This window comes from Chelatococcus sp. GCM10030263, from assembly GCF_042666455.1.
GTDB lineage: Bacteria > Pseudomonadota > Alphaproteobacteria > Rhizobiales > Beijerinckiaceae > Chelatococcus.
In genome coordinates, this window is the sequence record NZ_JBHTDB010000016.1 from 57,061 (window position 1) to 113,138 (window position 56,078).

Below are 56,078 nucleotides of genomic sequence, written 5' to 3' on the forward strand. Positions count from 1 at the left end.
CACGACCGTGCCGGGCGGGGCGACCTATCGCGAGGCGCATCTCGTGATGGAGCTCCTGCACGATTCAGGCCTCGTGCGCTCGGTGGATGTCGTCGAGCTCAACCCCTTCCTCGACGAGCGCGGCCAGACGGCGCGGCTCGCGGTGGAGCTCGTCGCGAGCCTCTTCGGCCAGCGCATCATGGACCGGCCGACGCCGTCGAATGCCGTCTTCCCCGGCGGGACATAGAGGGGATGATCTTGGATCAAACCGAACGGCGCCTCAGGCGGGGTCTCGCTCCGCGGGAAAGGGCACCGTTCCCTCCATTCGTAGGAGAAGGGAGTTTTCCTGGCCGGCAAAGGCTGGGTTACCTCTCCCCGCCTGCGGGGAGAGGTCGGGCGCGAAGCGGCCGGGTGAGGGGGATTTCTCGCCGTCCGATGATCTATGCCCCTCACCCTGTCCCTCTCCCCGCGAGCGGGGAGAGGGGACGCCAGCCTGAGGTGCGTTCACGCCGCCCTCTGGGGAGGATCACGTCGGCGCCTTTCTCACCAAGCCACCGCCCTACCTCGCAGGGGACGACCATTCCGCGCCAGATCACCCGGATCAGGAGACTGCCGGCATCATGAACCAGCCCGGCTTTTTCGATCTGCTCGGTTTCGGGCCGCAGGGCTGGGGCGTTGCCATGCTCACAGCCGCCGCGATGACGATCGCCGTCGCCTTGACCGGCTTCGTCTTCGGCGCGGTGATCGGCACCTTCGGCGCCTGGGCGAAGATCGCCGGCGGCAGGGTCGCGCGCGGCATCGCCGATGGCTACACTACCATCCTGCGCGGCATTCCCGATCTCCTCGTCATCTATCTCTTCTACTTCGGCTCGAGCGCGCTTCTGACGCCGCTGGGCCGGCTTTTCGGCGCGACCGGCTTCATCAGCCTGCCGGGCTTTCTTGCCGGCGCGCTCGCCATCGGCGTCGTCTCCGGCGCCTATCACACGGAGGTCTTCCGCGGCGCCTATCGCGCCGTGTCGAAGGGCGAGATCGAGGCGGCGACCGCGGCCGGCATGCCGCGCTTCCTGATGCTCCGCCGCATCGTCGCGCCGCTCGTGCTGCGCTATGCGCTGCCCGGGCTCGGCAATGTCTGGCAGCTCGTGTTGAAGGAATCGGCGCTGATCTCGGTCACGGGCCTGGTCGAGATCCTGCGCCAGGCGCAGATCGGCGCGGGCTCCACACGCCAGCCCTTCACCTTCTTCCTGGCGGCGGCGATCCTCTACCTCGCTATCTCCTCCGTTTCCGGCTGGACGCTGCAGCGCGCCGAGCTGCGCTTCAACCGCGGCCTCAGGAGGGCGTGATGGATTTCACCTTCATGGGCGAGACCTTCATGGCGCTGCTGCCGGGCCTGCCGCTCACCTTGCAGCTCGCCTTCACGTCGGTTGCCTGCGGGGCGGTGCTGGCGCTCTTCCTCGCGCTGATGCGCCTTTCGGGCGTGGCCGCTCTCGCCTGGCCGGCGCGTTGTTATGTCTTCCTCTTCCGCTCGACACCGCTCCTCGTGCAGATCTTCCTGATCTACTACGGGCTCGGGCAGTTCCGGGCCGTGCGCATGAGCATGCTCTGGCCGATCCTGCGCGAGCCCTATTGGTGCGCGATCATTGCGCTGTCGCTGAATACGGCCGCCTATGCGAGCGAAATCATCCGTGGCGGGCTGCAATCCGTTCCCCATGGGCAGGTCGAGGCGGCGCGCGCCGCCGGCATGGGGCGCTTCCTCCTCTTCCGCCGCATCATTTTGCCGCTCGCCATCCGCCAGGCGCTGCCGGCCTATGGCAATGAGCTCATCCTGATGATCAAGGCGACCTCACTCACCTCCATTATTACTCTCATGGAGGTGACGGGCATCGCCGCCAAGCTGATCTCCGAGACCTATCGCGCCATCGAGATCTTCATCGTGGCGGGCGCGATCTATCTCGCCATCAATTTCGTCATCACGCGGCTCGTGCAGTTCGCGGAGCATTGGCTGTCGCCGCATTTGAGAGCTGCGCCGGTGCCGTCCACGGCCGTCATGCTCGATCAAGGAGGAGCCGTATGAGCACCGACCGCGGCAGCGCCGCGACCGGAAATCCGGCAGTCCGCCTCACCCGTCTGCGCAAGAGCTTCGGCCAGCTCGAGGTGCTCAAGGGCATCTCGCTGGAAGCCAAGGAAGGGGAGGTCGTTTCCGTGCTCGGCTCGTCCGGCTCGGGCAAATCGACGATGCTGCGCTGTATCAACATGCTCGAAGTGCCCGATGCGGGCGAGGTCGAGGTGGCGGGCGAGCAGATCCGCTTGGAAGAGACACGCCATGGACGCCGGCCGGCCGACAAGCGCCAGGTCGACCGCATGCGGTCCGGTATCGGCATGGTCTTCCAGACCTTCAATCTCTGGTCGCATATGACGGTGCTGGAGAACGTCATCGAGACGCCGATCCATGTGCAGGGCAGGCCGCGCGCCGAATGCATCGCCGAGGCCGAGGCGCTGCTCGCCAAGGTCGGCATCGCCGACAAGCGCGACCACTATCCCGCCCATCTTTCCGGCGGGCAGCAGCAGCGGGCGGCCATCGCCCGCGCGCTCGCCCAGCGCCCGAAGGTGATGCTCTTCGACGAGCCGACCTCGGCACTCGATCCGGAACTCGTCGGCGAGGTGCTGCGCGTCATGCGCGGCCTTGCCGAAGAAGGGCGCACGATGCTCGTGGTGACGCACGAAATGGGCTTTGCCCGCGACGTCTCCAACAAGGTCGTCTTCCTCCACAAGGGGCTCGTCGAGGAGGAGGGCACGCCGGACGATGTCTTTGGGGCGAGCCGCTCCGAGCGCTTGAAGCAGTTCTTGGCGGGGTAGTTCTCCACCACCCCGCCCAATCACAACATCCCAATGCCCGTTCAGAAGGGAACCCAACAATGACGCTCATACGCAAGATGATCCTCGCGCTCGCCGGCTTGGCGATGCTCGCGGCGCCCGCGGCGGCTCAAGCCCCGCAGACGGTGCGCTTCGCCACCGAAGGCGCCTTCCGCCCCTGGAACTGGACGGAGCCGGACGGCACGCTCGCGGGCTTCGAGATCGAGCTCTACAAGGATCTCTGCGCCCGCGCGAAGCTGAATTGCACGATGCAGGCGCAGGCCTTCGACGGCATGATCCCGGCCCTCAATGCCGGCAAGTTCGATGCGATCATCGCCGGCATGTCGGCGACGCCGAAGCGCGCGGAGGCGATCCTCTTCACGATGTCCTACGGCTCGACCGGACAGAGCTTCGCCACCCTGAAGTCCAGCCCGCTCGCCAATCTGCCGGACAAGGGCAAGCTCTTCCCGCTCGCCACCGACGAGGCGGCGGCAATCGTCGAGGTCGAGAAGCTGAAGCCTCTCCTCAAGGGCAAGGTCATCGGCGTCCAGAGCTCGTCGATCGCTGCCGCTTTTCTCGACAAGTATTTGAAGGGCGTCGTGGACATCCGTGAATACAAGACGACGGAGCAGCACGATCTCGATCTTGCCGCCGGCCGCGTCGACCTCATCATGGCCTCTATGGCCTATCTCACGACCGCGGCGTCCAAGCCCGGCAACGAGGATATGGTCATCACCGGTCCGCGCTTCCAAGGCGGCATTCTCGGCAAGGGCAGCGCCATCGGCCTGCGTAAGTCCGATACGGCGCTCAAGGCGAAGCTCGACGACGCGATCCGTTCCGCGGTCGCCGACGGCACCATCAAGAAGCTGAGCGACAAATATTTCGGCTACGACGTGACGCCGCATTGAGGGCATCGTCGGTCAACGCGATGGACGGAAAACCCTCCACCGTCATGGCTGTGGCTTAGGTCGGTTATTTCGACTTCAGCGCTTTCCCAGTGCGGAACCCGGCACAGCCGAGTTCCTGAGCCGTCTCGATCAGTGGGAATCGGCGCCTTTCCCATCGGGATCCCCGGCACAAGGCCGGGGATGACGGTAGCGGGGCAGGTGCATCATTATGAGCCCGCGCTCCCCGTGCCATCCTCAGCCTCTGCCGGCGGCGGCTCCCAGCCGAAGACGCTGCGGCCGCCGTAATCGTGGGAGCGACGGCGCTCGTCGGTGATGAAGGCCGGCAGCGACGGCCCTGTCGCCGTGCGCTCCAGCCGCCGGGTCTGATCGTCGAGCCGGCGGATGGCGTCGAGCCGCTCGTCATTGCCGAGCTTCGCCTGGCCGATCGCCGATTTCAGCACGCCGATCGTCTCGTCATAAACCTTGAGCGGCACCGGATAGGGATGCCGGTCCTTGCCGCCATGGGCGAGCGAGAAACGCGCGGGATCGGCGAAGCGGCAGGGCGCGCCGTGCACGACTTCGGCCACCATGGCGAGCGAGCGCACCGTGCGCGCGCCGACACCCGGCACCAGCAGAAGCTCCGAGAAATCGGCAGGACCGCGGTCGGCCGCAGCGGCCAAGGCGCCGTGCAGGCGGCGGATCATCACATCCTTCGGCCTGACGTCGTGATGGGCGGGCATGACGAGATGCGGCAGGAAGGGCGCCTCCGGCGGGGCGGGGGTCTTGCCCCTGCCGTCGAGCGTCGCCGCCTCGCGGGCGATGCGATCGGGGCCGAGATCACGCAGGAGATCGAGCTGGCCACGGCGCGAGGCCTCGGCGCGACGGTCGGTGAGGTTGACGATCTCGCCCTGGTTCTTGCCGTCGATCGCCACATGCGGCGCCTCGACGAAGCTTTTCAGATCTTCCGAAAGCCAGTGATAGCGGCGGGCGAGGCGGCTCTCGCCATTCATGCCCTGCTGCACCACGACCCATTTGCCGTCATCGGTGACGATGAAGCCGTGGAGATAGAGGTCAAAACCATCCTGCACTGCGGCGCTGTCGACCTTGGCGACGAGGCGGCTTGCCTTGGCGAGCATCTCGCCGTCGAAGCCGACGCGCTCGCCGATGGCCGTAAGCTCCTGGGGCGTCTTGCGGGAATGGCTGCCGCGTCCGCCGCAGACATGGATGCCGAGCTCGCCCGAGAGCGGGCCGAGGCCGCGCTTCAAGGCGCCGATCACCGAGGTGGTGATGCCGGAGGAATGCCAGTCCATGCCCATCACCGCGCCGAAGGACTGGAACCAGAAGGGATGGGCGAGACGGCGCAGGAATTCCTCGCGCCCGTAATGGTGCACGATCGCCTCCGTGACGACCGCGCCGAGGCGCGCCATGCGGCTGCCGAGCCAGGCGGGCACCCGGCCGCTATGAAGGGGCAGATCGGCACTGCCGGCGCGTCGAGCCACGGAGCCTCCGGAACGAAATGCGAACGCTTTTCTAGCATGGAGCACCACAGGGCGCGAGGGGCAAGGGCGCTGGCCTTGCCTGCTAGCGGGCGCGGGAGACGCGCTCCATATGATTGGATGAGGTGAAATAGGCTAGAATGGCCTTTCGACACATCTTCGGCGGGACAGCGCATGGCGAGCGAGACTGAAGTTGCGATCGTCGGAGGTGGCGCGGCCGGTATTGCCGCGGCTCGCAGGCTCGCGGAAGCCGGGGTCGATTGCCTGATCCTCGAGGCGCGCGATCGGCTCGGTGGCCGAGCCTGGACGGTGGAGGCCGCTGGCTTTCCCGTCGATCTCGGCTGCGGCTGGCTCCATTCGGCCGATCGCAACCCCTGGCGGACGGTGGCCGCGGGGCAAAGCGCAACCGTCGACAAGACGCCGCCGCCCTGGACGCATCCCGCGCCCAACCCGGGCTTTCCGATTGCCGAGCAGCTCGCCTTCTCGAAGAGCCTGAACGTCTTCTTCGATCGCCTCGGCGGCTATCCCGAAGCCGAACCGGACGTGCCGGCCGCGACGCTTCTCGACCGGACCGGCCGCTGGAGCGCCCTGATCGATGCGGTCAGCACCTATTTCAGCGGCGCGGAGCTCGACCGCATCTCGGTGCGGGATTTCGCGCGCTATGAGGATAGCGGCGTCAATTGGCGCGTCGTCGAGGGCTACGGCACGGTGATCACCGGATATGCGGCCGGGCTGCTGGTCGAGTTCGGCTGTCCGGTGGACCTGATCGACCACAGCGGGGCGCGCCTCGCCATCGGCACGGCGATGGGCACGGTCACGGCCGAAGCGGCGATCATCACCCTGCCGAGCGGCCTAATCGCGGAGGAGCGCATTCGCTTCACGCCCGCCTTGCCGGCGAAGGTGGAGGCCGCCGCTGGCCTGCCGCTCGGCCTCGCCGACAAGCTCTTCCTGGCGCTGGATGCGGCGGAGGATTTCGAGATGGATAGCCGCCTCTTCGGCCATAATGACCGGACGGCGACGGGGGTCTATCACCTCAGGCCTTTCGGGCGGCCGCAGGTCGAGGTCTATTTCGGCGGTAGCCTCGCCGAGGAGCTGGAGGCGGGCGGTGAGGCCGCCTTCGTCGATTTCGCCGTGGGGGAACTCGTCGGGCTCTTCGGGGCGGATTTCGCCAAGCGCGTCCGACCGCTCGCCGTACACGGCTGGCGCGGCGATCCCTTTGCGCGCGGCTCCTATTCTTACGCTCTGCCGGGCAAGGCCGACGGCCGCGCCCTGCTCGCCGCCCCGGTGGACGATCGCCTGTTCTTCGCCGGCGAGGCCTGTTCACGCAACGACTTCTCGACGGCGCACGGCGCCTATCGCACGGGCATCGCCGCCGCCGAGCAGGTGATCGCCGCGCGGCACATGCAACGGGGACCCTGAGCCGGTCGGGCGACGAGCGGCGCTTGACGCGCAACGGGAAAGCCGCAAGATTGGCTCACGCCAAATCCAGAATTGGTTGGATTTGGTTCGGAATTCCGCCTGACCCGCTCGCGCTTGCTAGGAGACCTGCCCGTGCTCGTTCGCGACATCCGCCTCATTCCCCTGTCGGCGCCGCTGGCGCGGCCCTACGGCATGGCGAAGTCGCTCGCGCCGGCGCGGCAGACCACATTGGTCGTCATCGACACGGATGAGGGTCCGGCGGGGATCGGCGAGGCCTGGGGGATGCCGCAGGTCAATCTCGCTTATCTGCCCTTCCTCAAGAGTTATCTCGTCGGCACACATGTCGCCGACGTCGAGCTCTCCTTCACGCGCATCATCGCGCGGCACTACCATTTCGGCGTCCAGAATCAGCTGATGGGCTGCCTCAGCGGCATCGACATCGCGGCGAAGGATGCCCTCGGCAAGGCGGTCGGACTGCCGGTCTGCCGCCTCCTCGGCGGCCGCGGCAGCGACACCGTGCCGGTCTATGCTTCGGGCGGCTATATCACCGAGGACCCGGAGCGCGATTTTGCGCCGCAGATCGAGGCGATCGCGGCCGCAGGCCACCGTGCTGTGAAGATCAAGATCGGCTTGGGGCCGGATTCCGACGAGGCGCGCGTCGCGGCTGCCCGCCGGATCCTCGGCGACAAGGTCGACCTCATGGTCGACATCAATTCGAACTACACGCTCGATCTTGCCAAGGCGGCGATCGCCCGGCTCGCTGCCTATCGCATCGGCTGGGTCGAGGAGCCGCTGTCGCCGCCCGATGTCGAGGGCTACGAACTGCTGCAGCGCATGAGCCCGATCCCGATCGCCACGGGCGAGGCGCTCTACACCGTCTTCGACTTCAAGCGGCTCGCGGACCGGCATGCGGCCGACGTGCTGCAGCCCGATCTCTCGCTCTGCGGCGGCTTCTGGCAGGGGCGGCGCATCGCCGATCTCGCCGAGGCGAGCCATCTCAGGCTCTCGCCGCATGTCTGGGGTTCCGGCATCGGGCTTGCCGCCGCCGTGCATTACGTCGCCTCCCGCTCGCCCTATCCGCAGGCGCAGGCCGCGCCCTGGCCGATGCTCGTCGAATATGACGTGGGCGAGAACCCGCTGCGCGAGACGATCCTCGCCGAGCCGCTCCGGGCGGTCGACGGCGCCATCGCCGTGCCGAGCGGGCCTGGGCTCGGCATCGAGATCGATTGGGACGCGGTGAAGGCACACAGGCTCGACTGAGGCGAGGCGCGGGTAGTGGTGAGTGAAGTGAGGCTTTGGCACCGATGACTGCGAGTTCGGACGCGCCATCCCTTGAAGCGGGCGCCGGCGTCCTCGTCGTCGGCGGGCGCGGCTTCGTCGGCTCGCATATCGTGCGCGCCTTGCTCGCCCGTGGCCAGCGCGTCCATGTGCTCGGGCCGGCCATGGAGCACGATCTCCTGGCCGATGTTAGCGGTGCCTTCGACGAAACCGTGGGTGGTCTCGAGGACCGCGCGCTCTTGCGCGACCTGCTGGCGCGGTTCAAGCCCGCTGCGGTCGTTTCCTGCGCCGCCTTCGGTTCGGGGCGCGAGGGCCTGATGCGCTCCGGCGAGCGTGATGCCGATCGGGCTTTCGCAATCAATGTGGACGGCTTCCGCCGGCTCATCGAGGCCGTGACGGAGGCCGGCATCCGCCGCCTCGTCTGGACCAGCTCGACCGTGGTCTACGGCCCGGCGCGCGAGTATACCGCGCCGCGCGTCGATGAGACGGCGCCGAAGCGGCCGCGCACGGTCTATGGCCTCACCAAGCACCTCGCCGAGGAGGTCGCGGGTTTCGCCGTCCGCCGGCATGGGCTGGACATCATCGGCCTGAGGCTGCCGCTCGTTCTGGGACCGGGGCTCTGGTATCAGGGCGCGGCGGCTGCGCTCGCCGATCTTCTGCGTGCCGCCGGCAGCCGCGGCGCGCATCACATCGCCTTCCACGACCGGCCGATCGACCTGATGCATGTGCGCGACGTCGCGGCGGCTTCGCTCGCCGCGCTCCAGCATGCGGGCCCCCTTGCGTCCGTCTATAATATCAATGGCTTCACGGCGTCTGTTGCCGATCTGGTGGCGGAGGTTCGGGCGCGGTCTGCGGATCTCACCGTCACCTTCGAGCGCACCGAGCCCGGCGATCTCTTTCCGCTCGTCAGCGACGCGCGCTTCCGCCGCGACACGGGCTTCGTGCCGGCCATCGACCTTTCGGCGCTGGTCGCCGACATGGCATCGGCGGGTGGCCAATGACCCAAGGAGGATCCATGACCGAGGGAAGCCCCATGGAGCGGCTGGCGCGGCTCGGGCTCACGCTGCCGGAGGCGGCCAAGCCGTCCTTCAACTATACGCCCGTCACGCTGCATCGCGGCGTCGCCTATGTCAGCGGGCAACTGCCGAAGGTCGACGGCGAGGTGCGCGTCTTCGGCAAGGTCGGGCGGGATGTGGCGCTCGATGCGGCCCGCGAGGAGGCGCGCATCTGCGTGCTGCAGGGGCTCGCCTGCCTCGCCGCGGCGCTCGGTGGCCTCGACCGGGTCGAGCGCATCCTCAAGGTCACCGGTTTCGTAGCCTCGGCCGAAGGTTTCAACGACCAGCCGAAGGTGATCGATGCGGCCTCCGACCTGCTGGTCGCCATCTTCGAGGATGCCGGGCGGCACGCCCGCTCGGCCGTCGGCGTGGCGGAGCTGCCGCGCAATGCCGCCGTCGAGATCGAATTCGTGGTGGCCTATCGGGAGTGAGGGTCGGCCCAGCGCCGAGCACAAGAAATTTCGCAAGCAAGATCCAGAGGAGGCAGAGCAATGATTGCGGGAACAATCCCCTTGGCGCCGGTGGGGCGCTTCCGCCGCGCCGCCTGCGCGGCATTCCTGGCCGTGGCGGCGCTCGCCGCTTCGGTGGGTGCCGGCCGGGCAGACGACCTTTACGGGCCGAAGGCGGCCAATCCGGTCATGGGCGGCACGCTCACCTTCGGCTCGCTCGTCGAACCGCCGGGTCTCGACCCCTATCATCAGGCCGCGGACGCGCGCATCCGCTTCACCGTGCTGATGTACCAGGGGCTCTTCTACGAATCGCCGACCGGCGAGGCGATGCCCTTGCTCGCCACCGGCTATGAACTGTCGCCGGACGGCCTCGTCTACACGATCAAGGTGAGGCAGGGCGTCAAGTTCCACACCGGCCAGACCATGACGGCCAAGGACGTCGCCTATAGCTACAACTATCTGCGCGACCCGAAGAACGGCTCGCCCGGCGCTGGCGACCTGAGCCTCATTACCGCAGTCGAGGCGCCGGACGACCAGACCGTGCGCATCACTTTGTCAAAGCCGAATGCCGCGTTGCCGATGACGCTCGGCAACAAATACGGCGGCGTGGTGCCGGCGGGCTATTTCGACACCCAGGGCGCCCAGCAGGCGATGAACCAGAAGAGCGTCGGCACCGGGCCCTTCAAGCTCTCCGAGTTCCGGCCGAACAGCAATCTCACGATGGTGCGCAACGAGGACTATTGGGAGAAGGGCGCGCCTTATCTCGATCGCATCAACATACTCTTCGTGCCGAACAGCGCGAGCCTGATCGTGGCGCTGCGCAACAAGCGCGTCGATCTCGCGCTGTTCACGCGGCCGCAGGACATCAAGCAGGTTGAGAAGGCGCCGGGCCTCGTGCTCGAGCGCTGGCCCTCGCTCAACCAGAAGGCGCTCGACCTCGGCTCCGAGCTCACGCCGCTCGGCGACGTGCGCGTGCGCCAGGCGATCGCCTTGTCGATCGACAAGGACGAGATCATGCGCGCCGCGGTCGGCGGCTACGGTCAGGTGATCGGCACCATGGTCGCAGCCATGCAGGACCGCTGGGGCGCGCCGATGGATGCCCTTTCCAACCAGAAGGTCGACATCGAGAAGGCGAAGCAGCTTCTCGCCGAGGCTGGGCACAGCAATCTCAACCTGACGCTCACCACCATCAACGGCTACGACTGGATGGATCCGGCGGCCGTGACGATGAAGCAGCAGCTCGCCAAGGCCGGCATCAATCTCAACATCCAGCGCGTCGATCTCGGCGTGTGGATCAAGAATTTTCAGACGAAGAACATGGGCTTCACCTTCAACGACTGGGCGACCCAGCCCGACCCGCATCTGCTGTTCTATCGCCACTTCCACAAGGCGCCGGAGGGAGCCGACTTCCGCAACTGGAAGAACGACAAGGCGAGCGCGCTGCTCGACCAGGGCTTTGCCGAGACCGACCCGGAGAAGCGCAAGGCGATCTATGTCGACTTCCAGAAGATCCTGGCCGAGGACGCGCCCACGGTGATGCTCTTCAGCGCCGACCACGTCACGGTGCGCAACGAGGCGGTTGAGAACTACAAGCAGCATCCGACAGGCTGGTATTACGGCCTCGTGCGGACTTACTTGAAGAAATGAAACGGTCGGTGCTGAACGTCGGAGCTGGGCGGGGCAGGGGGCGCTCTGCCGCCGATTGCAGTCATCCCGGAAGCCGCGAGAGCGGCTGTCGGGGATCCAGAACCGATGTGGGAGCCGGATTGGGCGCTGGCGTCCGTACTCCCCAAACCATCGTTTCTGGATCCCGGGCTCGGGCTATCGCCCGCCCCGGGATGACGGCGCAGCGCGGCCGAGCCAGCCTTTGTAATCTCGCTCGTTCCGGAGCACTTTGATGGGCGGCTATCTCGTCCGGCGCTTGGGCGCCTCCGTGCTCACGGCCCTCATCGCCTCCATGGCCGTCTTCCTCATCGTCCGCGCGGTGCCGGGCGACGTGGTGGCGCAGATGCTCGGCCAGACGAGCGACCCCTCCGCGGCGGCATCGCTGCGCGGCTTCTTCGGCCTCGATCAGCCGGTCTGGCTGCAATACGCCCATTGGATCGGCGCCGTGCTCAGGGGCGATCTCGGCGTGAGCTGGACGGGCGGACAGCCGGTCGCACCGGCCGTTGGCGCCGCCTTTCTGGTGACGCTCGAAATCGGCCTGCTGACGCTCGCGCTCGCGACCATCGTCGGCGTGCCGCTCGGCGTCCTTTCCGGAATCTATGAAGGACGTTGGCCGGACAACCTCATCCAGGTCTTCAACCTGCTGGGGCTCGCGGCACCCGTGTTCTGGACCGGCTTGATGCTGCTGGTCGCGGTCTCCGCGCTCTCCGGCTGGTCGCCGCCGCTGATGTATGTCTCGCCGGCCGAGTCGCTGTCGGACAATCTCGCGATGCTGGCGCTGCCCATCCTGTCGCTCGCCCTGCTGCAGGCTGCTGCCTACAGCCAGTTCGTGCGGCAGAACGTGGTGGCGGCCCTCAACGAGGACTATGTGCGCACCGCGCGGGCCAAGGGCGTGCCGGTGCGCATCCTGTTCTTCACCCATATTCTGAAGAACATCCTGATCCCGCTCATCACCTTCATGGGGCTCGTGCTCGTCCAGATCCTCGGCGGGGTGGTGATCGTCGAATCGCTCTTCGCCATTCCCGGTCTCGGGCGGCTTTTGATCACCGCCATCGAGACCCGCGATTATCCCATGCTGCAGGGGGCGCTGCTCGTCGTCGTGGTCACGGCCATGGTTGTCAATTTCGTCGTCGACCTCGCCTATAGCGTCATCGACCCGCGCGTGCGGCTCACCTGAGGAGAAGACCCGCGATGGCTCACGCCGACGCCACTGCCGCGCCGCGACGGACCGCATCCTCGAAGTGGATCGCCCAGGCGAAGCGCCAGCCGGGCCTCGTCTGCGGGCTCCTCGTTGTGGCTCTTCTGCTCCTCGTTGCCCTGACGCCGGGGCTCTTTGCGCCGCAGTCGCCCTATGCGATCAATATTGACGACGCCCTGCAGCCGCCGTCGGCCGCCCATCTCTTCGGCACGGACGACACGGGCCGGGACGTCTTTGCCCGGGTCGTCTACGGCACGCGCGTGACACTCGCCATTTGCGCCGGCGCGCTGCTCGTGTCCGCGGTCATCGGCGGCCTGGTCGGCGCCGTATCCGGCTTCTTTGGCGGCTGGCTCGATCAGGTGCTCGGCCGGCTCATCGACGTCGTGCTGAGCTTTCCGCCCATCGTGCTCGGCGTGATCATCACCGGCGTGCTCGGGCCGGCGACGGGCAATCTCGTGCTCGCGCTCGCCATCATTCATACGCCGATGTTCTTCCGCATCGCCCGGTCGGGCGCGCTGAGCGAAGCCGGCAAAGTTTATGTGGAGGCGGCGCGCTGCATCGGCGTGCCCGAGCCGGTCATCCTCAGCCGCCATATCCTGCGCAACGTGCTGCCGCTCGTGCTGATGCAATACATGGTGCTCTTTCCGCTCGTGCTGCAGATCCAGGCGGCGCTCGGCTTCCTCGGCCTCGGCGTGCAGCCGCCGATGCCGGACTGGGGCGCCATTCTGCAGCAGGGCAAGGACTCGATCTTGCTCGCGCCGTGGATCTCGCTGTTTCCCGGCCTCGCGGTGCTGATCACGGCGCTCGCCCTGATGCTCACGGGCCGAGCCCTGCAGCGCAGCGCGGGCCGGCGCTGATGTCAGGCGGCGCTGACCGACGCCAGGGTGCGCACGAGATAGTCGCGCATGAGATCGCGCGCGGTCGCGGCGTCGCGGGCGCGCAGCGCCGCGACGATCGCGGCATTGTCGCGGCAGGCCGTCTGGCGCACCATGGCGAGCGGCGTGTGATGGCCGCCGGGCCGGCCCCAGCCGGCGGCGCGGCGCGACGTCAAGATCGTCTCCACCATATGAATGATGAAGCGATTGCGGGAGGCGCGCGCGATGGCGAGATGCAGCGCGTATTTCGCCTCCTTGTAGGCGGCCCAGTTGTCGGCTTGCTCCATGGCGGCGAGCGCCGCATCGAAGGTCGCGAAATCCGTTTCGGTGGCGCGCTCGATGACGAGATCGACCAGCGCCGGCTCGAACAGGAGGCGCGCCTCGAACAGTTCTGGCAGGGAAAATTCACCGGCGGCCGGCTGCGCCTCGGGCTTCTCCGCGACGAATGTGCCGCGGCCGACCTCCCGCAGGATGAGCCCCTCGCGCATCAGCCGCGCCATGGTCTTGCGCACGGTGTTGCGCGCCACGCCATATTCGGCCGAGAGCGCACGCTCGGTGGGAAGCCGCGTGCCCGGCAGGAAGCGACCCTCGCTGATCGCCGATTTGATGCGCAGGTAGAGCGCGCGCGATTCCGCCTCCGAGCGCGCCCGGATATTCGGCGCCGGGCCGCGGCTCTCGTCCATGACGGTGCTGAGCAAGCTCGTCCGCTCCTTCAATGGCGCAGATTGCCGGATATCGATCCTGGACATCCCGCGATGGATCGCCACCATGCCGTGAAACTCCAGGGCCGCGCAAGTGAGCGGGCCCACGCTCGCGCCCAGGGTTGCCAATTGGCGCGCGAGTGCATGATATATGGTTCAATATTGGTTGGGAAAGCCTGAGCGGCGCCCGGAAGGAGATCCCATGACGGTCGACGTGCAACCGCAGCCGAGAACCGGCGCCGAAATCCTGGTCAATTGCCTGAGACGCCAGGAGGTCGACCGCGTCTTCTGCGTGCCCGGCGAAAGCTATCTCGCCGTTCTCGATGCGCTCCATGACGCGCGCGAGGCGGTCTCGCTCGTCGTCTGCCGGCAAGAGGGCGGCGTCACCAATATGGCGGAGGCCTATGGCAAGCTCACCGGCCGGCCGGGTGTCGCCTTCGTCACGCGTGGGCCGGGGGCGACCAATGCCTCGATCGGCGTGCATACGGCCTTCCAGGACTCGACGCCGATGGTGCTGTTCATCGGCCAGGTGGCGCGCGAGTTCAAAGACCGGGAAGGCTTTCAGGAGGTTGATCTTGTCGCCATGTTTCGGCCGCTCGCCAAATGGGCGGCGGAGATCACCGATCCGCGGCGCATTCCGGAATATGTGCATCGCGCCTTTCAGACGGCGATTGCCGGCCGGCCGGGCCCGGTCGTCCTCTCGCTCCCGGAAGACATGCTGAGCGAAGAGGTGGCGGAGCCGGTCGATCCCGGCCTCTGCGCCAAGCCGCTCGCCGCCGCGCCGGGCGAGCAGCAGATGCGGGACTTCGCGGCGCTGCTCGCCGGATCCGAGCGGCCGCTCGTCATCCTCGGCGGCGGTGGCTGGACCGCCCAAGCGCGCGACGACCTTCTCGCCTTCGCCGAGCGGGCGGAGGTGCCGATCAGCGCCTCGCTGCGCTGCCAGGACTATGTGCCGAACGAGCACTCGCATTATGCCGGCCATTTCAGCGTCGGCGCCGAACCGTCACTCGTGAAGAACCTGGCCGAGGCCGATCTCGTCATCGCGCTCGGTGCGCGGCTCGGCGAGATGACGACCGGCGGTTACGAGCTCCTCAAGGCGCCGCGTCCGCGACAGAAGCTCGTGCATATCTATCCCGATCCGGAAGAGCTCGGCCGCGTCTACCAGGCGGATCTGCCGATCAATGCCGGGCTCGCGCCATTCGCTGCGGCGTTGCGCCGGCTCGATCCGGGCGCGGTGCCTGCCGGCCGCGCGGCCTGGGTGGCGCGCCTCAAGCAGGATCACGAACGCTCCTACGAGCCGATCCCGACGCCAGGCCCCGTCGACCTGCCGGCGATCTTCCGGCATCTGCAGGAGGTGCTGCCGCGCGATACCATCGCCGTCAGCGGCGCCGGCAACTACACCGGCTGGGTGCATAAATATTGGCGGTTCAGCACCTTCCGCTCGCAGCTCGCCCCAACCTCAGGCGCCATGGGCTATTCGGTGCCGGCGGCGGTCGCCGCCAAGCTCACCTGTCCGGAGCGGACGGTCATCTCCTTCAATGGCGACGGCTGTTTCCTGATGAACGGCCAGGAGATGGCGACCGGCGTGCAGCACGGCGCGGCGGTCGTCTATATCGTTGCCAACAACAGCATGTACGGCACGATCCGCATGCACCAGGAGCGGGAATATCCCACCCGCATCTCCGGCACCGAACTGCGCAATCCGGATTTCCCCATGCTCGCGCGCGCCTATGGCCTCGTCGGCCTGCGCGTGGAGCGCACCGAGGATTTTCCGGCCGCGCTCGCCGAGGCGCTCGCGAGCCCGACCGGCGGGCTCATCGAGCTCGTCCTCCCACAAGAGGCGCTGTCGGTGCGCGCCAATCTCTCGAAATTCCGCCAGGCGGCGCTGGAGCGGCTGGGGAAGGGGGCTTAGCGGTTCGAGCTGAACGACCCCCACCCCCTCACCCCTCCCCACAAGGGGGAGGGGCGACAGCACCGGCGGCGCTTGGCGATGAAGCAGCAGGTGTTCGTCGGACGTTTCCAATAAGGATCTCGCTATGACCGATCAAAGCCCCCTCTGGTCGTCCTTGTCGGCGGAGGAACACGAGTTCCACTACAACCCCCAAAAGGCCTTTCCGAATTTCAAGGACTACCAGGCCGAGCGGGTCGGGCCCAACCGGACGGCGCGGACGGAGCTGAAGGCCGTGCTCGACATCCCTTACGGCGAGCATCCGCTGCGCAAGGTCGATGTCTTTCCCGCCGCGGGTGCGGAGTCGCCCGTGCATGTCTTCTTCCATGGCGGCTATTGGCGGGGGCAGGACAAGGAGAATTTCGCCTTCATCGCCGGCGCGCTGGTGCCGCTCGGTATCACCACCGTCATTGCGAATTACGAGCTCTGCCCGGGCTCGACCCTCGATGGGGTCGTCGATTCGGCGCTCGCTGCCATGGAATGGACGCACCGCCATATCGCCGAGTTCGGCGGCGATCCAAATGCCGTCACCATGTCCGGCCATTCGGCGGGCGCCCATCTAGGGGCCGAGATCATCGCGACTGACTGGAGCGCGCGCGGCATCGATCCCGCTTTCATCAAGGGGGCCGTGCTCATCAGCGGGATCTTCGATCCGACGCCGGCGATCCGCACAACCGTCAATGCCGAGCTCAACCTGAACGATGAGATCGCGCGGCGCCACAATGTCGAAGAGCGCGCGCCGGTCGTCGATTGCCCGGTCTCGATCATCGCCGGCGGGCTGGAGCCCTGGCAATGGATCGACCAGTCCTTCCGCTACTCCCATCACCTGAGGCGCCACGGGCGCGACCCGGACGTCCATGTGCTGCCGGGCCTCAACCACTTCGACATCATCACGCAATATCTCGACCGCGACACGCCGATCATGCGGGCGGTCGTCGGCCAGATTCTCAAACGCCCATGAACGAGGCCGCCATGACCCAGCGCTGGCGCATGAGCGTCTACGACCGGTCCGTGAGCGCCGAGGCTTTCGATCTGCCGCCGGGTCCATATCGCTTCATCTATGTGAGCGAAGGGCAGGCGACCGTCACGAGCGAGGCGGCGGAGCAGAGCTGCGGCGCCGATGACGGGCTTTTCGCGACGGGGCCCACCCGCATCGCCGGCGAGGGCCGGGTCTGGATCTATCAGGTCGACCCGACTGGCGCGCCGCCCAGCTTCGACCCGTCGATGATTCTCTCGCACAGCTTTGCGCCGGAGTTTGGCGGCCCATGGCTCATGCGCGCCGATCGCATCGAGTCGCCCTCAGGCGCGGCGACGCCGCGGCACGGCCATCGCGGCCCGGGCATCCGGCGGCTCCTCTACGGCCGGCTTCTCGCCGAGGTGGGCGAGGCCTGGGAGCGCATCGAAGCCGGGCAGGCGTGGTTCGAAACGGGCCGCGATCCCGTGATCGGCACCAATATCCACACCGGCAACAGCGCCTTCGTGCGGGTGATGGTGCTGCCGCTCGAGCTTCAGGGCGGCAAGAGCTCCTTCATGCCGGCCTCGCCCGAGGAAGCGGCCAAGCCGCGCGCGGTGATGAACCGGCTGTTCGGGGAATGGGTCATTCCCACGTAGAGTGTTGGAATGCAGATCCGCTTCAGCATGGCCGGGCTTGACCCGGCCGTCCTCGCGCGTAGCGCGGACAGGGGCACGTCGGCGAAATGGGGCCCCCTCCGCCAGCCTACGGCTGGCACCTCCCCCTTGAGGCAGCGTTATCTCATATGCCGATTCGCGCGGCTCTGATTCTCCCCTGAAGGGGGAGGTGGCGCCACGCAAGTGGCGCCGGAGGGGGACACGACCGCGATTTTGACCCCACCCGTCTCCGAGCTTCGCTCGGATACACCCTCCCCTCCGGGGAGGGATCGGCGCCGGTCGTTTCAAATGCGATAGCCCTGCCCTCTGGGAGTTTCGACGCTCATCGCGACAAAGGCAGCGCCGACACCTTGACCGGCGGTACCAGCAGATAGGTCATCGCATCGCCGCGACCCTTCAGGTTCAACAGCCCCTGCGGCTCGAAGTCGTAGCGATGGGCGAGCGCGTCGCGGACCGCCTCCGAGACCTGGATGCGGTCCGGCGCGCCCTGGGATTCGAGCCGGCTCGCGATATTCACGGTGTCGCCCCAGACATCGTAGATGAATTTGTGGCGGCCGATGATGCCGGCAACCACCGGGCCGGCATGAATGCCGATGCGAATGTGGAAGTCGGTATCTCCGGAGGCATTGATGCGGCTAAGCACTTCGAGGGCGCCGAGCGCGAATTCGGCGATGATCTCGACATGGTCGGACCGGGGGGAGGGCAGGCCGGCGGCCGCCATATAAGCGTCGCCGATGGTCTTGATCTTTTCGACGCCGAGCCGCAGGGCGAGATCATCAAAAGCCGAGAAGATCTCGGCCAGCTTGCCCACCAGACGGGCGGGCGTCATGGTCGCGGCCGCCGGCGTGAAGCCGACGATATCCGCGAAGAGGATGGAGACATCCTCGAAGCGATCGGCGATGATCGTCTCGCCCTCGTTGAGACGCAGCACGATCGGGTCCGGCAGGATGTTGCGCAGCAGCGCCTCGGAGCGGTCCTTCTCGATCTTGAGCTTCGTCAGATATTCCTGTTCCCGGCTGCGCCAGCGCCGGCGTTCCAGGCAGGCATTGATGCGGGCGCGCAGCAGCACGAGGTTGAAGGGCTTCGGCAGATAGTCCTCGGCGCCGGCCTCGATGCAACGGATGACGGCGTCGCTCTCGCTGAGGCCTGATATCATCACCACCGGGATCTGGTAGAGCCGCGGATCGGATTTGATCCGCCGCAGCACTTCGACGCCGTTCATGTCCGGCATGATCAGATCGAGGAGGATGAGGTCGAAGTCTTCCCGTTCCAGGATGCCGAGCGCCTCCGGACCGGATTCGGCGAGCTCGACGCAGTGGCCCTCCTGCAGCAGGCGGCGGCGCAGGAGATCGCGGTTGGCCTCGGTGTCGTCGACGACCAGAATGCGGCCGACCTCGATGCCGCGCATCTCGTCTCCATCGGAGCGGAGCGTGCGAAGGAGATCGGCGATGACGGCCTGCGCGCTGTCCTGCGCCGGACCTTCGGATGCAGCAGTGGTGCCGAGCGCGTTGATGCGTGCGATGAGGCGCCGCGCTTCGGTCAGCAGCTTTTCGAGATCGGGGCCCAAACTTTCGAGGGCCGGCCCGTCGGGCAGGTCTTCGAGCGCCAATTCGCTGTAGCCGATAATGGCATTGAGCGGGGTGCGCAGTTCGTGACGGAGCTTCGCCCCGGACCCGCCGAGCTCGATGCAGGTCTCCATGTCGAGTTCGCCGTCCCGCTCCATGAGCTGGCCGACGAGCTCGTCGAGCGCCTGCGCCGCCGTGGTTGCCTTGTCGAGATGCTCCAGCACGTCGAGAAGGTCGAGGCGGCGCGCCTCCTCCCGTAACAGATCCTGATAGTCGAGGATCGCCCGTATGGGCGTGACGAGATCCTGCTGGACGGTGACGAGCCTTGTCCATCTCTGGAAATCAGTGTTGGACATCATGCCGCCTTAACTCCGCAGCGATCGGCCGGCATGCCCGGCCGCTTGCCGATGGGTCCGTCCCCGTGGTGCGCTCGAGCCGCCGCAAGGCGGCACCCGACCGCGATGGTCTTTTAGCCGGCGTCCGCCGCGCCCTGCAGAAGACGTTCGATCTTCGCAAGAAGGCGGGGAAGCTCGATCGGTTTGGTGTCGTAGTCGTCGCAGCCGACCTCACGCGCCCGCTGCTCGTCGGAGGCCATGGCATGCGCCGTCAGTGCAATGACCGGTATGGCGCGCGTGCGCGGATCGGCTTTGATGCGCCGCGTCGCCTCCCAGCCGTCGATGATGGGCAGGCTCATGTCCATGAGCACGAGATCCGGTGCCTCGTTCGTCACCATGGCCACGCCGCTCTCCCCGTCGACCGCGAAGACCACGCTATAGCCCTGTCGCGTCAACCGCCGCGAAAGCATGTCGCGATTCATGTCGTTGTCTTCGACGAGCAGAATCTTCGTCATGGCTCGGTCCCCTTGGCGGTCGTGCTAATGAGCCGCGGCCTGTGCAGCGGTTGCGCGCGCCATCTCGATCATGCCGCGCAGGGATTCGATCAGCTCCGAACGACCATAAGCGCCCTTTTGGAAAATCTCCAAGGCATTGCTGCGCAGCCAATCACGCTCCTGCGACGTCAGTTCCTTGGCGGTCACGACGACCACCGGAATGTCGCGTAACTTCTGGTCCTGCCGGAGCTTGGTGAGCACCTCGAAGCCGTCGATCTCAGGCATCATCAGGTCGAGCACCATGACGCTCGGCCGTGCGGCGGCGGCCTCGGCGAGGCCTTCGGCGCCATTGACGGCCTCGCGCACCGTCCAGCCCTCGCGGCTGAGGGTGCGGCGAAGCATGTCACGGGTCGTCTCGTCGTCGTCGACGACGAGCACGTCCGGCCGGTCCCCGGAGCGGCGCACGCGATCGAGCACCTGGAGCAGTTCGGCCGGATCAATGGGTTTCGTGAGATGTTCGGCGGCGCCGAGCGCGATGCCCATGTCCTGGTCGCCGAGAACGGTGACGAGGATCACCGGAATGGCGCTGAGCTCCGGATCGCTCTTCAGCCAGCGCAAAACCGTCCAGCCGTCGAGGTCGGGCATGATCACGTCGAGGATGATGGCATCCGGCCGTTCCTGGCGCGCAAGACGCAAGCCCTCGCGTCCGCCCGGGGCGGCGACGACCCGGTAGCCTTCCTTGATCAGTGCGGCACCCAGGATGTCCCGGCTCGTGCGCTCGTCGTCGATGACGAGGATCGTCGCTTCCGCCGCGGTGTCGACGTCGGTGACCGCGGGCTTCTCGACCTGCGGGTGAACCGCGGGCAGGCGCATCGTGAAGCACGAGCCCTCGCCATATTCAGTCTGGACGTCGATCTTGCCGCCGAGCATGAGGCAGAAATGCTTGGTGATGGCGAGCCCAAGGCCAGTTCCGCCATAGTTGCGCGAGGTCGACGAGTCGGCCTGGGTGAAGGCCTGGAAGAGCTTGGCTTTCTGTTCCGGCGTCATGCCGATACCGCTGTCGGCGACCTTGAACTCCAGCCAGTCGATGCCGTCCTCGGCCGTCGATCTGCTGATGCTCAAGGTGATCGCGCCGTTCGTCGTGAATTTCGAGGCATTGCTCAGAAGGTTGAGCAGGTTCTGCCGCAGCTTCGTCTGATCGGACTGCATGATGCCGGCGTTCTCGGCGATCTCGATCGTGAGCTGGTTGTTGTTCTTGGCGATGAGCGGGGCGATCGTCGCCTTGACGTGGGAGACGAGTTCGTCAACCTCGAAGGTCTCGATGTAAATCTCGGTCTTGCCGGCCTCGATCTTGGACAGGTCGAGAATGTCATTGATGAGGCTGAGCAGGTGCTTGCCGGCCTTCCTGATCTTGCGCAGATCGGGCACGAAGTCCTTCTGACCGAGGTCCTCCGCCTCTTCCATCAGCATTTCGCTGTAGCCGATGATGGCGTTGAGCGGCGTGCGCAACTCGTGGCTCATGCTCGCCAGAAATTGGCTTTTCGCCTGATTGGCGGCATCGGCCTGTTCCTTGGCGAGCTGCAGCTCGGCCTGACGCTGCTTGAGCTCGGTGATGTCGGTATAGACGGTCACCGTGCCGCGGTCGGCGGTCTTGCGCTCGCTGATGCGCACCCAGCGGCCGCTAGCATAGCGCTGCTCGATGACGCCCTCCGCATCGTGGTGGCGGCTGAGGCGCTCGGCAATCCAGGCCTCCTTCGTGAGGTCGCCGAAATCCGCCAGGTTGCGCTCGGCCGCTGCCCGGACGATGTCGGGGAAATGGGTGCCCGGAACAAGAAGATCGGTCAATGCCGGGTAGATGGTCCGGTAGCGCGAATTGGCGAGGACGAGGCGATCGTCGGCATCGAACAGGGCAAAGCCTTCGGAAATCGTCTCGATCGCCGTCTCGATGGTACGGCGCTGCTCCTGGGCAACCGCCTCCAAACGTGCCCGTTCGGCATTGCTGTCGCGGAAGAGCCTGAGGGTATGCGCCATGACGCCGATCTCGTCGGAGCCAACCGGCGGCAGCGCGACGTCGTAGCGGCCCTCGATCATCGCTCCCATCGCCTTGTTGAGATGGCGAAGCGGCACGACGATCGAATGCAGCACCAGAAGGGTCAGCAGGGTGCCCAGCAGGACCACCGCGGCGAGCACGATGAGGGCGATGCGGGTCGCTGCCGCGGCGCTACTGGTCGCCAGGTCGCGCGCCGACCAGGCGTCGCGCTGCAGCATCTGGGTGAGCTCGGAGAGCCGCTCCTCGACCTGCTGGCTGTGCACGCGCCCTTGGGCGAGCAGCGTATTGCCGATGACGCGGCTGTCGTTGGTATAGGCTTCGACGGCCTGTCGGGCGCTCGCGATATAGGCGTCGGTTTCGCGCGCGATCTCGGTTGCGAGCTCAGGATGGCTCGGCGCGAGCCGATCGAGATAAAGCTGCAGATCCGTGCGAGCCTTCTCGGCATTGCGTTCGGAAATGGTCAGCAGGCTGACTGCCAGATCGGTGAGCCAATAGCGCACATTGCCGAAGGCTGTGCTCGCCCCATTCGCTGCTTCGAGCTGGTCGAACAGCTCGGTCGCCCGCGTGATCCGCCGGGCGTTGTTGTCGAGCTCGCGAATGACGATCAGATTCGTAGCAACCATTCCCGCCAGGAGCAGTACGGCAATGGCGGCGACCCTGAGCGGAATGGAGGTGCGCCGGAAGAGCCGGCCGAGCCGGTCGAGCCAGGATTGGGCGGCCGTCTCACCCTCAACGGGGACAGTGCCCTCGGCCCGCACGTGGCTTCGCGAATTATTGGCGATCGTCATTCGTACAACGTGACGCTGATGGCGGCGCCGAGATCTCCCGCCTTGCCTCCCTCCATGGGATAGCCGGTGATGTCCATTTGGCCCTTCGGTGCGCCATGGCAGGTGAGGCAGGAGGGGACATAGTATTCCGGCACCAGGAACCTGTAAGCCGCGCGGTTGTCGGCGGTCGTCTTTTCTTCGAAGGGCGCCCCCTTCGGCCACTGGGAATCGCTGAATTTCGAGGAGATCACGGCGATCTCCCAGGCATCGGGCCGGGCCTTGCGATTACGGACGAGCGGCTCGGGCGCCGTTACCTTCACGCGGGCTTCATTGCCGACCCGTTCGGCGAATTTCTCATTCACGAGCCGCGCGAAGACCGCCGGGATGAAGCCCTTGAACCCTATGCCGGCCTTGTTGATGGTGCTTTGGTTGCCATCTACAACTTCTTTGATCGCATCCATCTGCGCCCGCAGAAGCCGGCCCTCGCGCGAGGCGGGATCGATGGTGCGCAGATCGTGCCCGGTCTGCTTTTGGTAGAGCGCTGCGACCTCGGCGAGCACGCGTTCGCCGGTCAGGCCCTTGTCGCCGAGATCGGGATTATTGATGAGATCCTGGTGCTGCGAGACGATGGTGCGGGCGGAGCGGAGGAGATCGGCAAGGCGGATTGCAATGACCTTGTCATCCGCTTCGGCGGCAAGCGCCGGCCGAATGGGCGAGAGTATTGCTGCAGGCAGCAGCAGGGCGGTCAAAACTATACTGCAGGCGGCCCAGACTACCTCAAGCTTGGTAGGCTTTCCCCACTGGCACCGACGTATTCCATCGTCCGCCCCGTTCACGATCGATCTATCGCGGCTCATCTGATTCTCGCCCTCTGACTTCCCCCGAGCGCAATTCTTCGCTTGTCCGCATGCCCAGGATTTTCCGAAACTATATCCCCTTTTGGACGCGCCGACGAGCGCCCGCAAACTTGACCCTGTTGATCTGTGTTGGCCATTGCACGGAAGAGGTATGGGTCATCCATTCGGGCTATCCGGCGAGCCGGCCGGCAAGCTGAATGACGTCCATGTCATTCTCGCGAAATACTGACGCTCTGCAGAAAAATGGGCGCGGGTTCGTCGCGTGAGCTTACCGGGAAGGCCGCGCCGATGCTTACGTCGCGGTCTCCTGCGGCACGATCGCCGGCTGACGGCGCGACGCCCAAAGGACGATGCCGATGCCGGCGAGGATGAGCGCCATCCCCGTAAGCCGCGTGGCATTGAAGGTTTCACCCAGGAAGAACCAAGCAAAGGAAGCGCCGAACACCGGCACCAGGAGCGCGAAGGGAGATACCGCGGCCGCGCCGTAGAGCTTGATGAGGTGGCCCCAACCGCCGAAGCCGCCGGTCGTGGCGACGAAGCCGAGGAAGAGCACCGCGGCCAAGCCTGCCAGATGCGGGTGGGCGAGCGAGGTCCACACGGCGGACTGTCCGTCGTAGAGGACGGACAAGGCGGCGAGCGGGAGCGGTGGAATGAGCGAAAGCCAAGTCACGAAGGCGAGCATGTCCACCTGACCGGATCGCCGCACGAGGATATTGCCGAAGGCCCAGCAGGTCGCGCCGGCGGCAATGCAGGCAAGGCCCGCATAGGTGATGTCGTGGGCGGCGTCGGTCACCGTCGCGCCGATGGTGGCGAGGCCGGCGACCGCGACCGCCATGCCCGCCAGATGCCGCGAGGAGATGCGCTCGCCGAGGAAGCCGGCCGCGAGCAGAACAGTGAGAATCGCTTGCGACTGAAAGAGCACGGAGGCAAGCCCCGCCGGCATTCCGATGCGCATGCCGACGAAGAGAAAGCCGAACTGGCCCGTGAACCAGATCATGCCGACGAAGACGAGCCAGCGCCAGGGCAGGGCCGGTTTCGGCAGGACGACGATGGCGATCGCGGCGGCCGCAAAACGAAGCGCGGCGAGCAGCAGCGGCGGAAAGCTTTCGAGCCCCCACCGGATCACGACGAAGCTGAATCCCCACGTGGCGGTGATCAGCACGCCAAGGAGCATGTGACGCGGCTGCATAAGAGGTGTTTTCTTCTTTCTGAGGGGAGGCGCAGCGGCCCCATTCAGGGGCGTTCTCGCCGTGGCTAGCGCCTTCGACTAGACCTCGTCCAGACCGATGGAGCCGAAGATGTCGGGACTCACTGTCGCAATGATGACGCCGGAGCAACGATCCCAGTGGGAGCCGCTCTGGCAGGCTTATCTCTCCTTCTACAAGACGAGCGTCCCGCCGGGGGTGACGGATGTCACCTGGCAGCGCTTGCACGACCCCGACGAGCCGGTGTTCGCTTTGGGGACCTTCGAGGGGCAGCAGCTCGTGGCATTCGCCCACTACATCTTCCATCGCTCCACCTGGACCATCAGCCCCTATTGCTATCTGCAGGATCTGTTCACGGCGGAGGAGGCGCGGGGCAGGGGCGCCGCCCGGTTGCTGATCGAGGAGGTGTATCGGCGCGCCGGCGAGGCGGGCGCTTCACGCGTCTATTGGCTCACGCATGAATCGAACGGACGCGCCCGCTCGCTCTACGATCAGGTGGCGGACAACGCCGGCTTCATCCAGTACCGCAAGGCGCTCGCCTAGCTGGCGCTCGCTCACGCCAGAATGGCCTGCGCGCCGCCCCAGAGCCGCCTGAGGGCGTCGCCGGCCGGCTCGGCCTTGGCGAGTGCTGCGGATTGGCCTGCCCAGGCCTGCATGCGCTGGACGTCCCCTTCCTTTTGGGCGGCCGTGCGCATGGGGGCCGTGAGGCCGCGCTGTATCGGATAGGGCGCCGGGGCGGGTGCCTCCGGGTCCAACAGGGCATGCACGTAGTCGGTCGCAATACTGCGGCCGGGGCGGCCGCTGAAGGCACGGGTCACGGTGGTGTCCTCGGGCATGGTCCGCGCCAGCGCATCGGCCCAGGCCGGGTGGAGCTTGGCCTCTGGGCAGCGCAGGAAGGCCGTGCCGACCTGCACGGCGCTCGCGCCCAGCACCAGCGCTGCCGCGACGCCGCGGGCGTCGCCGATGCCGCCGGCCGCCACCACCGGGACTTTCACCGCGTCGACGACCGCAGGGAGGAGGGCGAAGAGGCCGACCTGCCGACGCTCGGCCTCACCCGCCTCAAAGGCGCCACGATGGCCGCCGGCTTCGGCGCCCTGGGCGACGATGACATCGGCGCCGGCCACCTCGGCGGCGCGCGCTTCGGCGACGGTGGTGACGGTCGCAAACCAGGAGATGCGGCGCTCCTTCAGTTTTGCCACGAACTCCGGTGGGTAGACGCCCATGATGGAGGACACGATGGCCGGGCCTGCCGCCAGCATCGCCTCACACTGCCCGGCGAAGTCCGGCAAAGTGCCGTCCCCTGCGTCATCAGGCACCGGCGGACCGAAGCGGCCGAGAAAGGCGCGGACCCGCGCCTCATGGTCGGGATCGCGGACCGGCGGCGGGTCGGGGATCCAGGTGTTGAGCTGGAAGGCTCCGTTGCTGCCGGCACGCACCTCCTTCGCCCAGGCTGCGATCTCGTCCGGCTTCATCATCAAGACGCCGGCCGCGCCGAGCCCACCGGCATTGGCGACAGCGATCGAGAGCGACGGGGGACAGGCACCGGCCATGGGCGCGAGAAGGATCGGGGCGCGCAAGCCGAAACGGCTGGCGAAGCCTTGGGCACGGTCGAGCAGCGCACTCACGACGAATCTCCTGGATGCCGAGACGCCGCAATCGCGGCGCGGCATCATCGCGCCGGCGGGCCCGCGCGGCAAATGACGCTTTCAGATGGCTGGTATCTGCAGCGGTGATGGCCGGCCGCTGCCTTCAGGCATCGGCCGGCCGCGCTCTCATGCTCTTGGCCGCGATCCAGGCGCCGGTTTCCTTGAGCATCTCGTCCGAGAGCGCAGGATCGTCGCTCATGCGCGCCAGAATGACCGCGCCGACCATGGCCGCCCAGCTGCCGATGGCGGCGCGCCGCTTTTCGGCGGCGGAGCCGCCCGGTGCGCTCGGGCTCAGCAGCTCGATCTGCCGGCGCAGGCCCGCGGTCATCGCCGCACGCGCCTCCGGCGCCTGGCGGATCGTCTCGGCGCCGAGACCCGCGGTCGGGCAGCCGCCGGCGAGATCGTTGCAATGCCGTGCGGAGAGATAGCCGGCGGCAAAGCCGGCGAGATCGATCTCGTCAGGGACGGATGATGTCAACGCGCTGGCGAGCGTCTGGGCGATCAGATCGTCCTTCGACTTGAAGTGCCCATAAAAGCCGCCGTGGGTGAGGCCGGCTGCCTTCATCACATCAGCCACTGTGACCGCTTCGAAACCCCGCTCGCGGAAGAGCCGTCCGGCTGCCTCCAGGATCCTTCGCCTGTTCTCCGCCACCTGCTCGCGACTGACCTTCATGCCAAGCCTCCCATATTCAAACCTCCCATGTTCCAAGCCTCCATACCTCACGCCTCCCATGTCGCTTGACATTATACATGATCGATATCATCAATGCACATACATGATCGTCATCATGAATATGTCCCTCGCATCGAAGGAGCGTTCCATGGCTCAGAAACCTGCCGTCCTTATCACCGGCGCCTCCACTGGTATTGGCGCCGTTTATGCCGATCGCTTCGCCAAGCGCGGCCACGATCTCATGCTGGTCGCGCGCGACCAGGCGCGCATGGAGGCCATCGCCGAGCGCCTGCGGCGTGAGACGGGCGTCGCGATCGATATCCTTAAGGCCGATCTCACCGAGCAGGCGGATCTTGCCGCGGTCGAGGCGCGGCTTCGCGACGAGACGCGCATCGGCGTGCTCGTCAACAATGCGGGGGCGACCTCGGCGGGCGGATTTCTCGATCAGGGCCCCGATGTGGTTGCGAAGCTCATCGCGCTCAACACGACCGCGGTCGCGCGGCTCGCCAGTGCGGTTGCACCGCGCTTCGTGGCGGCGGGCGAGGGGGCGATTGTCAATATCGCCTCGGTCGTCGGGCTCGCTCCCGAATACGGAATGGCCGTCTACGGCGCGACAAAGGCCTTCGTCACCTTCTTGAGCCAAGCGCTCCATCTGGAACTCGGGGCAAAGGGCGTCTACGTGCAGGCGGTCCTGCCGGCAGCGACTCGCACGGAGATCTGGGAGCGGTCAGGCCGGGACGTGAACACGCTGACGGGCGTCATGGAGGTCGGCGAACTTGTCGATGCTGCGCTCGTCGGCTTTGACCGGCGGGAGACGATCACCATTCCGCCGCTTCCGGACGACTCGCAGTGGGCCGCGCTCGAGGCAGCGCGACAGGCCATGCTGCCGAATTTCGCCCAGGAACACGCCGCCGCGCGCTATCGTGCGGCGTAGGCCTTTAAGGCTGCAGTCAAGCGGCGTGTGACGGTAACGCGGCCAGCCGCACGCCGAGGGCCTTCATGACCTTCATCACGGTTGCCAATTCCGGATTGCCCTCGTTGCTGAGCGCTCGGTAGAGGCTTTCCCGGGAGAGGCCCGTCTCGCGTGAGATCTGCGTCATGCCGCGGGCCTTGGCCACGTCCCCGAGGGCCGCGGCCAAGAGGGCAGGATCGCCTTCCTCGAGAACGGCTTCGAAGAATTCGGCGATCGCTTCGCTGCTGTCGAGATGTTCGGTCACATCCCATCGGGTCGTCTTGACGCCCATGTTCAGTCCTCCAAATCCGCAGCAATCGCTTTCGCGGCTCGAATATCCCTGTCCTGCGTGCCCTTGTCGCCACCACAGAGCAGGATGACGATCGTCTTTCCGCGAGCCGTATAGTAGACGCGGTAGCCTGGGCCGTAGTCGATGCGAAGCTCGCTGATCCCTTCTCCGACAGGCTTCACGTCTCCGGGGTTGCCCATCGAGAGCCGATAAATGCGAGCCACGATGCGCATCCGCGCACGCGTATCCCGCAGGGACGCGAACCAGTCACGGTAGACGGACGTTTCGCGGATCTCGATCACGTCGAGTTTGTAGCCTGTAGGCTACAAACAGTCAATACGCGTGCGGCGAGACGTGCCGCAGGCGTATTTTGCGGCGATCGTACCTGTCTTAGAACGCGAGCTGCACCTTCATCGCACGGCTGCGATCGGACGCCAGGGTGAAGGCCTCGGTCGCCTGCTCGAAGGGCAGGGTAGCGGTGACCAACGGCTTCAAGTCGATGAGCCCCTTGCCCATCACGTCGACGGCGAGGGCGAATTCGCGATCGAAGCGGAAGGTGCCCCGGAGTTCGATTTCCTTGGCGACGATGACGCTGATCGGCAGGGTCATCTCGCCGCCGATACCGACCTGGACGATGATGCCGCCCGGCCTAACGGCATCGAACGCGCCGACGAGCGCCGCCTGATTGCCGGAGCACTCGAACATGACGTCGAAATGGCCCTTGTCGGCCGTGTAGGCGGCGAGCCCGTCCCGTTCCTCGGCGACATTGATAGCGCGCGTCGCGCCGAGCTTCTTGGCAAGGCCGAGCGGGAAGGGCGCGATATCGGTGACGACCACCTCGCCGGCGCCGGCATAGCGGGCAACCGCGAGCGTGATCACGCCGATCGGCCCACTGCCCGTCACCAGCACGCGCTTGCCCATGAGGGAGCCCGCGCGCGCGGCGGCATGCAGGCAGACGGCGAGCGGCTCGGCCATCGCCGCCTCGGCCATGGTGAGCGTCGGGGCGATCGGCACCGCCTGGCCGGCATCGACCGTGACGCTCTGGCGGAACCCGCCTTGCGCATGGGGAAAGCGCATCGCGCTGCCCATGAACTGCATGTTGAGGCAATAGCGCTGCTGGCCGTCGAGGCAAAAGCTGCAGTGATTGCAGGGCCGGGAGGGATTGACGGCGACGCGCATGCCGGGAACGAGGTGGGAGACGCCCGCGCCGACCTCCTCGACGACACCGGCGATCTCATGGCCGAGCGCCATCGGCTGCTTGATGCGCACCATGCCGAAGCCGCCGTCATGGTAGTAATGCAGGTCCGAGCCGCAGATGCCGCCGCTCTCGATCTTGACGCGCACTTCCTGCGCGGCCGGCGCAACGGGGCTGATCGCCTCGATCCTGAGATCATGGGGGGCATGGATGATGACGCCGCGCATGGGCGAGTTCTCCTGACGTACTGTTGGGGGCGCGCCGGTCTTACCTCTCCCCGGCGGGGAGAGGTCGGCCGCAAAGCGGCCGGGTGAGGGAATTGTCCTTCACGCTCAAACCCCCTCACCCTGTCCCTCTCCCCACCGGGGAGAGGGGACGAAACCGATGTATCGAGGACTGACGGCCGGAGTCGTGTGGCGCCGTCGAGGCGTCACAGCACCGAGGCCATGCCACCGTCGACATAGATGATCTGGCCGTTGACATAGCTCGAGGCGGACGAGGCGAGGAAGACGACGGTGCCGATGAGCTCTTCGGGCTTGCCCCAGCGGCGGGCGGGCGTGCGGGCTTTCACCCAGGCGTCGAAGGTCGGATTGTCGATCAAGGCTTGGTTCATGTCGGTGATCATATAGCCTGGGCCGATGGCATTGGCCTGGATGCCGTGCTCGCCCCATTCGGCGGCCATGGCGCGGGTCAGCATCTTGATGCCGCCCTTGGCGACCGTATAGGGCGCGACCGTCGCACGGGCGAGCTCGCTCGTCAGCGAGCCGATATTGACGACCTTGCCGCGCCCACGCGGGATCATGCGCTTGGCGGCTTCGCGGCCGAGGACGAAGGCGCTGGTCAGATTGGTCTCGATGACCCGGCGCCACTCTTCCGTGGCGAGATCGACCATCGGCTTGCGCAGCTGGATGCCGGCATTGTTGACGAGGATATCGACGGCAATGTCCTGGGCGTCGAGTTTCGCGAAGGCCGCCGCAATTGCCGCCTCATCGGTGACGTTGAAAGGCGCCTCGTAAACCGTGAAGCCGCGAGCCCGCATCTCGTCCGCAGCAACGGCAAGGCGAGTCGCATCGGTGCCGTTGAGCACGACGGCTGCCCCTGCCGCGGCGAGCCCCTCAGCCATGGCACGGCCGAGGCCGCGCGAGGAGCCGGTGACGAGCGCGGTCTGGCCCGTGAGGTCAAACAATTCCTTGGACATGACTCCCCCTCAGAGCGCGGAACGGCGCGTGGTCAGGTCGGTGCGGTCGAAGACGGCCGGCAGGAGATCGATCCCGAGCCCCGGCCCCTCCATGGGGTAGACATAACCGTCCTTGATCGTCGGCACCACTGTGACGAGCTCCTTGTACCAGCCCGTATAGAAGGCGCGCACCGATTCCTGGATGAGCGTGTTGGGCTGGCTGAAGGAAGCGTGCACCGCCGCCGCGAAACCGACCGGGCCGATGCAGTCGTGCGGCGCGAAGGGCCGATGCCAGGTTTCGGCGAGCGCGGCGATCTTGCGGCCTTCCGTCAGGCCGCCCGACCAGCAGAGGTCGACCATCACGACATGCGTCGCATCGCGCTCCAACAGGTCCTTGTAAGGGTAGCGTGAGCCGAGCGTCTCGCTGGCGCAAACCCAGACATCCGTCGAGCGCGCATATTCGGCGAGCGCCTGCGGCGAATTCATGCGGATGGGGTCTTCGTACCACATCGGCTGGTAGGGCTCGAGCGCCTTGGCGATCTTCTTGGCGGTCGGCAGGTTCCACAGGGAGTGGAACTCGACCATGATGTCTATCTTGTCGCCGACCGCCTTGCGGATCTTCTCGAAGGGCTCGATCGCCTTCTTGAGCTGCGCGGCGGTGATGAAGAGCCCCTGGTTCTCGATGGCCGGCGGGTCGAAGGGCCAGATCTTCATGGCGGTGATGCCGCTGTCGAGCAGGCTTTCGGCGAGCACGTCGGCCCGGTTCATGAAGGCGTCGAGATCCTCGTATGGCCCTTCGGCCGCGCCGAAGTTCCAGTTCGAGACCGGCTTGATATTGGTGGAGCGGACATAACCGTAGCCGGCGCAGGTATTATAGATGCGCAGCTTGTCGCGGCAGAGCCCGCCGAGCATTTGATGCACGGGCTGGTCGCAGACCTTGCCGAACAGATCCCACAACGCGATGTCGATCGCCGAGGCGGCGCGATATTCGACGCCGGTCGAGGACTGCGCCATGGGCAGGTTCACGAGATCGCGGTGGATCGCCTCGATATGGAGGGGATTGCGGCCGAGAAGCCGGGCCGCCAGCGTGTCGTGGATATGCGCCTCCACGGCGCCGGCGCCATAGAAGGTCTCGCCGAGCCCGATAAGGCCGGAATCGGTGTGCACGCGGACCCAGAGAACATTCGCGAATTCTTCCGTCCTGAGAGTCTCGATCGAGGTGATTTTCAAGGGTCAGCTCCCTCCTGGGATGCCATGCGGGCGCTCGGCCGGCACAGCGGGGATGCCCGGCCGCGGCGATGCGCATGACGCGATACGATGGCGATAGGCGACAGGCACACGCCCAAGGGGAGGGCGGTCTTGCCTGTTTTTCGACATATGGCCCTGCCGTCATCTGCACGCCCCTGGGTGGGACGCAGGCAGCGGCCAACCCCTTTTGTCTGTTGGCGTTGCAACTCCCGAAACGTCGTCCGGTCTTCTCGCCCGGCTGTCTGCAATCATATTTCCGTTTGTAAAATATCACAACATGTTTTAAAATGCAGTTGCAACGGGGACGAGTTATCTCCCCGATTGGCCGCGCGTCGGCCGTTCTACGCGGGTGAAGACCCGCGACGACGACAAGTCCGCAGAGGCGGACGCGTGGCGAGGGAGAGGAAAACGCTTGATGGCACGCCCGCGCAATCAGCCTCGATTGGCAGAGGTTCGGCCCGACGCCGAGCCGCGCGCGCGCCGGCGCAACCCGGTCAATCTCTTCGATCTGGCCTATGAGCGGATCGAGGACCTCATCGTCAATTGCGTGCTCAAGCCCGGCCGGTTTCTCGCCATCCAGGACCTGCAGGAGATGACCGGCTTCAGCCGCACGCCGGTGCATCAGGCGGTCAGCCGCCTTGCCGCCGACACCCTCGTGATCGTGCGGCCGCGGCACGGCGTGCAGATCGCGCCGATCGACCTCGCGCGTGAGCGGGTGCTGCTGCGCCTGCGCCGCGATCTCGAGCGCTTCGTCATCCAGCTTGCCGCAGAGCGTTCCGGCCCGTCGCATCGCAACCAGATGCTGCATCTGGAGCGGCTGATGCGCGAGCGGCGCGGCGCCATGGATCTGGCCGAATTCAACGTCTTCGACCGGCGCCTCGACCAGCTCATCCTGACAGCGGCGGGCGAGCCTTTCCTCGAACATACGCTGCGCCCGCTGCACACCATCTTCCGCCGCATCGGCTGGATCTTCCACACGGAGATCGAAGCCGATCCGAACCTCGCTGCGACCATCGACAGCCATCTCGCCGTGCTCGACGCAGTCGCCAATCGTCACGTGGAGCGGGCGGTCACCGCCTCCGACGCGCTCATGGATTTCGTCGACAGCATGTTCGACGTCCTGGAGCGCGAGATCGATCCCTCGCTCCTCGACTGCAGCCTCGCCTCGCTCATCCCCTCCCGTTCAGCTGATTGATGCCCGGACCCAGCATGCGCATTGTCTTTCACGGCGAAAACGCCGCTTCCTTCTCCCACGGCTTCGCCGCGCTCGTCGGGGAGGGCGCGGAGATCGCCGTCCTGCCGGATGTGCTCGCGAGCGATGCCGACCGCGCCGCCTATGCCGCCGCGGACGTGATCGTCGGCACGCGCTATGAGGCGTCCTTCCCGCGGCCGGACCGGCTCAGGCTCTTTCACGTGCCCGGCGCAGGCTATGACGCGGTCGATCTCGCCGCGCTGCCGGCCTCGGCCATCGTGTGCAACTGCTTCGGCCACGAACAGGCGATCGCCGAATATGTCATGGCGGCGATCCTGGCGCGGCATGTGCCGCTTGCCGATGCGGATCAACGCCTGCGCCGCGCCGACTGGACCTATTGGGCCGGCGCGCCCGACCGGGTGCATGACGAGCTCGCCGAAAAGACCATCGGGCTCCTCGGCTTCGGCCATATCGGCAAGGCGATCGCGGCCCGCGCCAAAGCCTTCGAAATGAAGGTTCATGTCGCCAACCGCTCGCCGGTTGCCTCGTCGGCTCTCGTCGACCGCGCTTTCGGCTTGAACGATCTCGCCGCCTTCTGGGGATCGGCGGATTTCATTGTCGTGTCGGTGCCGCTGACGCCCGAGACGACCGGCATCGTCAATGCCGCCGCCTTCTCCGCCATGAAGCCGGCGGCGGTGATCATCAATGTCGGGCGCGGTCCCACGATCGACGAGACGGCGCTCTACGAGGCGCTGCGCGACAAGCGCATCGCCGGCGCGATAATCGACACCTGGTATCGCTATCCCTCGCCCGGCAATTCCTCGGTGCTGCCGTCGGCGCTGCCATTTCACGAACTGCCGAACGTCGTCATGACGCCGCATATGTCCGGCTGGACCAACGGCACCATCCGCAGACGGCAGAAGACCATCGCCGAGAATATCCTCAACCGCACAGCAGGCCAGCCCTGCAGCAATGTCGTGCGGGCAGCCCAGGAAGGGTGAGCCCGGCCTTCGGCGGCCGCATGTCCGCGCCCGCTCCAACCAGAGACCAACAAGCGGATATCCGCGATCAGGGAGAGATAGGAATGACGTCGTTCAAGACCTTGAGACTGGCCGTTGCGACGCTTGCGCTCGGCGTCGGCCTGGCAGCGAGTGCGGGCCAGGCTTCGGCCCAAACCGTGCAGGACATCGTCAACCGCGGGAAAGCCCGCATCGGCGTCCTGATCGGCGCCCCGCCGTATGGCTCGGTCGACGCGCAGGGCAATGCCGTAGGCTATGACGCCGATGTCGCCGCCGTGGTCGGCAAATATCTCAATGTGCCCGTCGAAGTGGTGCAGCTCACGCCACCGGCGCGTATTCCGGCTCTCGAATCCGGCAAGGTCGATTTCCTGGTCGCGACGCTCGCGCCGACCCCGGAACGCGCCAAGTCGGTGCTCTTCACCATCCCCTACAGCATGTTTCAGCCGGGCATCTATGCCCACAAGGACAAGAACATCAAAAGCTGGGCGGACCTGAAGGGCATGAAGGTCGGCGTCAACCGCGGATCGAGCGTCGAACACGAGCTGACAAGCCGCGAGAAGGAGCTCAACCTCACCGTCATGCGCTTCGAGGACGATGCGACCGTCATGATGGCGCTGTTCACCGGCCAGGTCGATGCCATCGCCGGGCCGGATGCTCAGGCGAATGCGGCCATGAAGGCGCGCAACGTCACCGACGTCGAGCAGAAATTCATCTTCGCCCGCCAGCCGAATTCCATGACGGTGCGCAAGGACCAGACGGACCTGCGCGACTGGCTGAATACGGTGATCGCCTACATGAAGCTCTCGGGCGAGCTCGACACGATCTCGCGCAAGTGGGTTGGCATTCCCCTGCCGGAGCTGCCGACCTTCTGAGCAATCGCGTTCATGGTTCACGCGTGAGCGCAGTCCCCTCTCCCCGTACGCGGGGAGAGGGTTAGGGTGAGGGGCGCGGAAGCGCAGACGTAAGTTGCCCCTCACCCGGCTGCTTTGCAGCCGACCTCTCCCCGCGTACGGGGAGAGGTGGATCAGCGCCCGCCAATCAACTGCGAGCCCGACTCTCACAGATCCGCGCGGAAAGGTCAGTCGACCCGATGCATTTCCAGTTTCAATTCGCCAGCGTCTTCGCCGAGAGCGACTTCATCCTGCAAGGGATGCTGCTGACGATCTATCTCTCGGCGGGCGCCATCCTGTTCGGGTCGATCATCGCCATCCTTCTCTCGGCGGCGCGTAGCAACGGGCCGCGCGGAGTGGGGATCGCGGTCGACGCCTATGTCGAACTGGTGCGCAACACGCCCTTTCTCGTGCAGCTCTTCATCATCTTCTTCGGTCTGCCGAGCCTCGGCATGCGCCTTAACGCCAATCAGGCGGCGCTGCTCGCCATGACCCTCAATCTCGCCGCCTATTCCACGGAGATCATCCGTGCCGGCGTTGAATCCATCCACCGCTCGCAGATCGAGGCGGGACTGTCGCTCGCCATGACCAAGCGGCAGATCTTCCAGCATGTCGTCATCGTGCCGGCCATCGCCAAGGTATGGCCGGCGCTGTCGAGCCAGTTCGTGCTGATGCTGCTCGCCTCGAGCATCTGTTCCTTCATCTCGGTTCAGGAGCTCTCCGGCGCCACCGCCATCATCGAGCAGCGGACCTTCCGCAGCTTCGAAACCTATATCGTCGCCACGCTCCTCTATCTCGTCATGGCGCTCGTGCTGAAGACGGCGCTGCTCGGCCTCGGCCGGCTCCTCTTCCCGCGGGTCTCCGGTCTCTCCCGGGTTCAGGTCAAAGGAGAGGCGGCATGATCACCTCCTTCGGCTGGCCCGAGTTCATGTTCCTGGTGCGCGCGACCGGATGGACGCTCGTTCTGACCGCGATCGCCTTCGCGTTGGGCTCGCTCGTCGGCGGCGTCTTCGCCATTCTCCGGCTGGCGCGGGCACGGGCGCTGCGCCAGGCAGCCGCCGTCTATATCATCGTGATTCAGTCCATCCCCGTGCTGATGGTGCTGTTCCTGTCCTATTACGGCCTGTCGCTGATGGGCTTCGACGTGCCGCCGCTACTCGCCGCCTCACTGTCGCTTGCCATCTATGTCAGCGCCTATCTCGCCGAGATCTGGCGCGGGTCGATCGAAGCCGTGCCCTTCCAGCAGTGGGAGGCATCCTCCTCGCTCGCCATGACCCGCGCGCAGCAATATCGCTACGTGATCCTGCCGCAGGCGCTGCGCATCTCCGTGCCGCCGACGGTCGGCTTCCTCGTGCAGCTCGTGAAGAATACCTCGATCGTTTCCGTCGTCGGTTTCGTCGAATTGTCCCGCGCCGGCCAGCTCATCAACAACGCCACCTTCCAGCCCTTCGAAGTCTTCGGCTCCGTGGCGATTATCTATTTCCTGATCTGCTTCCCGCTGTCGCGTCTCAGCAAACATCTCGAGAAGGTGCTTCATGCCGGCCGTACTGATTGACGACGTTCACAAGCGCTTCGGCCCGCTCGAAGTCCTGAAGGGCGTCTCCCTGACCGTCGAAGGCGGGCAGGTGGTCGCCATCATCGGGCGCAGCGGTTCGGGCAAGTCGACGCTCCTCAGATGCATCAACGGGCTCGAGTCCATCCAGTCCGGGCGGATCGAGGTGGTCGGCCATGTGGTCACGACCGACGACGCGAAACTCAGGGCGTTGCGCAAGGACGTCGGCATCGTCTTCCAAAGCTACAACCTCTTTCCGCATCTAACGGTCGGCCAGAACATCATGCTCGCGCCGCGCATCACCAAGGGCGTCGCGAAAGACGAGGCGCGCAAGCTCGCGGACAAGGTGCTGGCGCAAGTCGGCCTGTCGGAGAAATTCGACGCCTATCCCGACAACCTGTCGGGTGGCCAGCAGCAGCGTGTGGCGATCGCCCGCTCGCTCGCCATGCAGCCCAAGGTCATGCTCTTCGACGAGGTGACCTCGGCGCTCGATCCCGAACTCACCGGCGAGGTGCTGCTCGTCATGGAGGAGCTCGCCAAGGCCGGCATGACCATGCTGCTCGTGACCCACGAAATGAATTTCGCCCGCCGGGTCGCCGACACCACCGTCTTCATGCACCAGGGCAAGGTGTGGGAAATGGGTCGTTCCGAGGAGCTGTTCGCGGCCCCCAAAACGCCCGAACTCGCTGCCTTCGTCGGCGGCAATCTGAAATAGCGGTGAGCGAGGACCAACTCTCCCGTGGTGGTTCTCGCGGGTCGCGCGGCGGCTCATCTCGCATGGAACGACGGTGCGCAATTGCGCCGGCGCTGGCGGAAACTGCCATGGCGCTGTGCGCAAGTCTTTTTGTTCTCTGACGAAACGGGAACTGTGTGGTAGACTGAACCGTTCATAATGAGAAGATCAACACCGGGAGGGCGGCATGTCGATCATCTCCGTCACAGAAAAAGCCTCTGGCCATCGTGTTCTGGTCAATACCGAGCATGTCCTGATGGTGCGACCGATCGCCCATGGCGGCTGCAATGTCTATCTGGCAAGCGCCAGCATTCATGCCCCTGATATTTTGACGCTTGCCGAGGACATCGACGACTTGGCCCGTCGGATGCTTGGCGACCGCGACCTGCATGGGAATGCCGGATCGGGAATCGCGGACACCGGGATCGATCCGAAATCCATTCCGCACTGACTGCGGATACTTCCCGGAGGCTGAGGACTGCTGCCCCTGACGCTGGCTGTCGTCTCGCACCCGTAAGAGCGGGGCGGGTCGGCGCCGGAAGGGGGGAGCTTCCGGCGCCCCGTAGGCAAAGCCTACGGCTCCGGCCCGTTGCCCGCCGGGGGAACGGAGGGCCACGTGCGACAGAGATCGTCGTCGCGGTACCTCTTGGCGAATACCAGCTTTTTCGAAGCCTGCGCGGAAAAAATTATCCTGGAACGCCATTACCTTGTGAAGAACTTGATTGTATACATTTTCCACAACGATAGTGTACAATCGTCACTCAGATGAACGACGAGTTCGCAAGGACCGGTCTTATACGTCGCCGGCTGCGGCGGTGTCCGTGGTACCTGAAGAGAGGTGGTATGGCGGAAAAATGCCCGATCGACTATCCAGACAAAATCCGCCGACCGGCTCGAGGACGGTTCAGCCGGCGCGCTTGTCCTAAACGCTACCGGGCGGCTGGATCTCCTGCATCGCTGGCCAATTTCTGCTGAAATTCCAGCCGGCTAATTGTCTGATCATTGCCCCGTGCAGGCGCGGTTGGGGTAATGGGGTGATCCTCTTGATTTGCCGCCGAAGGATCCAATCTCGTTGCCGGCATGACCTGGCTGTTCGATTGGCCTTCATTTGTTTGAGATCGGATACGCCGACCAGAGCTTGGCAGTACAAGGTCACAGGAGCCGCCCGGACCGCTGCGCCTCAAGTATCCGGGTTTGAATATTTGTCGCTTCTACGTATTAAGTGGTAACTATGCGCTGGGGGGAGGTGAGGCAGTCCAGATCGCACCGGTTACATGAAATTTATAAGTCCCTCGACGGCGTCCAGGTGGTATCATGAATAATGCCTTGGAGGACGCCGGCGGGCTGCACGGCCAACGATCAGGCCGAGGCAGGAGGTAACATGCACAGCTGTCGTAGAACATCCTGCCTCCCCCAGACCGCCGCAGCATCATGACAGTGCCGGCGACGACCGCGGTCATTCTCGCCGGAGGCCGTGCCCATCGGCTCGGCGGCACAGACAAGGCGCTGGTCGAGGTCGCCGGTCGGCCGATGTTAGCCCATGTCGTCGAGAGGCTGTCGCAGCAATCGCCCGGCCTTGTCATCAATGCCAATGGCGATCCCGCGCGCCTTGCGGCCTTCGGCTTGCCTGTCGTTGCTGACGACCTGCCGGGCTTCCTCGGACCGCTTGCGGGCCTGCTTGCCGGGCTCAACTGGACCAGGCACGCCCGTCCCGACGCCGCCTGGATGGTGAGCGCGGCCGTCGACATGCCTTTCCTTCCGCCCGATTTCGTCGGGAGGCTCCACGAGGCGCGAGCGCGAGCCGGCGCCGATCTTGCCGTCGCGGCGTCAGGCGGTCGCCGTCATCATGTCGCGGCGCTGTGGCCTGTCGGGCTCGCCGACAGCCTCCAGAGGGCTCTGACGGCCGATGGCTTGCGTGCCGTTGCCGCTTTCACGGACCGCTATGCCGTCGCCGTCGCGGAATGGCCGACGGAGCCCTTCGATCCCTTTTTCAATGTCAATACACCGCTCGACCAGGCGATGGCTGACGATCTCGCAGCTTCGATCGGCATCACGACGCCTTAAGGAGAGCCCGAGGCGCCGCGCCGGATGGTGAAGACGAGGAGGTCACCCTGTCGTTCCTCGGCCTCCAAGGCATCACCGCTCTCGTGCAAGAGATGGGGAATGTCGATCGCCGTCATGGGGTCGGTGCAGGTGACCACGAGCACCGCGCCGGGCGCGAGGCCCCGCAAAGCCTTGCGGGTGTGCAGGACGGGGAGCGGACACTTGAGGCCGCGAAGGTCGAGGCGGGATGTCATGTGTTCGGTGGCGATCGCGACCCGGAACCGGCGACCCTCAAGCAAAGCTGGAGCTCGGGACGCTAACCTCTTCCGGCTTCAAAGATTCGGCGGTGGCGGAGACGGAGGGATTCGAACCCTCGATAGGGCTTTACAACCCTATAACGGTTTAGCAAACCGCCGCCTTCAGCCTCTCGGCCACGTCTCCGGCGGCTTGTTTCCTTGCAGATTCAGGAGGCGAGGTCAATGCGCTTCACGGCGCGTCCCAGGTCTCACAGCTCCAGCAAGGCATAGGGCTGGCCGGTGGGCTTTTCGATCTGCCGTGCCACATTGTAGACCGGCGCCCCGCCGGGCGTGCGGCCTTCATAGGCTCCACGATGGGCATGACCATGCACGACGGCGCTGACGGCGAAGCGGTCGATCGTCTCGGCAAGGCGGGAAGAGCCGAGGAATGGAAAAATTTCGCGCGGTTCGCCCGCCAGCGTATCCGGGATCGGCGCGTAGTGCAGGACCACGAGCGCGCGCCCGGCGCGAACCTGCCGCATCGCATTTTCGAGCCGCATGGCTTCGCTGATGCTTTCCGCCACCATGGCCTTGATCGCCGGCTCACCGAAAGATCCCAGCATCGCCTTGCCGAATCCGCCGGCGAAACCCTTGACGCCGACGAAGCCGACGCCCTCGATCTCGGTCGCCTGGCCGTCGAGCAGGCGCACACCGGCCTGCCGCAGGATGCCGGTGATCTCGTTCACGGCATCGCATTCATAGTCGTGGTTGCCGAGGACCGCGACCACCGGGATCGAGCAGGCGCGCAGGTCTTCTGCCAGAAGCTCCGCCTCCCGCGGCTTGCCGAGGTCCGTGAGGTCTCCCGTGATGACGAGCACGTCGGCAGCTCGCGAGATATCGCCGAAGAGATCCTTGTAGGAGACCGTGCCGTCGTCTTTCATGTGGAGGTCGCCGATCGCCGCGACCTTGAGCGTGCCGTTCTCAGCCATGCCGGACGCGGTCTCCCGTTCAGCTATTGCGCCACTCGCCTTCGCCGCCGACATCGGCGAAGCCCCATTCCTTGACGTCGATCTCGTAATCGATGCGGGAGAACATCCGGCCGCGGCAGACTTTCATGCGGGGCGGCGGCAGTTCGCGCTGGCGGGCGAGGCGCTCCAAAAGCTCGTCGAGCAGCCAAGCCGGGACGTTGTCGCGTTCGGTCGGGTAGATCCAGCGGAAATTGAGGAGATGCATGAGCAGCACCTCCCAGTGCACTTCCATATAGCCGAGCAGCCGGTGCCAATCGATCTGGTCGTGCGCCTTGAGAATAATATGCGCGACGTCTGCACCGTCGTAGCGATGGCGCAACTGGATGAAGCATTTCGACCAGACGAGTTCGGTCGGGGCGACGATGCGCACGGGGATGCCGAAAACCTCGCTTTGACGGGCGTGGTCGAACCAGACATCGCCAACCGGCATGGTGCCGTTGGAGGAGGCGAAGATCACGTCGAAACAGCAGGTGCCCTTGTAGACCTTGCCGAGCCAGCGGTCGTCCTCGATTTCAACGACATAGCCGAGCGCGCTGAAATGAGCGAGGATGCGCTGGTAGTCCCCGGCCTTGCAGAAGATGTCGAGGTCCTTGGTCTCGCGTGAAATCCCCGTATAGGCGCTGAGCGCATAGGTGCCGGCGAGGAGGAAGGGAAGGCCCGAGGCGATGAGCTCGCGCACGGCTTCCGTATAGAAGGCCTCCGCCTGCGGGTCCTTGAGGGTCGGTTCGGCCTTCGCCCCGAAGGAAAGGACGGGCGCGGCGTTCGGCTCATCGGCTACGGCTTCGTGAATCATGAACCAGGGCCTCTAAAAGGCGCGCCAAGACCGCTTAGCTGTAACGAACGATGCCCAGCGAGGTTCCGCCGCCCGGTCACGCTCACGCCCGGATGGTGCAATGAGCCGGCGCGGGAACACCAGGCCGCGACCTGCATTTTCCAGAAGACCTGCATTCTCCAGAAAACAAGCGATGCTGAATGGGTAATCCCTTGAGCAACGATCTAGAACGGAAAGGGCGGACCGGCAGGTTCCGGTCTCTGGGCCGGAGTGCACGCGCCGCGGCTGCGGGACTGCGCAGCCTTGCGGCGAGGGTTGCCCGGCGGATGCATTTGACGAGACAAGACGGAGGCGCGACCATGGCACGGCATCAATCCGGGGAGCAGAAGGAGACCGTCTCGCGCGTCATGCACGAGTATAAGCACGGCGAACTTCGCATCCGCGGGAAAGGCCCCAAGGTCAAGAACCCCAAGCAGGCGATCGCGATTGCCCTGCACGAGGCGGGGGCCACGAACCAGGAGAGCCCGCGCAAGAACAAGGACAACCTGCACCGAACGAAGCAGAAGGAGCGCCATGGCGAGACCGCCGAGGCGCGCACCGAGGGCAAGGCGGCGCAGAACCGCACCATGAAAGAGGCGACGGCCCGCCGGAGCGCGAAGAAGGCGAGTGACGGACAAGGCGACGGCAAGAGCCGGGACGATCTCTACGCCGAGGCCAAGCGCCGCAATATTCCAGGCCGGTCGAAGATGTCGAAGGCCGAGCTCGAACGAGCGCTGCATCACTGAAGGCTCCGCGCCCTTAGCGTCTGCTGTGACCACCGCCGACGATCTTCGGCAGTGAAGTTCCCCGTTGCCAGCGATCTATGAGGTGAAGACCATGATTCATCACGTCTCCCTCGGCACCAATGACGTCGCGCGCGCTCGCGCCTTCTACGATCCCCTCCTGAGCCTGCTCGGGCTCAGACTGATCAAGGCGGACGAGAAATCGGCCGATTACGGGACAGGGGATGTGCTGTTCAGCCTGGAGACGCCGGTCGATGGCCGGCCGGCCTCGCCGGGCAACGGCGTGCATGTCGCCTTCCTCGCGAGAGACCGTGCGATGGTCCAGGCCTTTCATGACACGGGGCTTGCACATGGCGGCACCAGCGACGGCGAGCCGGGTGTCCGGCCGGAATATGACGATAATTACTACGCGGCTTTTTTGCGCGACCCAGACGGCAACAAGGTCGAAACGGTGACCTTCGCTGCGAAGTAACGGAAACAGCAACTTTTCCTCCGCCTTCTCCTGGAACCAGCCCGTCGCTGCCCCGCTTATGCGGTGAGGTGACCAGCGACGGAGGATGCCATGTCGGACGCAACGCGTGTTTCGCGAGCTTCCCATCCCGGACGTCGCCGCAGGCTCTGGCCGATCATTCTGCTCGGCGCGTTGCTCGCGCTCATTGGCATCGTGCTCATTGCCGGCGGCGCCTGGCTCGTCGCGGTCGGCGGTTCGGCCTACTACCTGGTGGCCGGTATCGGCCTCTTGGTCTCCGGCGCTCTCATGATCAGCGGCCGGGCGGTCGGCGCTTGGCTCTATATCCTCGTCTTCATCGCCACCTTGCTATGGGCCTATTGGGAGGTCGGGCTCAACGGCTGGGCGCTCTTGCCGCGCGTTGTCGGGCCGGCGGTGCTGCTCTTTCTCGTCCTCGCGGCGCTGCCGCGTCTTACGGGCTACCGCTGGCCGGGCATTCTCGCCGCCATGGCCGTACTGCTGGTTGTCCTCGTCGGAGGCGGAGTGGTGATCGCCGACCGCAACGCGCCCGTGGGGCAGGAGCCGCTGCCGGCGCCCAGCTCCATCGCCATGTCCGATCCGGTGCGGCTTGCGGCCGGGCCGGACTGGCCCGCCTATGGCGGCAGTGACAGCGCGCGCCGCTATTCGCCCTTGAACCAGATCAATCGGGAGAACGTCAGCCGGCTGCAACGGGTCTGGGTGGCGCATACCGGCGACCTCCCGTCGAGCGAGTTCGCCGAGGGCAAGTACGGGGCGGAGACGACCCCGCTCAAGGTAGGCGACACGCTCTTCCTTTGCTCCGCCAAGAACATCATGATCGCCCTCGATCCCGCGACGGGGCGCGAGCGCTGGCGCTACGATCCCAAGGTGCCGGATGAGTGGATCCCCTATACGGCGGCCTGCCGTGGCGTGACCTATTACGAGGTGCCGAACGCGGATCCCGCAACGGTTTGCGCCCGGCGCATCATCGAGGGCACGCTCGACGGGCGGCTCATCGCCGTCGACGCCGGCAACGGCACGCCATGTCCCGACTTCGGGCAGAGCGGCGTGGTCGATATCAAGGTCGGCATGGGCGAAGTCGTGCCGGGAATGGTGTCGATCACCTCGCCGCCGACGATCGTGCGCGGCGTCATCGTCACTGGCCACCAGGTGCTGGACGGTCAAAAGCGCGATGCGCCATCCGGCGTCATCAAGGGTTTCGACGCCGTCACCGGCGCGCTGCGCTGGGCCTGGGACATGACGCGCCCCGATATCACCGGCCTGCCGCCGGAAGAGCAGACCTATACGCGCGGCACGCCTAACATGTGGACGATCGCCTCCGGCGACGAGGCGCTCGGGCTCGTCTATCTGCCCATGGGCAATTCGGCCGTTGATTACTGGAGTTCGGCCCGCACCTCGCTGGAGAAGGAATTCGCCACCTCGATCGTTGCCCTCAATGTCGAGACGGGTAAGCCCGCCTGGCATTTCCAGGCCGTGCACAACGACGTCTGGGACTATGATTTCGGCTCGCAGGCGACGCTGGTCGATTTTCCGACGCAGAACGGCCCCGTGCCGGCGCTTGTGGTGCCGAGTAAGCAGGGCGACATCTTCATCCTCGACCGGCGGACCGGTCAGGCGCTCGTCGGCATGGAGGAACGCCCGGTGCCGCAGGGCGGTGTCGAGCCCGAGCAGCGAGCGAAGACCCAGCCGTTCTCGCTCTACCACACCCTGCGCAAACCTGAACTCACCGAGGCGATGATGTGGGGCATGTCACCGATCGACCAGATGATCTGCCGCATCCAGTTCCGCACCGCGTCCTACCAGGGCTACTTCACGCCACCGACGGCCGATCGTCACTGGATCGAATATCCTGGCTACAACGGCGGCTCGGACTGGGGCAGCGTCGCCGTCGATCCGACCCGCGGCATCATCATCGCCAACTACAACGACATGCCGAACTATAACGAATTCGTGCCCCGCGGGGAGGCGGAGCGGCTCGGTTGGGCGCCACGCGGCCAAGAACGCGGCGAGATGGGCGGGGCGGAAGGCGCCGGCGATCCGCAGATCGGGGCGCCCTACGCGATCAACGTCAATGCGGGCTGGCGCCTGCCGGTCACCAAGCTCCTGTGCAAGGAGCCGCCCTACGGCGGCATCCGCGCCATCGACCTCAAGACCGGCAAGACGCTGTGGGACAGGCCCTTCGGCACGGCCCGCGCCAATGGGCCCTTCGGCATTCCCTCCGGGCTGCCGATCACTATCGGCACGCCGAACAACGGCGGCCCGGTGGTGACTGCAGGCGGGCTCATCTTCATCGCGGCGGCGACCGACAACCTGATCCGCGCCATCGATATCGAGACGGGCGAGACCGTCTGGCAGGATGCGCTGCCGGCCGGTGGCCAGGCGACGCCGATGACCTATGAGGCGAACAGCCGGCAATATGTGGTCGTCATGGCCGGCGGCCACCATTTCATGGAGACGCCGATCGGCGACGCAGTTGTCGCCTATGCGCTGCCGCAGTGACGTTTCCCCGTCCCTGCAGATAGGAGAGGGGACAGGTCCGCCATCTGGCCTATTCCCCGTGGGCGGGCGGTGGTCTATGAGGCAGCCAAGGAGCCTCGCCATGACCGATCGCATGACCAACCGCATCACTATCCGCCGCCCAGACGACTGGCATGTGCATCTGCGCGACGGCGCCATGTTGAGCGCCGTGATCGGCCACACCGCCGCGCAGTTCGGGCGCGCCATCATCATGCCGAATCTCGTGCCGCCGGTCGTGACTACCGCCGATGCGCTCGCCTACCGCGCCCGCATTCAGGAGGCCTTGCCGGCGGGCAGCGATTTCACGCCGCTTATGACCCTCTACATGACCAACGGCACGAATGCCGATGATGTGGTGCGCGGGTTTGAGGAGGGCATCATTGCGGGTGTGAAGCTCTATCCGCAGCATGCCACCACCAATTCGAATTTTGGCGTCTCGCAGATGGAGACGATCCATCCCGTGCTCGCCGCCATGGAGCGCGCGGGCGTCCCGCTCCTCATGCACGGTGAAGTCACCGATCCCGCCGTCGATATCTTCGACCGCGAGGCGGTGTTCGTCGAGGGCGTGCTCGACCCACTCGCCAAGCGCTTCCCGGGCCTCAAGATCACCCTGGAACATGTGACGAGCGCCGAAGGCGTCGGCTATGTGGAGAGCGCGCGGGCGGGGATCGGCGCAACCATCACGCCGCATCACCTGATGTTCAACCGCAACGCCATTTTCCAAGGTGGCATCCGTCCGCATTACTACTGCCTGCCCATCGCCAAGCGCGAGCATCACCGGCAGGCGCTGCGGCGAGCGGCGACCTCGGGCAATCCGCGCTTCTTCCTCGGCACGGATACGGCCCCGCATACCCGCAGTGCCAAGGAGGCCGCCTGCGGCTGCGCAGGGCTCTTCGTCGCGCCGGTGGCGCTGCCGACCTATGCCCAGGTTTTCGAGGAGGAGGGGGCGCTCGACAGGTTTGAAGCCTTCGCCAGCCTCAACGGCGCACGCCATTATGGGCTCGCGCCCAATGCGGGCACTGTCACGCTCGTGAAGCAGCCTCGCTTCGTGGCCGAGGATGTCGCGGTCGTTGGTGGCGAGGCCGTCCACGTCTACCGGGGCGGTGAAGAGGTGGGCTGGACCATCGAACCCTGACCGTCGTTCTGGATTCCGAACCGGGCTGTCGCGGCTTGTGGAGGCGGGCCGATATATCCCCGCTTGAATTTGCGCTTGAGTTGATCTGATATTGCGTTGCAGCATATCGAGGCGGCGGCACTTCCGCTTTGAGGGGAGCGAAAGCAATGAAGATCAACAAGTTGCTCGTGGCCAACCGGTCCGAGATCGCCATCCGCGTCTTTCGCGCCGCAACAGAGCTCGGCATCCGCACGGTCGCGATCTATGCCGAGGAAGACAAGCTTTCGCTCCATCGCTTCAAGGCCGACGAGGCTTATCTGGTGGGCCGCGGCGCCCAGGGCGAGAAGACGCTCGGTCCCTTGGAGGCCTATCTCTCTATCGAGGAGGTGATCCGCGTCGCCAAGGCCGCCAAAGTCGACGCGATTCATCCGGGCTACGGCTTTCTGTCGGAAAGCCCGGAATTCGCCGAGGCCTGCGCCGCCGCCGGCGTCGTCTTCATCGGCCCACGGCCGCAGACCATGCGCACGCTCGGCAACAAGGTGGCGGCGCGCAATCTCGCCATTTCCGTCGGCGTGCCGGTGATGCCGGCGACGGACCCGCTGCCGGACGATCCGGCCGCGGTGAAGCGCCTCGCGGCCGAGGTCGGCTATCCCGTCATGCTGAAGGCCTCGTGGGGCGGCGGCGGGCGCGGCATGCGCCCCATCGACGGCGAGGACAAGCTGATCGATGCCGTCACGACCGCGCGGCGCGAGGCCAAGTCCGCCTTCGGCAAGGACGAGGTCTATCTCGAAAAGCTGGTCACCCGCGCGCGCCATGTGGAGGTGCAGCTCCTCGGCGACAGCCACGGCAATCTCGTCCATCTCTTCGAGCGCGACTGCTCGATCCAGCGCCGGCATCAGAAGGTGGTGGAGCGTGCGCCGGCGCCGTTCCTGGACGAGGCGGGACGGGCGGCGCTCGCCGCGGCAGCGCTCGAGATCGGCCGCGCCACCGGCTATGTCGGGGCCGGCACGGTCGAATTCCTCATGGATGCCGACACCGGCCAATTCTATTTCATCGAGGTCAATCCGCGCATCCAGGTGGAGCATACGGTGACCGAGGTCGTCACCGGGCTCGACATCGTCAAGGCGCAGATCCGGATCGCCGAGGGTGGCCATATTGGCAACGTGGAGGAGACCGGCATCCCCGAGCAGGCCGCGATCCGCCTCAACGGCCATGCCCTGCAATGCCGCATCACCACCGAGAATCCGGACAACAATTTCATCCCGGACTATGGGCGGATTTCCGCGTATCGCGGTGCCTTCGGCTTCGGCATCCGGGTTGACGGCGGCACCGCTTATTCCGGCGCGGTGGTCACCCGCTTTTATGATCCGATGCTGGAGAAGGTCACCGCCTGGGCACCGACCCCGGAGGAGGCGACGCACCGCATGGTCCGTGCGCTGCGGGAATATCGCATCCGCGGCGTGGCCACGAACCTGGCCTTCCTGGAGGCGCTGCTCGAACACCCGAGCTTCGTGTCCGCCGCTTACACCACGCGTTTCATCGACGAGACGCCCGCGCTCTTTCAGCTCGACCGACGGCGCGACCGGGCGACCAAGCTCCTCACCTATATCGCCGACGTCACCGTCAACGGCCATCCGGAGGTGAAGAACCGCGCGCGCCCGCCGGCCGAGGCCCGCCGGCCGGTGGCGCCGGTTTTTTCTCCCTCTCCTCTAAAGGGGGAGGTGGACGCACCTGCGTCAAGACTTGCCCCTCACCCGGACCTACGGTCCGACCTCTCCCCGCAAACGGGGAGAGGTGTAGACGGCACCCGCCAACTGCTCGACCGGCTCGGGCCAAAGGGTTTCGCCGACTGGATGCGCACTCAGACGCAGGTGCTCGTGACCGACACGACGATGCGCGACGCCCATCAGTCGCTGCTCGCCACGCGCATGCGCACCCATGACATCGTCGCCGTTGCGGAGGCCTATGCGCGCGGCCTGCCCGAGCTCCTTTCCCTCGAATGCTGGGGCGGGGCGACTTTCGATGTCGCCATGCGCTTCCTCAACGAAGATCCCTGGGAGCGGCTGGCCCTCTTGCGCGAGCGGGTGCCGAACGTTCTCCTGCAGATGCTGCTGCGCGGTGCCAATGGCGTCGGCTACACCAATTATCCCGACAATGTCGTGCGGTTCTTCGTGAACGAGGCGGCGAAGGCCGGCATCGATCTCTTCCGCATCTTCGACTGCCTCAACTGGGTCGAGAATATGCGGGTAGCGATCGATGCCGTCGGGGAGGCCGGCAAGATCGCCGAGGGGGCGATCTGCTACACCGGCGACATTCTCGATCCCAATCGTGCGAAGTATTCGCTCAACTATTACGTATCCCTCGCCAAAGAACTCGAGGCGGCCGGCTGCCATGTGCTCGGTCTGAAAGACATGGGCGGGCTGCTCAAGCCGGCGGCGGCGCGCGTGCTCGTCAAGGCGCTCAAGGAGGAGGTCGGGCTGCCGATCCACCTCCACACCCACGACACCTCCGGCATCGCGGCGGCGAGCCTGCTGGCGGCGGTCGACGCGGGCGTCGATGCGATTGACGCCGCCATGGATTCCATGTCGGGGCTGACCTCGCAGCCCTGCCTCGGCTCGCTGGTGGAGGCGCTCCGACACGGCGAGCGCGAGACGGGGCTCGATCCGGAGGCGATCCGCCAGATCAGCTTCTACTGGGAGGCGGTACGGCAGCAATATGCGGGTTTCGAGAGCGATCTGAAAGCTGGCGCCTCGGAAGTCTATCTGCACGAGATGCCCGGCGGTCAGTTCACCAATCTCAAGGAACAGGCGCGTTCGCTCGGGCTCGACAGCCGCTGGCACGAGGTCGCGAAGGCTTATCGCGCCGCCAACGATCTTTTCGGCGACATCGTCAAGGTGACGCCATCGTCCAAGGTCGTCGGCGACATGGCCCTGATGATGGTGGCCCAGGGTCTGACGCCCGAAGACGTGCTCGATCCGGCCAAGGAGATCGCCTTTCCGGGCTCCGTCATCGAGATGTTGCGCGGCGATCTCGGCCAGCCGCCTGGCGGCTGGCCGGAGGCTCTGACGCGAAAGGCGCTGAAGGGTGAGACGCCCGCGACGGTGCGGCCGGGCTCGCTTCTCGCCGACGCGGATCTCGAGGTGGCACGCGCCGAAGCGGCAAAGGTCTTGGAGGGGGAGGCGGCCGATACGGAACTCGCTTCCCATCTCATGTATCCGAAAGTCTTCGCCGAATTCGCAGCTGCGCAACGTAAATACGGGCCGGTCTCGATGCTGCCGACACTCGTCTTCTTCTATGGGATGGCGGTCGGCGACGAAATCTCGGTGGAGATCGAGAAGGGAAAAGCGCTGGTCGTCCGCTTGCAAGCAATCGGCGAGACGGACGAGGAGGGGCAGGTCCGCGTCTTCTTCGAGCTCAACGGCCAGCCGCGCATTGCCAAGGTGCCGAACCGGTCTGCCGCGGCAACAGGTCAGGCCCGGCGCAAGGCGGATGAGGCCAATGAGGGGCATGTGGCTGCGCCGATGCCGGGGTCGGTTTCGACCATTGCGGTCGCGGTCGGGCAGACGGTGAGCGCGGGCGACGTGCTCTTGAGCATCGAGGCGATGAAAATGGAAACGGCGCTGCATGCCCCTCGCGACGGCACCGTCTCGGAAATCCTGGTTCATCCGGGCAGCCAGATCGATGCCAAGGACCTGTTAATGACCATTGCCTGAGTTGTTTTTGCTTCACGACATACAAAAATGCGTGTAGCTGCGTCCTGGGTGTGGCCTGAAACCGGCAAAGTAACCGGATTTTCACCGGCGCTCGGGGCTTCGTGCCCGGGATCGCCACGGCCGCGGGATGCGGTGAGAGGCGAGGGCTTATCAAAAAGAGCCAAAAACCGCGCATTTTGCCATATCTGGGTTCTCGCGCGGCGGCCAATTCGGAGTTATGATTTCACTCGCCACGAGCACGCGGGTTGAATAGAATTCACCAGCGTAAATGTGTGGTGCGCCGAAACCTTGTTCGGATATGAGCTACTCTCTTCAGTTGGATCTTCCTGTATGAACCGATATGACGATTCCCGTGACGCGCGCCGGCGGGGCGCCCGTAGAGACGGTTTTGAGGCGCGCGATAGCGGCTTTGGGAATTCCCGCTCCGGCGGTGATCCAAGAGGTGGTGATCCGAGAGGCGGCGATCCAAGAGGCAGCGATCCGAGAGAGGCCATGTTCGCCCCTCCGGCAGGTCCGGCCATCGAAGCGACGGTAAAGTGGTTCAATCCAAGCAAGGGCTTCGGCTTCGTCGCTTGCTCGGATGGCTCGGGAGATGCGTTCCTGTCGCTCAGAACGCTTGAAGCAGCCGGCCATGCCGGCGCGGAAGCGGGCGCACGGGCCATCGTGCGCTTGCGCGACGGACCCAAGGGCCCCCAGGTGGCCGAGGTCGTGGAGCTCGAGGATCTGCCGCCGCAGCAGCGCGCGCCACGTGCGGCGGGTGGCCGTTTCGGCGCCGGCGGCGGTGGTGGCGGATATCCGCCCCGCGCGGAAGGTCCGGCCGAGGAACTCCAGGGTACCGTGAAGTGGTACAACCGCGACAAGGGCTTTGGCTTCGTTCAACCTGACGATGGCGGCCGCGACGTCTTCGTCCATGCTTCGACCTTGCAACGGGCCGGCCTCAGCGATCTCGCCGAGGGCCAGCGCGTGCAGATGAGCGTTGTTGCCGGGGCGAAGGGCCGCGAGGCATCGAATATCTCGGCGAGCTACTGAAGCCTAGCCGATGCGATCCGGTCCGGCTGAGCCGGCGCCGGTTTGCAGTAATGGCGACTAGGCAGGCCAGCCGCACGGCTGTGATCCTCTGTGAAGTCTTGAAAGGTGAAACGGTCGTTTCACCTTTCTTTTTGCCCGCACCACTCATTCGCACCACGGTGACGGAAGTGGAGCCGCGCCGCAGCACTTGAGCCCAGCCGCAGCGCTTAGGTCCAGCAGGATTTGGATCCGATGACAAGCGACCGCATGCGCGCGCCGCGTTGAGCCCGTCGGCTATCTCCCGAGACTGTTTCGTCCCGCTCAACGTGTTTGTCCCGCCCCATGCGCAGGATTTGGCGCTAAGCACGGAGTTGGCGCCAAGGCTCGTGACGGTCATCCGGTGGGGGCAGTGGCCAGACCTGTCATAAAACTGCGGGCTAAATCGCCAAGAGTAAGCTCGGAGGAGGCGGGGCGAAGCGGATGGGGCGGAGCGGTGCACTGTCGAGCGCCTCTGTGGCGCCTGGATGACCAGCCGATGCCCATGTTCGCGACTTTGGATCGGCCCGATTCAAAGCTAAGGTGAAGTCTCAGATCGGGCCGATGCAGGCGGCAGTACCTGCAGTCCCAGGAGGTTTGGAATGACGGCACGCCGGTTGCGGAAGACCCACCACCAGACCGAGCGTCCGCCATTTGAGTGCATTGCGCTTCTCCTGCAGGGAGGGGGAGCACTCGGCTCCTACCAGGCTGGGGTCTACGAGGCGCTCGCTGAAGCCGATCTCCACCCGGATTGGGTCGCCGGCATTTCCATCGGCGCCATCAATTCCGCGATCATCGCCGGCAATCCGCCGCAGGAACGCGTGGCGAAACTTCGGCAGTTCTGGGAGGGCATTACGTCCCGGCCGTCCTGGGACGTCCTGACCAATCTCGGCTCGAATGTTCCGCGTGGCGACATGATGCGCGGCTTCTTCAACCAGGCGAGTGCCTGGTATGCCCTGACGCAGGGGGCGCCGGGCTTCTTCAAGCCGCGCGTTCCGCCGCCGTGGATGATGCCGCCGGGAACACTCGAGGCGACGAGCTATTTCGACATCTCCGACCTGCGCGGCACGCTCGAGCGGCTGGTCGACTTCGACCGTATCAATCACGACGGCATGCGATTGAGCGTCGGCGCCGTCAATGTCCGCACGGGCAATTTCCTCTATTTCGACTCCACCACGCACACCATCGGCCCCGAGCATGTGATGGCGAGCGGCGCGCTGCCGCCGGGCTTTCCGGCCGTCGAGATCGAGGGCGAGTTCTATTGGGACGGCGGCCTTATCTCCAATACGCCCTTGCAATGGGTGGTGGAGAACTCGAGCCAGGATGTGCTCGCCTTCCAGATCGACCTGTGGAGTGCGCGCGGCCACTTCCCGCTGGACTTGCCGCAGGTGTCGGTGCGCGAGAAGGAGGTGCAGTTCTCGAGCCGTACCCGCGCCAGCACCGACCAGTTCAAGCGGATGCAGCGGCTCAAGGTGGCGCTCGCCGACTTTCTGGCAAGGGTCCCCGACGAATACAAAGCCGGGCCGGATTACGAGCTGTTGAAGCCAACCGCCGATCGGCATCTCTATAACATCGTCCATCTCATCTATCGCTCGAAGACTTATGAGGGTCAGTCGAAAGACTACGAGTTTTCGCGATTGAGCATGGAGGACCATTGGCGCGCCGGGTATAACGACGCGGTGCGCTCGCTGCGGCATTCAGAGATCTTCGAGCGACCGACCAATATCGAAGGCGTCGCTACCTTCGACTATGCGATGAGCGGCGACTGACCGTAGCGGATCGGCCGCGGACGGCATTTCGTGTGTTTTCGCGTCGGCACGCGGTCGCGTGGGACGCAAGGGTGAGGCGGAGGAACGAGCAGATGAAGGAACACGAGGTTCGGGACAAGGCATTCGCCATGCCGCTCACGAGCCCGGCTTATCCGCCGGGCCCTTATCGGTTCATCGACCGCGAATATATGATCATCACCTATCGCACCGACCCGGAAAAGCTGAGGGCGCTGGTTCCGGAGCCGCTGGAGGTGACGGAGCCGGTCGTCAAATACGAATTCATCCGAATGCCGAACTCCACGGGTTTCGGCGATTATACCGAGACGGGGCAGGTGATCCCGGTCTCCTTCGAGGGACGCAAGGGCGGCTATACCCACTGCATGTTCCTCAACGATCATCCGCCGATCGCCGGCGGTCGCGAGCTTTGGGGGTTTCCGAAGAAGCTCGCCAGTCCGACCCTCCGTGCCGAGATCGATACATTGGTCGGGACCCTCGACTACGGCCCGGTGAGGGTCGCGACCGGCACCATGGGCTATAAGCACAAGACGGTGCCTGAAGAGACCGTCAGGGCGGCGCTCTCGGCGCCGAACTTCCTCCTGAAGGTCATCCCGCATGTGGACGGCAGCCCGCGCATCTGCGAGATCGTCGAATACTACCTGGAAGATCTGACAATCAAGGGCGCGTGGTCCGGACCGGCGGCGCTGTCCCTCAATCCGCATGCGCTGGCGCCCGTCGCCGAGCTGCCCGTGCTCGAGGTCGTCTCGGCGCTGCATGTGGTGGCCGATCTCACGCTCGGTCTCGGCAAGGTGGTACATGATTACCTGAAGTAGCCGAGCTTGGGCTTTGCAATCAGCCTGGCTGCGGCTCGATGTGCGCAAATTGCGAGTTTGATGATGGCGTTCTGCCGCTGTTATCATTTTGTCCGCACTGCAAAATTCGCCTTATGATCGGATGATCATCTGAATGGGTAAAGACCCGCCGAATGTATCAAGGCGAAAGTGATCATCATGAAACTGGAGACTTGGCCCCACAGCCGCGCACCGGATTTGTGGCTTGGCGAGTGTAACGACCCCGTCGACCTCCTGCTCGCCGAGCATCACCATCATCGGACGGTGTTTAGGCGTATGGTCCGCATCATCGAACGGCAGCAGGACGCCGTCACCGCCCTGCGGACCATCTTGGTCCCGTTCGCTAACGACGCGGTGCTGCATCGCGCTGACGAGGAAGAGACGCTTCTTCCATTGCTCTCTCAGCGGACCCGGCGAGAGGACGGGTTCGGGGACCTCCTCAAACGGCTGATTGAAGACCACGTCAGCATTGTCGATATGGCGGTCTCGGCTGCGTTCTCGCTCAAACTGATCGAGGATAGCGAGGCGCCCCTGCCAGAGCGGCTGAAAGCCGATCTACTCCGTTACGTCTTTGCGGCGGAGGGGCATCTCGCCTTTGAAAACGGCCTCTTGCTGCCGATCGCCCATCAGAGGCTGACGTTGCTCGACCGGCGCATTATCGAGCAGGACTTTCGCCTTCGCCGCGGCATGGTGATCCTACCCGCGACCGGCAACGGCGCGACGTCATCGACCGTATCGGCCCTGACCCATTGATGCAGTTGGGGGAACCCGGCAACGATTGTCTATAACGCGCCTGAACCGGCACGCGTGAGTTGCGCACCTCAGCCGATGAGGGCAGCATGATCGGGTCATGATCATACCCATCACGCGGATCACCTTGCAGGATGTCGCCGAGGAGGCGGGCGTTTCACTGGCAACCGTCGACCGCGTGCTGAACAGGCGCCCGGGTGTGCGCGCGACCACCGTGCAACGCGTGCAGAGCGCCATCGATCGGCTGGGGTACCGGCCCGACCCGCTGGCGGTGCGGCTCGCGCGCAAGGAGAGCTATCGCTTCTGCTTCATCATGCCCGCTGGCATCAACCGCTTCATGCATCTTCTGGAAGAGCAGATCGGGGCGGCAGCGGAGTGGCTTGCCGGTCAGCGTGCCTTCGTGGAGGTCAAGCGGGTCGATGTCTTCGATCCCGAAACGCTGGCGTGCGCCATCGAGGGGCTCGATGAGCGCTACCAGGGCGTTGCCGTCGTTGCGCTCGATCATCCGAAGGTCCGCGCCGCCATCGACGATCTCGTCGGCCGCGGCGTCGCGGTGGTGACGCTGGTCTCCGACGCGCCAGCCTCGCGGCGCCTGCGCTATGTCGGGATCGACAATACAGCCGCCGGCCGCACGGCGGGGACGCTCATGGGACGCTTTGCCGGCGGGCGCCGCGGTTCCGTTGGTGTCGTTGCCGGTTCCCTTGCCTTGCGCGACCATGCCGAACGGCAACTCGGGTTCTTCCAGGTGATCTCAGCCGAATATCCCGGCCTCAAGGTGCTGCAGGCGCGCGAGGGCCGGGACGATATCGGCCGGACTGGGCAGGTGGTGCAGGAACTCCTGGCCGACAATCCCGATCTCGTCGGCCTCTACAACGTGGGTGCCGGGCTCGAAGGCCTGGCGGCCGCCTTGCGTGAGCGCGGCCGCGATCAGGATATCATCGTCGTCGGGCATGAGTTGACGCCGCATACGCGCCGGTTCCTGCTCGATGGCATCGTCGATGCGGTGATCAACCAGGATCCGGGCCACGAAGCGCGCTCGGCAGCGCGCCTCCTCCTCGCCCATTGCAGCGGCGATAGGATCGTCCCCGAACAGGAACGTATTCGCATCGACATCTTCATCCGCGACAATCTTCCCTGACGAACTGCCGCGCGACGCCGCAGCCTGTCGGGGTCGCGCGGATCACGCAGCCCGCTTCAGGGCTTCGTCGGCGGTCAGGGCCGTCTCGCGGGTGCCGGAGACGATGAGCTCGAGGATCTCGCGCTCTGTGGTATGGGCGATATAGCGATCGCCGACATTCTCGCCGCGCTTCAGGACCATGATGCGGTCGCCGACCTCGAAAATGTCGGTCAGGCGATGCGAGATGATGATCTGGGCAACGCCCTGACGCTTCAATTCGCTCATGGTCTCGAGCAGGCGTTCCGTCGCCATCACCGAGAGATTGGCCGTCGGTTCGTCGAAGATGACCACCTTCGGATTGAAGGAAATGGCGCGCGCGATCGCCACGGACTGCTGGCGTCCGCCCGAGAGGCTTTCCACCTTCTGGTAGACGGAATTGACGTCGACCTTGAGGCGCGACAGGACGGTGCGCGCCTCCTCGTACATCTTGGGCCGGTCGATGAAGAGACCATAGCGCTTCGGCCAGCGGCCGAGAAAGATATTCTGGCCGACGTCCATGTTTCCGCAGAGCGCGAAGTCTTGGTAGATCA

At 65.6% G+C, this 56,078-nt stretch carries 53 protein-coding genes and 1 tRNA gene (2 of these 54 only partly in view); 35 read left to right on the forward strand and 19 right to left on the reverse strand.

Annotated features, from left to right (window positions below; translation table 11 throughout):
- The 5 genes from rocF to ACFQU1_RS22670 all read left to right on the forward strand — a co-directional run.
- Positions 1-226, forward strand: the end of a protein-coding gene (gene rocF / locus ACFQU1_RS22650) for an arginase (protein WP_378137013.1). It extends 749 nt beyond the left edge of the window; the window shows 226 of its 975 coding nt (coding positions 750-975); the start codon falls outside the window, past its left edge; it ends in the stop codon at positions 224-226.
- Between the two features lie 373 nt (positions 227-599).
- On the forward strand, positions 600-1,319 hold the full coding sequence (locus ACFQU1_RS22655; RefSeq protein ID WP_378137015.1) for an ABC transporter permease: 720 nt from the start codon (positions 600-602) through the stop codon (positions 1,317-1,319).
- Positions 1,319-2,050: an ABC transporter permease gene (locus ACFQU1_RS22660; RefSeq protein ID WP_378137017.1), complete on the forward strand. Its 732-nt coding sequence runs from the start codon at positions 1,319-1,321 to the stop codon at positions 2,048-2,050. Before ACFQU1_RS22655 ends, ACFQU1_RS22660 begins: the two co-directional genes overlap by 1 nt.
- On the forward strand, positions 2,047-2,832 hold the full coding sequence (locus tag ACFQU1_RS22665; RefSeq protein ID WP_378137019.1) for an ABC transporter ATP-binding protein: 786 nt from the start codon (positions 2,047-2,049) through the stop codon (positions 2,830-2,832). Before ACFQU1_RS22660 ends, ACFQU1_RS22665 begins: the two co-directional genes overlap by 4 nt.
- A 59-nt stretch (positions 2,833-2,891) precedes the next feature.
- Positions 2,892-3,737 (forward strand): transporter substrate-binding domain-containing protein, encoded by an 846-nt coding sequence (locus ACFQU1_RS22670; protein ID WP_378137021.1) that lies wholly within the window; start codon positions 2,892-2,894, stop codon positions 3,735-3,737.
- A gap of 206 nt (positions 3,738-3,943) precedes the next feature.
- Here the strand turns inward: ACFQU1_RS22670 and ACFQU1_RS22675 are convergent, their stop codons facing one another.
- The gene (locus tag ACFQU1_RS22675) at positions 3,944-5,215 is read right to left on the reverse strand and encodes a DUF763 domain-containing protein (RefSeq protein ID WP_378137023.1); all 1,272 of its coding nucleotides are present in this window, start codon (positions 5,213-5,215) and stop codon (positions 3,944-3,946) included.
- A 171-nt stretch (positions 5,216-5,386) separates the two neighbouring features.
- Here ACFQU1_RS22675 and ACFQU1_RS22680 point away from each other — a divergent pair, with 171 nt between their 5' ends.
- The 7 genes from ACFQU1_RS22680 to ACFQU1_RS22710 all read left to right on the forward strand — a co-directional run bounded on the left by ACFQU1_RS22680 (position 5,387) and on the right by ACFQU1_RS22710 (position 13,133).
- Entirely contained in the window at positions 5,387-6,631 is a 1,245-nt protein-coding gene (locus tag ACFQU1_RS22680) for a flavin monoamine oxidase family protein (protein WP_378137025.1), read from the forward strand.
- Positions 6,632-6,763: 132 nt separating this feature from the next.
- A complete protein-coding gene (locus tag ACFQU1_RS22685) occupies positions 6,764-7,891 on the forward strand; it encodes a mandelate racemase/muconate lactonizing enzyme family protein (protein ID WP_378137027.1) in 1,128 nt (375 codons plus the stop codon).
- 44 nt (positions 7,892-7,935) lie between these two features.
- Positions 7,936-8,910: an NAD-dependent epimerase/dehydratase family protein gene (locus ACFQU1_RS22690; RefSeq protein ID WP_378137029.1), complete on the forward strand. Its 975-nt coding sequence runs from the start codon at positions 7,936-7,938 to the stop codon at positions 8,908-8,910.
- 14 nt (positions 8,911-8,924) lie between these two features.
- On the forward strand, positions 8,925-9,395 hold the full coding sequence (locus ACFQU1_RS22695; protein WP_378137031.1) for a RidA family protein: 471 nt from the start codon (positions 8,925-8,927) through the stop codon (positions 9,393-9,395).
- A gap of 60 nt (positions 9,396-9,455) precedes the next feature.
- Complete coding sequence (locus ACFQU1_RS22700; protein WP_378137033.1) at positions 9,456-11,060, forward strand: ABC transporter substrate-binding protein; 1,605 nt, start codon at positions 9,456-9,458, stop codon at positions 11,058-11,060.
- A gap of 250 nt (positions 11,061-11,310) precedes the next feature.
- Entirely contained in the window at positions 11,311-12,255 is a 945-nt protein-coding gene (locus ACFQU1_RS22705) for an ABC transporter permease (RefSeq protein ID WP_378137035.1), read from the forward strand.
- Positions 12,256-12,269: 14 nt separating this feature from the next.
- On the forward strand, positions 12,270-13,133 hold the full coding sequence (locus ACFQU1_RS22710; protein WP_378137037.1) for an ABC transporter permease: 864 nt from the start codon (positions 12,270-12,272) through the stop codon (positions 13,131-13,133).
- Positions 13,134-13,135: 2 nt separating this feature from the next.
- On the opposite strand, the gene ACFQU1_RS22715 is transcribed toward ACFQU1_RS22710, so the two are convergent.
- Positions 13,136-13,849 carry a FadR/GntR family transcriptional regulator gene (locus tag ACFQU1_RS22715; protein ID WP_378137039.1) on the reverse strand — a complete coding sequence of 238 codons (714 nt, stop codon included), beginning with the start codon at positions 13,847-13,849 and terminating at the stop codon, positions 13,136-13,138.
- Positions 13,850-14,054: 205 nt separating this feature from the next.
- On the opposite strand from ACFQU1_RS22715, the gene ACFQU1_RS22720 reads away from it, so the two are divergent.
- From ACFQU1_RS22720 to ACFQU1_RS22730, 3 genes are all read left to right on the forward strand, one after another.
- Positions 14,055-15,764 carry a thiamine pyrophosphate-binding protein gene (locus ACFQU1_RS22720; protein WP_378137041.1) on the forward strand — a complete coding sequence of 570 codons (1,710 nt, stop codon included), beginning with the start codon at positions 14,055-14,057 and terminating at the stop codon, positions 15,762-15,764.
- A 124-nt stretch (positions 15,765-15,888) separates the two neighbouring features.
- The gene (locus ACFQU1_RS22725) at positions 15,889-16,761 is read left to right on the forward strand and encodes an alpha/beta hydrolase (protein ID WP_378137043.1); all 873 of its coding nucleotides are present in this window, start codon (positions 15,889-15,891) and stop codon (positions 16,759-16,761) included.
- Between the two features lie 11 nt (positions 16,762-16,772).
- Positions 16,773-17,411 (forward strand): hypothetical protein, encoded by a 639-nt coding sequence (locus ACFQU1_RS22730; RefSeq protein ID WP_378137045.1) that lies wholly within the window; start codon positions 16,773-16,775, stop codon positions 17,409-17,411.
- 340 nt (positions 17,412-17,751) lie between these two features.
- Here the strand turns inward: ACFQU1_RS22730 and ACFQU1_RS22735 are convergent, their stop codons facing one another.
- The 5 genes from ACFQU1_RS22735 to ACFQU1_RS22755 form a co-directional block, all read right to left on the reverse strand.
- A complete protein-coding gene (locus ACFQU1_RS22735; RefSeq protein ID WP_378137047.1) occupies positions 17,752-19,353 on the reverse strand; it encodes an adenylate/guanylate cyclase domain-containing protein in 1,602 nt (533 codons plus the stop codon).
- A gap of 110 nt (positions 19,354-19,463) precedes the next feature.
- Positions 19,464-19,844, reverse strand: coding sequence for a response regulator (locus ACFQU1_RS22740; RefSeq protein WP_378137050.1), 381 nt, complete (start codon positions 19,842-19,844; stop codon positions 19,464-19,466).
- 24 nt (positions 19,845-19,868) lie between these two features.
- Entirely contained in the window at positions 19,869-22,661 is a 2,793-nt protein-coding gene (locus tag ACFQU1_RS22745) for a response regulator (protein ID WP_378137052.1), read from the reverse strand.
- A complete protein-coding gene (locus ACFQU1_RS22750; protein WP_378137055.1) occupies positions 22,658-23,389 on the reverse strand; it encodes a DUF3365 domain-containing protein in 732 nt (243 codons plus the stop codon). Before ACFQU1_RS22750 ends, ACFQU1_RS22745 begins: the two co-directional genes overlap by 4 nt.
- 400 nt (positions 23,390-23,789) lie before the next feature.
- Entirely contained in the window at positions 23,790-24,686 is an 897-nt protein-coding gene (locus ACFQU1_RS22755) for an EamA family transporter (protein WP_378137057.1), read from the reverse strand.
- A gap of 109 nt (positions 24,687-24,795) precedes the next feature.
- Between ACFQU1_RS22755 and ACFQU1_RS22760 the strand changes: the two genes are divergently transcribed.
- Positions 24,796-25,245: a GNAT family N-acetyltransferase gene (locus tag ACFQU1_RS22760; protein ID WP_378137059.1), complete on the forward strand. Its 450-nt coding sequence runs from the start codon at positions 24,796-24,798 to the stop codon at positions 25,243-25,245.
- An 11-nt stretch (positions 25,246-25,256) separates the two neighbouring features.
- Here ACFQU1_RS22760 and ACFQU1_RS22765 read toward each other — a convergent pair whose 3' ends face one another.
- Positions 25,257-26,327, reverse strand: a complete 1,071-nt coding sequence (locus ACFQU1_RS22765) for an NAD(P)H-dependent flavin oxidoreductase (protein ID WP_378137061.1) — start codon at positions 26,325-26,327, stop codon at positions 25,257-25,259.
- 124 nt (positions 26,328-26,451) lie between these two features.
- A complete protein-coding gene (locus tag ACFQU1_RS22770) occupies positions 26,452-27,021 on the reverse strand; it encodes a TetR/AcrR family transcriptional regulator (protein WP_378137063.1) in 570 nt (189 codons plus the stop codon).
- 148 nt (positions 27,022-27,169) lie between these two features.
- On the opposite strand from ACFQU1_RS22770, the gene ACFQU1_RS22775 reads away from it, so the two are divergent.
- Positions 27,170-27,955, forward strand: coding sequence for an SDR family NAD(P)-dependent oxidoreductase (locus ACFQU1_RS22775; protein ID WP_378137065.1), 786 nt, complete (start codon positions 27,170-27,172; stop codon positions 27,953-27,955).
- 16 nt (positions 27,956-27,971) lie between these two features.
- On the opposite strand, the gene ACFQU1_RS22780 is transcribed toward ACFQU1_RS22775, so the two are convergent.
- The 5 genes from ACFQU1_RS22780 to ACFQU1_RS22800 all read right to left on the reverse strand — a co-directional run bounded on the left by ACFQU1_RS22780 (position 27,972) and on the right by ACFQU1_RS22800 (position 31,864).
- Positions 27,972-28,265, reverse strand: coding sequence for an addiction module antidote protein (locus ACFQU1_RS22780; protein WP_378137068.1), 294 nt, complete (start codon positions 28,263-28,265; stop codon positions 27,972-27,974).
- A gap of 2 nt (positions 28,266-28,267) precedes the next feature.
- Entirely contained in the window at positions 28,268-28,564 is a 297-nt protein-coding gene (locus ACFQU1_RS22785; protein WP_378137070.1) for a type II toxin-antitoxin system RelE/ParE family toxin, read from the reverse strand.
- Between the two features lie 88 nt (positions 28,565-28,652).
- Positions 28,653-29,684 carry an L-idonate 5-dehydrogenase gene (locus ACFQU1_RS22790; RefSeq protein WP_378137072.1) on the reverse strand — a complete coding sequence of 344 codons (1,032 nt, stop codon included), beginning with the start codon at positions 29,682-29,684 and terminating at the stop codon, positions 28,653-28,655.
- A 203-nt stretch (positions 29,685-29,887) separates the two neighbouring features.
- Positions 29,888-30,655 carry an SDR family oxidoreductase gene (locus ACFQU1_RS22795; RefSeq protein WP_378137074.1) on the reverse strand — a complete coding sequence of 256 codons (768 nt, stop codon included), beginning with the start codon at positions 30,653-30,655 and terminating at the stop codon, positions 29,888-29,890.
- Between the two features lie 9 nt (positions 30,656-30,664).
- Positions 30,665-31,864 carry a mandelate racemase/muconate lactonizing enzyme family protein gene (locus ACFQU1_RS22800; RefSeq protein ID WP_378137076.1) on the reverse strand — a complete coding sequence of 400 codons (1,200 nt, stop codon included), beginning with the start codon at positions 31,862-31,864 and terminating at the stop codon, positions 30,665-30,667.
- Between the two features lie 433 nt (positions 31,865-32,297).
- Here ACFQU1_RS22800 and ACFQU1_RS22805 point away from each other — a divergent pair, with 433 nt between their 5' ends.
- The 8 genes from ACFQU1_RS22805 to mobA all read left to right on the forward strand — a co-directional run bounded on the left by ACFQU1_RS22805 (position 32,298) and on the right by mobA (position 39,332).
- Positions 32,298-33,077, forward strand: a complete 780-nt coding sequence (locus tag ACFQU1_RS22805) for a GntR family transcriptional regulator (RefSeq protein ID WP_378137078.1) — start codon at positions 32,298-32,300, stop codon at positions 33,075-33,077.
- Between the two features lie 14 nt (positions 33,078-33,091).
- Positions 33,092-34,075 carry a 2-hydroxyacid dehydrogenase gene (locus tag ACFQU1_RS22810; RefSeq protein WP_378137080.1) on the forward strand — a complete coding sequence of 328 codons (984 nt, stop codon included), beginning with the start codon at positions 33,092-33,094 and terminating at the stop codon, positions 34,073-34,075.
- Positions 34,076-34,158: 83 nt separating this feature from the next.
- Positions 34,159-34,965, forward strand: a complete 807-nt coding sequence (locus tag ACFQU1_RS22815) for a transporter substrate-binding domain-containing protein (protein ID WP_378137082.1) — start codon at positions 34,159-34,161, stop codon at positions 34,963-34,965.
- Between the two features lie 218 nt (positions 34,966-35,183).
- Positions 35,184-35,885: an amino acid ABC transporter permease gene (locus ACFQU1_RS22820; RefSeq protein ID WP_378137084.1), complete on the forward strand. Its 702-nt coding sequence runs from the start codon at positions 35,184-35,186 to the stop codon at positions 35,883-35,885.
- The gene (locus tag ACFQU1_RS22825) at positions 35,882-36,538 is read left to right on the forward strand and encodes an amino acid ABC transporter permease (protein WP_378137086.1); all 657 of its coding nucleotides are present in this window, start codon (positions 35,882-35,884) and stop codon (positions 36,536-36,538) included. The genes ACFQU1_RS22820 and ACFQU1_RS22825 overlap by 4 nt, the downstream gene beginning before the upstream one ends.
- Complete coding sequence (locus ACFQU1_RS22830) at positions 36,519-37,250, forward strand: amino acid ABC transporter ATP-binding protein (protein ID WP_378137088.1); 732 nt, start codon at positions 36,519-36,521, stop codon at positions 37,248-37,250. The genes ACFQU1_RS22825 and ACFQU1_RS22830 overlap by 20 nt, the downstream gene beginning before the upstream one ends.
- A 205-nt stretch (positions 37,251-37,455) precedes the next feature.
- On the forward strand, positions 37,456-37,719 hold the full coding sequence (locus ACFQU1_RS22835; RefSeq protein WP_378137090.1) for a hypothetical protein: 264 nt from the start codon (positions 37,456-37,458) through the stop codon (positions 37,717-37,719).
- 980 nt (positions 37,720-38,699) lie between these two features.
- Complete coding sequence (gene mobA / locus ACFQU1_RS22840; protein ID WP_378137093.1) at positions 38,700-39,332, forward strand: molybdenum cofactor guanylyltransferase MobA; 633 nt, start codon at positions 38,700-38,702, stop codon at positions 39,330-39,332.
- Here mobA and ACFQU1_RS22845 read toward each other — a convergent pair.
- The 4 genes from ACFQU1_RS22845 to ACFQU1_RS22860 all read right to left on the reverse strand — a co-directional run bounded on the left by ACFQU1_RS22845 (position 39,329) and on the right by ACFQU1_RS22860 (position 41,368).
- Positions 39,329-39,565, reverse strand: coding sequence for a sulfurtransferase TusA family protein (locus tag ACFQU1_RS22845; RefSeq protein WP_378137095.1), 237 nt, complete (start codon positions 39,563-39,565; stop codon positions 39,329-39,331). The two genes, mobA and ACFQU1_RS22845, sit on opposite strands and share 4 nt — an antisense overlap.
- Before the next feature lie 93 nt (positions 39,566-39,658).
- Positions 39,659-39,752, reverse strand: a tRNA-Ser gene (locus ACFQU1_RS22850).
- Positions 39,753-39,816: 64 nt separating this feature from the next.
- Positions 39,817-40,536, reverse strand: a complete 720-nt coding sequence (locus ACFQU1_RS22855) for a metallophosphoesterase (protein ID WP_378137097.1) — start codon at positions 40,534-40,536, stop codon at positions 39,817-39,819.
- A gap of 19 nt (positions 40,537-40,555) precedes the next feature.
- Positions 40,556-41,368 (reverse strand): nucleotidyltransferase family protein, encoded by an 813-nt coding sequence (locus ACFQU1_RS22860; protein ID WP_378137099.1) that lies wholly within the window; start codon positions 41,366-41,368, stop codon positions 40,556-40,558.
- A 338-nt stretch (positions 41,369-41,706) separates the two neighbouring features.
- On the opposite strand from ACFQU1_RS22860, the gene ACFQU1_RS22865 reads away from it, so the two are divergent.
- The 10 genes from ACFQU1_RS22865 to ACFQU1_RS22910 all read left to right on the forward strand — a co-directional run bounded on the left by ACFQU1_RS22865 (position 41,707) and on the right by ACFQU1_RS22910 (position 55,509).
- On the forward strand, positions 41,707-42,132 hold the full coding sequence (locus ACFQU1_RS22865; RefSeq protein WP_378137101.1) for a DUF6496 domain-containing protein: 426 nt from the start codon (positions 41,707-41,709) through the stop codon (positions 42,130-42,132).
- Between the two features lie 91 nt (positions 42,133-42,223).
- Positions 42,224-42,601, forward strand: a complete 378-nt coding sequence (locus ACFQU1_RS22870; RefSeq protein ID WP_378138327.1) for a VOC family protein — start codon at positions 42,224-42,226, stop codon at positions 42,599-42,601.
- Between the two features lie 90 nt (positions 42,602-42,691).
- A complete protein-coding gene (locus ACFQU1_RS22875; RefSeq protein ID WP_378137103.1) occupies positions 42,692-45,115 on the forward strand; it encodes a membrane-bound PQQ-dependent dehydrogenase, glucose/quinate/shikimate family in 2,424 nt (807 codons plus the stop codon).
- 100 nt (positions 45,116-45,215) lie between these two features.
- Complete coding sequence (gene pyrC, locus ACFQU1_RS22880; protein WP_378137105.1) at positions 45,216-46,268, forward strand: dihydroorotase; 1,053 nt, start codon at positions 45,216-45,218, stop codon at positions 46,266-46,268.
- 146 nt (positions 46,269-46,414) lie between these two features.
- Entirely contained in the window at positions 46,415-49,960 is a 3,546-nt protein-coding gene (pyc, locus tag ACFQU1_RS22885) for a pyruvate carboxylase (protein ID WP_378137107.1), read from the forward strand.
- A 492-nt stretch (positions 49,961-50,452) separates the two neighbouring features.
- A complete protein-coding gene (locus ACFQU1_RS22890) occupies positions 50,453-50,989 on the forward strand; it encodes a cold-shock protein (protein WP_378137110.1) in 537 nt (178 codons plus the stop codon).
- A gap of 617 nt (positions 50,990-51,606) precedes the next feature.
- Positions 51,607-52,773: a patatin-like phospholipase family protein gene (locus tag ACFQU1_RS22895; protein WP_378137112.1), complete on the forward strand. Its 1,167-nt coding sequence runs from the start codon at positions 51,607-51,609 to the stop codon at positions 52,771-52,773.
- A gap of 92 nt (positions 52,774-52,865) precedes the next feature.
- Positions 52,866-53,603 (forward strand): acetoacetate decarboxylase, encoded by a 738-nt coding sequence (locus ACFQU1_RS22900; RefSeq protein WP_378137114.1) that lies wholly within the window; start codon positions 52,866-52,868, stop codon positions 53,601-53,603.
- 177 nt (positions 53,604-53,780) lie between these two features.
- Positions 53,781-54,374: a hemerythrin domain-containing protein gene (locus tag ACFQU1_RS22905; protein ID WP_378137116.1), complete on the forward strand. Its 594-nt coding sequence runs from the start codon at positions 53,781-53,783 to the stop codon at positions 54,372-54,374.
- Positions 54,375-54,471: 97 nt separating this feature from the next.
- Positions 54,472-55,509 carry a LacI family DNA-binding transcriptional regulator gene (locus ACFQU1_RS22910; protein WP_378137118.1) on the forward strand — a complete coding sequence of 346 codons (1,038 nt, stop codon included), beginning with the start codon at positions 54,472-54,474 and terminating at the stop codon, positions 55,507-55,509.
- A gap of 42 nt (positions 55,510-55,551) precedes the next feature.
- Here the strand turns inward: ACFQU1_RS22910 and ACFQU1_RS22915 are convergent, their stop codons facing one another.
- Positions 55,552-56,078 carry the 3' portion of an ATP-binding cassette domain-containing protein gene (locus tag ACFQU1_RS22915; protein ID WP_378137120.1) on the reverse strand. It continues 250 nt past the right edge of the window, so 527 of the gene's 777 nt are visible here — the last part of the coding sequence; the start codon falls outside the window, past its right edge; it ends in the stop codon at positions 55,552-55,554.

Excerpts from the sequence above, each read along its gene's own strand:
- ACFQU1_RS22655 (WP_378137015.1), top strand. The coding sequence starts at position 600 with ATGAACCAGCCCGGCTTTTTCGATCTGCTCGGTTTCGGGCCGCAGGGC.
- ACFQU1_RS22660 (WP_378137017.1), top strand. The coding sequence starts at position 1,319 with ATGGATTTCACCTTCATGGGCGAGACCTTCATGGCGCTGCTGCCGGGC.
- ACFQU1_RS22665 (WP_378137019.1), top strand. The coding sequence starts at position 2,047 with ATGAGCACCGACCGCGGCAGCGCCGCGACCGGAAATCCGGCAGTCCGC.
- ACFQU1_RS22670 (WP_378137021.1), top strand. The coding sequence starts at position 2,892 with ATGACGCTCATACGCAAGATGATCCTCGCGCTCGCCGGCTTGGCGATG.
- ACFQU1_RS22680 (WP_378137025.1), top strand. The coding sequence starts at position 5,387 with ATGGCGAGCGAGACTGAAGTTGCGATCGTCGGAGGTGGCGCGGCCGGT.
- ACFQU1_RS22690 (WP_378137029.1), top strand. The coding sequence starts at position 7,936 with ATGACTGCGAGTTCGGACGCGCCATCCCTTGAAGCGGGCGCCGGCGTC.
- ACFQU1_RS22695 (WP_378137031.1), top strand. The coding sequence starts at position 8,925 with ATGACCGAGGGAAGCCCCATGGAGCGGCTGGCGCGGCTCGGGCTCACG.
- ACFQU1_RS22700 (WP_378137033.1), top strand. The coding sequence starts at position 9,456 with ATGATTGCGGGAACAATCCCCTTGGCGCCGGTGGGGCGCTTCCGCCGC.
- ACFQU1_RS22705 (WP_378137035.1), top strand. The coding sequence starts at position 11,311 with ATGGGCGGCTATCTCGTCCGGCGCTTGGGCGCCTCCGTGCTCACGGCC.
- ACFQU1_RS22710 (WP_378137037.1), top strand. The coding sequence starts at position 12,270 with ATGGCTCACGCCGACGCCACTGCCGCGCCGCGACGGACCGCATCCTCG.
- ACFQU1_RS22720 (WP_378137041.1), top strand. The coding sequence starts at position 14,055 with ATGACGGTCGACGTGCAACCGCAGCCGAGAACCGGCGCCGAAATCCTG.
- ACFQU1_RS22725 (WP_378137043.1), top strand. The coding sequence starts at position 15,889 with ATGACCGATCAAAGCCCCCTCTGGTCGTCCTTGTCGGCGGAGGAACAC.
- ACFQU1_RS22730 (WP_378137045.1), top strand. The coding sequence starts at position 16,773 with ATGACCCAGCGCTGGCGCATGAGCGTCTACGACCGGTCCGTGAGCGCC.
- ACFQU1_RS22735 (WP_378137047.1), bottom strand. The coding sequence starts at position 19,353 with ATGATGTCCAACACTGATTTCCAGAGATGGACAAGGCTCGTCACCGTC.
- ACFQU1_RS22740 (WP_378137050.1), bottom strand. The coding sequence starts at position 19,844 with ATGACGAAGATTCTGCTCGTCGAAGACAACGACATGAATCGCGACATG.
- ACFQU1_RS22745 (WP_378137052.1), bottom strand. The coding sequence starts at position 22,661 with ATGACGATCGCCAATAATTCGCGAAGCCACGTGCGGGCCGAGGGCACT.
- ACFQU1_RS22755 (WP_378137057.1), bottom strand. The coding sequence starts at position 24,686 with ATGCAGCCGCGTCACATGCTCCTTGGCGTGCTGATCACCGCCACGTGG.
- ACFQU1_RS22760 (WP_378137059.1), top strand. The coding sequence starts at position 24,796 with ATGTCGGGACTCACTGTCGCAATGATGACGCCGGAGCAACGATCCCAG.
- ACFQU1_RS22770 (WP_378137063.1), bottom strand. The coding sequence starts at position 27,021 with ATGAAGGTCAGTCGCGAGCAGGTGGCGGAGAACAGGCGAAGGATCCTG.
- ACFQU1_RS22775 (WP_378137065.1), top strand. The coding sequence starts at position 27,170 with ATGGCTCAGAAACCTGCCGTCCTTATCACCGGCGCCTCCACTGGTATT.
- ACFQU1_RS22780 (WP_378137068.1), bottom strand. The coding sequence starts at position 28,265 with ATGGGCGTCAAGACGACCCGATGGGATGTGACCGAACATCTCGACAGC.
- ACFQU1_RS22790 (WP_378137072.1), bottom strand. The coding sequence starts at position 29,684 with ATGCGCGGCGTCATCATCCATGCCCCCCATGATCTCAGGATCGAGGCG.
- ACFQU1_RS22795 (WP_378137074.1), bottom strand. The coding sequence starts at position 30,655 with ATGTCCAAGGAATTGTTTGACCTCACGGGCCAGACCGCGCTCGTCACC.
- ACFQU1_RS22805 (WP_378137078.1), top strand. The coding sequence starts at position 32,298 with ATGGCACGCCCGCGCAATCAGCCTCGATTGGCAGAGGTTCGGCCCGAC.
- ACFQU1_RS22810 (WP_378137080.1), top strand. The coding sequence starts at position 33,092 with ATGCGCATTGTCTTTCACGGCGAAAACGCCGCTTCCTTCTCCCACGGC.
- ACFQU1_RS22815 (WP_378137082.1), top strand. The coding sequence starts at position 34,159 with ATGACGTCGTTCAAGACCTTGAGACTGGCCGTTGCGACGCTTGCGCTC.
- ACFQU1_RS22820 (WP_378137084.1), top strand. The coding sequence starts at position 35,184 with ATGCATTTCCAGTTTCAATTCGCCAGCGTCTTCGCCGAGAGCGACTTC.
- ACFQU1_RS22825 (WP_378137086.1), top strand. The coding sequence starts at position 35,882 with ATGATCACCTCCTTCGGCTGGCCCGAGTTCATGTTCCTGGTGCGCGCG.
- ACFQU1_RS22830 (WP_378137088.1), top strand. The coding sequence starts at position 36,519 with ATGCCGGCCGTACTGATTGACGACGTTCACAAGCGCTTCGGCCCGCTC.
- ACFQU1_RS22835 (WP_378137090.1), top strand. The coding sequence starts at position 37,456 with ATGTCGATCATCTCCGTCACAGAAAAAGCCTCTGGCCATCGTGTTCTG.
- mobA (WP_378137093.1), top strand. The coding sequence starts at position 38,700 with ATGACAGTGCCGGCGACGACCGCGGTCATTCTCGCCGGAGGCCGTGCC.
- ACFQU1_RS22845 (WP_378137095.1), bottom strand. The coding sequence starts at position 39,565 with ATGACATCCCGCCTCGACCTTCGCGGCCTCAAGTGTCCGCTCCCCGTC.
- ACFQU1_RS22855 (WP_378137097.1), bottom strand. The coding sequence starts at position 40,536 with ATGGCTGAGAACGGCACGCTCAAGGTCGCGGCGATCGGCGACCTCCAC.
- ACFQU1_RS22860 (WP_378137099.1), bottom strand. The coding sequence starts at position 41,368 with ATGATTCACGAAGCCGTAGCCGATGAGCCGAACGCCGCGCCCGTCCTT.
- ACFQU1_RS22865 (WP_378137101.1), top strand. The coding sequence starts at position 41,707 with ATGGCACGGCATCAATCCGGGGAGCAGAAGGAGACCGTCTCGCGCGTC.
- ACFQU1_RS22870 (WP_378138327.1), top strand. The coding sequence starts at position 42,224 with ATGATTCATCACGTCTCCCTCGGCACCAATGACGTCGCGCGCGCTCGC.
- ACFQU1_RS22875 (WP_378137103.1), top strand. The coding sequence starts at position 42,692 with ATGTCGGACGCAACGCGTGTTTCGCGAGCTTCCCATCCCGGACGTCGC.
- pyrC (WP_378137105.1), top strand. The coding sequence starts at position 45,216 with ATGACCGATCGCATGACCAACCGCATCACTATCCGCCGCCCAGACGAC.
- pyc (WP_378137107.1), top strand. The coding sequence starts at position 46,415 with ATGAAGATCAACAAGTTGCTCGTGGCCAACCGGTCCGAGATCGCCATC.
- ACFQU1_RS22890 (WP_378137110.1), top strand. The coding sequence starts at position 50,453 with ATGTTCGCCCCTCCGGCAGGTCCGGCCATCGAAGCGACGGTAAAGTGG.
- ACFQU1_RS22895 (WP_378137112.1), top strand. The coding sequence starts at position 51,607 with ATGACGGCACGCCGGTTGCGGAAGACCCACCACCAGACCGAGCGTCCG.
- ACFQU1_RS22900 (WP_378137114.1), top strand. The coding sequence starts at position 52,866 with ATGAAGGAACACGAGGTTCGGGACAAGGCATTCGCCATGCCGCTCACG.
- ACFQU1_RS22905 (WP_378137116.1), top strand. The coding sequence starts at position 53,781 with ATGAAACTGGAGACTTGGCCCCACAGCCGCGCACCGGATTTGTGGCTT.
- ACFQU1_RS22910 (WP_378137118.1), top strand. The coding sequence starts at position 54,472 with ATGATCATACCCATCACGCGGATCACCTTGCAGGATGTCGCCGAGGAG.